We start from the raw sequence: 43260 nt of genomic DNA on the forward strand, positions 1-43260 counted from the left end.
ATGCCGAAGCCGACGCGGCGCCGATGGCGCCTGCCGTCGTCCAGGCCGCCAATCCGCTGATCCGCGACGTGACCGAATGGGACGACTATGTCGGCCGCTTCGCCCCCAGCAAGTCGGTGGAAGTGCGTCCGCGCGTCTCCGGCGCGATCACGCAGTTGTTCTTCAAGGACGGCGATTTCGTCCGCGAGGGGCAGCCGCTGTTCACCGTCGATCCGCGCCCCTACCGCGCCTCGCTCGCCGAAGCGCAGGCCGAAGTGGCCTCCGCCCAGAGCGCGCTCGTCCTCGCGAAATCCGACTATGCCCGCGTCGCCGGGCTCAAGGGTGACGAGGCCATGGCCGCCAGCGAAGTCGACCAGCTTCGCGCCAAGGTCCGCGCCGCCACTGCCGCGCTGGCAGGGGCCGAGGCTCGCGTGCGCCAGCGCGCGCTCGACGTCGAGTTCGCCACCGTGCGCGCGCCGATCTCGGGCCGCATTTCGGATCGCCGCGTGGACGTGGGCAACCTCGTCTCGGGCGAGAACGGCACCGGCGCCACGCTGCTGACCACGATCAACGCCGTCAGCCCGATCTACTTCACCTTCGATGCCTCCGAAGCGCTGTTCCTCAAGACCCAGCGCGAAAAGGCCGAGCACAAGGATGCCGCCAACGTCCAGGTCCGTCTTCAGGACGAGACTCAGTACCGCTGGAACGGCAAGCTGGACTTCACCGACAACGGCCTCGACCCGCGTTCCGGCACGATCCGCGTGCGCGCTGTGCTCGACAATGCCGACGGCTTCCTGACGCCGGGCATGTTCGGCAACATGCGCCTTGCGGAAGGCGGCACGGTCAAGGCCATGCTGGTGCCCGACGATGCGATCCAGTCCGACCAGGCGCGCAAGGTCGTCCTGACGGTTGGGCAGGACGGCGTGGTCGCGGCCAAGCCGGTCGAACTCGGCCCGCTGGTGGACGGCCTGCGGGTGATCCGCTCGGGCCTTGCGCCCACGGACCGCGTCGTCATCTCCAACTACCAGGCCGCGATTGCCGGGGCCAAGGTCAATACCCGTCGCGGCCAGATCGCGGCGGACCCCAAGGCGGCTCACGCTGTCTCCGGTCCCAGCGCGCCCGTTGCCGCGCAGGCCACGCTCGCCAACTGACATTCACCCAACCGGGGGGCGGCGCTCGATCTGAGTGACCGCTCCCCCCAGAGGGGCCTATTCCCATGCGATTTTCCCGGTTCTTCATCGACCGGCCGATCTTCGCAGGCGTCATCGCGGTGCTTATCACCGTGGTGGGCGCGCTTGCGTTCTTCGGCTTGCCGGTCAGCCAATATCCCGACATCGTCCCCCCGACGGTGACGGTGACCGCCCAATATCCCGGCGCTTCCGCCGAAACCGTCGCCGACACCGTGGCCGCTCCGATCGAGCAGGAAATCAACGGCGTCGACGACATGCTCTACATGTCCTCGCAGTCCACCGGCGACGGCAAGGTGACGATCACCGTCACCTTCAAGATCGGCACGGACCTCGATGCCGCGCAGGTTCTCGTGCAGAACCGCGTCGCCATTGCCGAACCGCGTCTTCCCGACGCCGTGCGCGCGATGGGCGTGGTGACGCGCAAGACTTCGCCCGAGTTCCTGATGGTCGTGAACCTGCAGTCACCGGACGGCACGTTCAACCGCGACTACCTGTCGAACTACGCCCTCACGCAGGTCAAGGACCGCCTCTCGCGCCTGAACGGCGTGGGCGACGTGCAGCTGTTCGGCTCGCGCGACTACGGCATGCGCATCTGGATCGATCCCACCAAGGCTGCCGCCATGAACCTGACGGCGGGCGAGATCGTTGCCGCGCTCAAGGCCCAGAACGTGCAGGTCTCCTCGGGTGCGATCGGCGCGCCGCCTTACGATCGCGGCAACGCGTACCAGGTCGGCGTCGAGATGCAGGGCCGCCTGACCACGCCGGAGCAGTTCGGCGATATCGTCGTGCGCACCGATGCCGAAGGCCGCCAGGTCCGCGTGCGCGACGTGGCGCGTGTCGAACTGGGCGCGCAGGACTACACCACCAACACCTATCTCTCGGGCAAGCCCACGGTCGTGATCGCCGTGCTCCAGCGCCCGGGCTCGAACGCGCTCGATGCCGCCAAGGCCGTGCGCGCCGAGATGGATGACGTTGCCACGCACTTCCCCAAGGGCCTGGAATACTCCGTCATCTACAACCCCACCGAGTTCATCGGCCAGTCGATCGACGCGGTGTACCACACCCTGTTCGAGGCGGTGATTCTCGTCGTCCTCGTCATTCTCGTCTTCCTCCAGAACTGGCGCGCGGCGGTGATTCCGATCATCGCGATCCCCGTGTCGCTGGTCGGCACCGCGATCATGCTGGCGGCGGTCGGCTACTCGCTCAACAACCTCTCGCTGTTCGGGCTGGTGCTTGCCATCGGCATCGTCGTCGACGACGCCATCGTCGTGGTCGAGAACGTGGAACGCTACATCGAGGAGGGCATGTCTCCGCTGGAGGCAGCCCGCCGTTCGATGGACGAAGTGACCGGCGCCCTGATCGCCATCGTGCTGGTGCTCTGCGCGGTCTTCGTGCCGACGCTGTTCATCACCGGCATGTCGGGCCAGTTCTACAAGCAGTTCGCGGTGACCATCACCACGGCCACGGCGATCTCGCTGTTGCTCTCGCTCACGCTGTCCCCGGCGCTTGCGGCGATGCTGCTGAAGGAAAAGCACGGCCTTCCCGCCAATGCCCCGCGCTGGAAGCGGGCGCTGCAAGGCGCGGCGGACAAGTTCAACCGCGGTTTCGACCGCATGAGCGACGGTTATGCCCGCCTCACGCTGACCCTGGTGAAACGCCCGGTGAAGATGATGGCGACGTATGCCGGACTCATCGCCGCTACCATCGGCATGTTCTGGGCGACGCCCGCGGGCTTCATCCCCAACCAGGACCAAGGCTACTTCCTCGCCGCGATCTTCCTGCCGCCGGGCTCCTCGCTCAACCGCACGGACGAAGTGACGCAGGAAGTCGCCAAGCGCATCCTGCCGGTGAAGGGCCTGCGCGGCGCGGTGATGTTCGCCGGCTTCCACGGTCCTTCGCAGACCGCCGCGCCGGACGCCGCCGCCATCTACTTCCCGTTCAAGAGCTTCGAGGAGCGCAAGCAACTCGGCGTGACCTATGAAGGGATCATGGCCCAGGCACAGGCCGCGATGCAGGGCTACGACAAGGCGCAGGTCCTGCTGATTCCGCCGCCGACCATCAACGGCATCGTCCCCCCGGGCGGCTACCGCATGGTCGTGGAGGACAAGGAAGGTCGCGGTCTGACCGAGCTTCAGAAGGCCGCCGGCGCGCTGATCGCCAAGGCCAACCAGGCCCCCGAACTGAGCCAGGTCTATACCCTGTTCACGATGAACACGCCGCGCGTCTATGCCGATGTCGATCGCCGCAAGGCCGACATGCTGGGCGTTTCCCCCGCCAAGGTCTTCGAGGCGATGCAGGTCTATCTCGGATCGTCCTACATCAACGATTTCAACCTGTTGGGACGCACTTATCGCGTCACCGCGCAGGCCGATGCCGAGCATCGCGGATCGACGGCGGACATCGCCAACCTCCAGACCCGCTCGGATTCGGGCGCGATGGTTCCGGTCGGCTCGGTCGCGACCTTCAAGGACGAGACCGGACCCTACCGCGTGGTGCGCTACAACCTGCACCCGGCGGTCGAAATCGACGGCAGCTACGGCAAGGGCTACTCCTCGGGCCAGTCGCTGGCGACGATGGAGAAGATCGCGGGCGAAACCCTGCCCACCGGTTACGACACCGAATGGACCGGCATCGCCTACCAGCAGGCCCATGCGGGCAATACCGCCGGAATCGTGTTCGGCATGGCGGTGCTGTTCGTCTTCCTCGTGCTCGCCGCGCAGTACGAGAGCCTGACCCTGCCGCTGTCGATCATCCTGATCGTGCCGATGTGCCTCTTCGCGGCGATGGTCGGCGTGAACCTCCGGGGGATGGACAACAACATCCTCACCCAGATCGGCCTCGTCGTGCTGATCGCGCTGGCTGCCAAGAACGCGATCCTCGTGGTCGAGTTCGCCAAGCAGGCCGAAGAGGAGCGGGGCTACTCGCCGGTGGAAGCAGCCGTCTATGCGGCCCGCACCCGCCTGCGCCCGATCCTGATGACCTCGTTCGCCTTCATCCTCGGCGCGGTGCCGCTGGTCGTGGCAACGGGAGCAGGCGCCGAGCTTCGCCAGGCGCTGGGTACGGCGGTGTTCTTCGGCATGACCGGCGTTACCGGCTTCGGCCTGCTGTTCACGCCCACCTTCTACGTCGTCTGCCGCAAGCTCGCGGCGGCGCTTCGCCGGAAACCGGCAGCGCCGCACCACGAGAGCCACGCGGTGGTCCCGGCGGAATGAAAGGACGGATGATGTCCATGAATATCAAGAACATGGTCGCGGGACTTCTCACCGCGACCGCCCTCTCGGCCTGCGCCGTCGGACCCGACTATGTCGCGCCGACGCCGCCGGTCCAGGCCGGGGCGCCCTTCGTGGGCGTCCAGACTGCCGAAGTCACCGCCGCTGCACCCGACGACAGCTGGTGGCGGCTTTACAGCGACCCGGTGCTCGACGGCCTCGTCGCCGACGCGCTGGCGGCCAATACCGATGTGCGGGTGGCCGTGGCGCGGATCGAGAAGGCGCGCGCCAGCCTGCGCGGTTCGCGTTCGGACCGCCTGCCGCAGACCGACATCAGCGCCACCGGCACGTACGGCCGGGTTTCCGAGGCGCAGGTTCTTCCAGGTTTCGACCGGGAAGGGCGCCGCGTCGACGGACAGCTGGCGGTCAGCTACGAACTCGATCTGTTCGGCCGCGTCTCGCGCGGGGTTGAGGCCTCGCGCGCCGATCTTGCCGCCGCGCAGGAGGATGCCGACGCGGTGCGGGTGACGGTCGTGGCAGACACCGTGCGGGCCTATGTCGATGCCACCAGCGCCGCCGACCAGCTCGGCGTCGCCCAGCGCACGGTGGACCTGCTCGACCGTTCGGCGCGGATCACCAATGCCCGTTTCGAACGCGGCCTCAACCAGAAGCTCGACGTGATTCGCGTGACCCAGCTTCGCGAGCAGCAGGCGGCGGCCATTCCCAGCCTTCAGGCAGCCCGCGACGCAGCGCTGTTCCGTCTCGCGACGCTGACCGGCCGCACGCCGCAGGACCTGCCTGAGGCGGCGCGCACCCGCACGACGACGCCCGACGTCAGCAAGCCGATCCCGGTCGGCGACGGCGCCACCCTGCTGGCGCGCCGTCCCGACGTGAAGGCGGCCGAACGCCGTCTCGCTGCGGACACGGCCCGCGTCGGCGTGGCGACGGCGGATCTCTATCCGAAGATCACGCTGGGCGGCTCGATCGGCACGACGGCGGTCGGCGCTACCGATATCCTCGGCGGCGGACCGCTGCGCTGGCTGCTCGGACCGATGATTTCCTGGGCCTTCCCCAATCAGGAAGCGATCCGCGCGCGCATCGGTGGCGCCAAGGCCGATGCCAAGGCCGACCTCGCGACGTTCGACGGCACCGTGCTGCGCGCGCTGGAAGAGACCGAGACGGCGCTTTCGGCCTATCGCAATGCGCTGCTGCGCAAGGAGCGTCTGGCCTCGGCGCGCGATGCGGCGGAGCGGGCAGCCAATGTCAGCCTGGCGCGCGAGAGCAGGGGGCAGATCGATTCGCTCGACGTGCTCGACGCCCAGCGGACGCTGGCCCAGTCCGAGGCCGACTATGCGGCGGCCACCCGGGCCGTGGCCTTCGCGCAAGTGGACCTGTTCCGGGCGCTCGGCGGAAGCTGGCAGCAGACCTGACCGGCAGGACGCAAAAACGAGAAGGGGCGGCAAGGTCAGACCTTGCCGCCCCTTTCTTGCATCCGCCGAATGCGATCAGCGCGAGCCGAAAGCGTAGCGGATGTTGATGCCGAACTCGCGCGGGGCGGTGGTCGTCACGCCGGTATAGGTGCTCGTCGAAGTGGCGGCGGTCGGTCCGGTGAACACCGGACGGCCGGTGGCCGGATCGAACTGCCCGGCGAAACCAAGCTGCTGATAGGCGGTGAACAGCGGGTTGGTGCGGGTGAGCGTCTTCGTGGTCTCGAACACGTTCTTGGCATAGAGTCCGATTTCCCAGGCCCCGTCGTCCGAGCGCAGCCCAGCGAAGAGGTTGACCAGCGCATAGCCGCCCACATCGTCCCAGGCATTGCCGGGGTCGCCCTGGGACTTGCCGGTATAGGTGAGCAGGCCGCGCAGATAGGCATTGGTCTTGTCGAACACCGGGAACGAGTATTCGCTCTGCACCGTGGCAGAGAAGGGCGCCATGAACGAGGCCCGCTGCGAGACGTTGCAGGCGGCGATATTGTTCGCGCCGACGGCGGCCTGGAGTTCGGCGAGCGACGGTGCCGTCGTCGTCGCATCCGGGATGCCGTCACCGTTGAGGTCGTTGCAGGGCACGGTGCCGCCCTTGATCTTGCCCAGCGAGTAGCTGGCCGAGGCGTTCAGGCTCCAGTTCGGGGTGATGTCGAAGGAAACGTCGCCTTCCACACCGTTGACCTCGACCGGGACGGCACCGGCGAAGTTGAAGTTATTGACCTGCTGCGCCAGCCCGGTCACCGCGCCGCTCGCATTGCGCAGGGCGACGGTGTTCACATAGAACACGCCCGAACCCGGCACGCGGTAGGGATAGTTCTTGAACTTCTGGTGATAGCCGGTGAGGTTGAAGCGCATCCGGCCGTCCATCAGCGTGGACTTGAGGCCGATCTCATAGGATTTCGAGGTTTCGGCCGGCAGGTGCAGGAACGAGTTTTCCAGCGCCGAAGGCGTGATGTTGAAGTCACCCACGACGTTGATGCCCGGACGCCAGGAGCTGCCCGTCGCCGCATAGATCATCAGGTCCGGCGTGAAGTTGTGCTTGATGGAGCCGCTGTAGATCCATTTCTTCGCCGTCTGGGCATTGTTCGTTATCGCGGTGCCGTTGACGAACAACTGGCTCTCGTCCTTGTAGTCGATGTGGCGGGCGCCGCCCGAGATCTCGGTGGAAGGGCCGATATGGACGGTCAGGTTGCCGAAGATCGACTGCTCGTGGGTGCGCCCCTGGCTGGTGATCGGCGTCTGCACGATCTGCGCGATCCCGCCGCCGAAGGCCGTGGGCAGGGCGACGATGGTCGGATTGGTGAGGTCGGTATGCGGCCGGTTGCGGCTGTCGAAGAAGCCGACGACATAGTCGACCATATCGAACAGGCGTTCCTCGTTCTGCAGGCGGATTTCATGCGACTTCGAGGTTGAGCGCGTGTCGGTGGTCTGGTTGACGTCGCCCGCGAAGGCATTGCCCTTGTCGAAGTTCTCGGTCGAATGGATCTTCTGGGTATAGTACTGGCCCTGATAGATCAGGCGCTGGCCCCAGCCGCTGGCTTCCGCCCGCCAGTTGTAGACATCGAAGACCTGGCGGATGTGGCGCGGGCTCTCGTAGTTCGAAAGGCGATCCTTCGAGGAAATGTAGACCGGGCTCGGCGCGGCGTCGGGATTCACTTCCGAGAACGAGGCGATCTGGTCGTAGCTGCGCTGGTCGCGGTCAAGGCGCTGGTACGTGCCTTCGAAGCGGAGCCAGTCGGTCGGCGTGACGAGAGCGGAAATGCGGCCGCTCTTGGTGCGCGACCAGGGATCGCGGTTCTTGTAGATCGAGCGGACGCGGTCCACCTCGTTCTCGTCCCAGACGCCGGCGGCGCGGATAGCCGCAATGCCCTCGATAACCGGGATGTTCAGCGCGCCCTTGACGTTCTGCGTGCCGATGTCGTTGGCGGTCATGTCGATCGCGCCGCCCCAGGAATAGAGGTCGGGCTTCTTGGTGGTGACGGTGATCGAGCCTGATGGCGAGGCGCGGCCGCGCAGGGTGCCCTGGGGACCGCGCTGCACTTCGATCTGGCCGATGTCGTACATCTGCTGGAGCACGACGCCGGCGGTGATCGGCGCGTCGTTCATGTAGAATTCGACGGTGGGGTTGTTGCCGCTGGCGTTCACGTCGAAGTTGACGCCGCGCATCTTGGCGTTGCCGCCGATGCCGTTGGCGTTGGTATCGAGCTGAAGACCCGGTGCGAGCGTCGAGACTTCCTTGAAGTCGCGCAAGTTGAGCTTGCCGATCTCGTCCGCAGTGACGGTGTCGATGACGGCGGGAACGTCCTGCACGTCTTCGTCACGGCGGCGGGCCTGGACAATGATGACGTTGGTCTCGTTCGCCGAAACGGCATCGGGCTGTTCCTGCGCCAAGGCAACCGATCCCGGACCGCAGATACCCGACAGCCCCGCCGAACACAGCAACAGCCGCTTGAACGCACGCATAAACTCTCCCTCCAGGTTTTCTTTGCTTTTGTTGCGCTGGAGGGTGCTGGGGGAGGGTGTCGATTGTCAAATGAAATGGGTTCATTTTCGGTAAACTACGGCATGGCGTTATTTGAACACTCGCCCAAAATTCGGTCAAGGTTCTGGAAAGGCGCGATTCGCAGAAAATTCCGATATCTGTCGCAGAACAAAAAAGGGGCGCCGAAGCGCCCCTTCCTGATTTCTGTTTGGTCCGCCGGTCAGTTGCGGCTGGCGAGACCCTTGTTCAGCCAGAGTGCCGCCAGGGTGGCGATCGCGCCGGAGAGCAGGTAGCCGCCCGAGGCGATCAGGCCGCCGTTGGTGGCCAGCAGCAGGGCCGCCAGCGGGGCGAAGGCCGCGCCGACCAGCCAGGAAAGGTCGCTGGTGAGCGCCGAGCCGGTGTAGCGGTGCTCGCTGGAGAATTCCGAGGCGACGACGCCCGAGGACTGGCCGAAGGCGAGGCCGAGCAGCACGAAGCCGATGATCATGAAGGCGATCTCGCCCACCGGGCCGGCGTCGAGAAGCTGCGGTGCGAAGCCCGAGAACACGGCGATGGCGACGGCGCAGGTGCCGAGCAGGTTACGGCGTCCGAACTTGTCGGCGATGCGGCCCGAGGCGATCACCGCGACGACGCCGAAGGCGGCGGCCAAGGCTTCGATCAGCAAGAAGCCGATCGGCGAATCGGGGGTGAAGAGAAACACCCACGAGAGCGGGAACACGGTGACCATGTGGAACAGCGCGAAGCTGGCGAGCGGGGCGAAGGCGCCCAGCACGATGGTCTTCCACTCGGTGCGCAGGGTCGCGCCGACGCTGACGGGCTGAAGATCGCGGCTGGCGAAGAGGTTCTCGAACTCCTCGGTGACGACGATGCGCAGGCGCGCGAAGAGCGCGACGACGTTGATCGCGAAAGCCACGAAGAACGGATAGCGCCAGCCCCAGTCGAGGAAGTCTTCCGCGGGCAGGGCGGCGATCATGAACGCGAACAGCGTCGAGGCCACGATCAGGCCGAACGGGGCGCCGAGCTGCGGGATCATCGCATACCAGCCGCGCTTGTTCTCGGGCGCGTTCAGCGCGAGCAGCGAGGCCAGGCCGTCCCAGGTGCCGCCGAGGGCAAAGCCCTGGCCGAGGCGGAACAGGCAGAGCAGGGTGATCGCGGTGCTGCCGGCCGTCGCATAGGAAGGCAGGAAGGCGATCGCCGCGGTCGAGCCGCCGAGCATGAACAGTGCGATCGTCAGCTTGGTGCCGCGGCCATAGGCACGGTCGAGCGCCATGAAGACGAGGCTGCCGATCGGGCGGGCCACGAAGGCCAGCGCGAAGACCGCGAAGGAATAGATCGTGCCGGTCAGGGCGTCCACGAACGGGAAGAACAGCTTCGGGAACACCAGCACCGAGGCGATGGCATAGACGAAGAAGTCGAAGAACTCCGAGGTTCGCCCGATGATGACACCGATCGCGATCTCGCCGGGCGAGGGCTGATGGTGCTCCTTGAAAGTCGGCAAGCCCAAGGCTTCGCGGGACTGGCCCAAGGCTTCGCCGGATTGGGGAGTGCTGGTCATTTCGATTCTGCGGCCTTCGTTTCGGGTCCGCGTGCGGCCGGTCCTGGATACAGCCTGCCGTGCGTGGACGAATCAAGGCGGGCGCGCGAGACGCCCGGCTACATGAGGGGGCGTATCGTCATTGTCCGGCTTCAAGGGGATTGGACAAAATGTCCTATGTTCGCACTCGCGGCATGGGCTTAGGCGCTCCACCCATGCGCCCACCCGAGTCCAGACCGAAGCCGCGGCAGCTGACCGCGCTCGCCAAAGTCCTTGCCGCCTTGTCCCTGACTGGCGCGCTTTCCGCTTGCAACACCGTCGTGCTCGACCCCGCCGGGGATGTCGCGCGTCAGCAGGGTGACCTTGTCGTCATCTCCACGCTGCTGATGCTCCTCATCATCGTGCCGGTCATGGCCGCGACGGTTCTTTTCGCGTGGCGTTACCGCGCGTCGAACAAGGAGGCCAACTATCAGCCGGACTGGGATCACTCGACCCAGCTCGAACTGCTGATCTGGACCGCACCGCTGCTGATCATCATCTGCCTCGGTGCGCTGACCTGGGTCACCACCCACCTGCTCGACCCGTACCGCACGCTCGGCCGCATCGATCACGAAACCCCGGTCGCCGTCAATGCCAAGCCGCTGGAAGTCGAAGTCGTCGCACTCGACTGGAAGTGGCTCTTCATCTATCCGGAACAGGGCGTGGCCACCGTCAACGAACTGGTCGTGCCGACCGGCCGTCCGCTCTCGTTCAAGATCACCTCGTCGAGCGTGATGAACTCCTTCTACGTGCCCGCCATGGCCGGCCAGATCTACGCGATGCCGGGCATGGAAACGCGCCTGCACGCCGTGTTCAACAAGCCGATCGACACCATCGGCTTCTCGGCCAACTATTCGGGCGCGGGCTTCTCCAACATGCGCTTCGCCACGCGCGCGGTTTCCGATGCGGACTTCGCCAAGTGGACCGCCGAAGTGAAGGCGAACAAGACCGGCGGCACGCTTGACCGCACCGCCTACCTCCAGCTCGAAAAGCCGAGCGAGAAGGTTCCGGTCATCCGCTACGCCGCCGTTTCGCCCGATCTTTACGGCGCCATCGTCGACATGTGCGTCGAGCCGGGCAAGATGTGCATGAGCGAAATGATGGCGCTCGACGCGCGCGGCGGTCTCGGCAAGGCCGGCATCCGCAACGTCGAGATGCTGGCTTACGACAAGCACGGCCGCGAAGCTGCCGCCCGCGCCACCGCCAATCCGAACGCCGCCGTCCAGCGCGAGCTGGCCTGGGTTCGCGCCCTCTGCCGCCAGATGCCCGGCAGCGCCCCCGACCACACGGTCAAGGCGCCCGAGAACCTGCGCTCGCTGATCGGCGCCGGCCTGAAGGCGCCGCAGTCCCTGCCGCTGTTCGGCAAGGACGAGCAGGCTCTCTCCGAGCCGAAGGCCGAGCCGGTCGCCATCAACGACGCCGCGCACTCCTCCCAGATTTCCCGGAACTGACAGAACAATGGAAGCTGTAGACCATTCTCACTGGAGCCCGTTACTGGGCCGCCTGTGGTGGGACGCCATGCCACAGGAACCGATCGTGCTTGCCACGTTCGTCGTCGTCGCCCTCGGCGGCGCGGCGGTCGTGGCCGGGCTGACCTATTTCAAGCTCTGGGGCTATCTCTGGAAGGAGTGGTTCACCAGCGTGGACCACAAGAAGATCGGGATCATGTACATGATCCTGGGTCTCATCATGTTCCTGCGCGGCTTCGCCGACGCGGTGATGATGCGTATCCAGCAGTCGATCGCCTTCAACGGCAACGAGGGCTACCTCAACGCCCACCACTACGACCAGATCTTCACCGCCCACGGCGTGATCATGATCTTCTTCGTGGCGATGCCCTTCGTCACCGGCCTGATGAACTACATCGTGCCGCTGCAGATCGGCGCGCGCGACGTCTCCTTCCCGTTCCTGAACAACTTCAGCTTCTGGATGACGACGGCGGGCGCGGTGCTGGTCATGGCCTCGCTGTTCGTCGGTGAGTTCGCGCAGACCGGCTGGCTGGCCTATCCGCCGCTGTCCAACATCGCGTACAGCCCGTGGGTCGGCGTCGACTACTATATCTGGGCCTTGCAGATCGCCGGTGTCGGCACATTGCTCTCGGGCGTCAACCTGATCGCGACCATCGTCAAGATGCGCGCGCCGGGCATGACCATGATGCGCATGCCGATCTTCACCTGGACCTCGCTCTGCACCAACATCCTGATCGTCGCTGCCTTCCCGGTGCTGACGGCGGTGATGACGATGCTGACGATGGACCGCTATCTCGGCTTCAACTTCTTCACCAACGACTTCGGCGGCTCGCCGATGATGTACGTGAACCTGATCTGGATCTGGGGTCACCCCGAGGTCTACATCCTCATCCTGCCGCTCTTCGGCGTCTTCTCGGAAGTCACCTCGACCTTCAGCGGCAAGCGCCTGTTCGGCTACTCGTCGATGGTCTACGCGACGCTGGTCATCACCATCCTCTCGTACCTCGTCTGGCTGCACCACTTCTTCACCATGGGTTCGGGCGCGAGCGTCAACTCGTTCTTCGGCATCACCACGATGGTGATCTCGATCCCGACCGGCGCGAAGCTCTTCAACTGGCTGTTCACGATGTATCGTGGCCGCATCCGCTTCGAACTGCCCATGATGTGGACGGTCGCCTTCATGCTGACCTTCACCATCGGCGGCATGACCGGCGTGCTGCTCGCAGTGCCGCCTGCCGACTTCGTGCTGCATAACTCGCTGTTCCTGATCGCCCACTTCCACAACGTCATCATCGGCGGCGTGCTGTTCGGCATCTTCGCGGCGATCAACTTCTGGTGGCCCAAGGCCTTCGGCTTCAAGCTCAACGAATTCTGGGGCAAGGTCAGCTTCTGGCTCTGGGTCCCGGGCTTCTGGTTCGCCTTCATGCCGCTCTACATCCTCGGCCTGATGGGCGTTACCCGCCGCATGCGCGTGTTCGACGATCCGTCGCTCCAGCCCTTCTTCATCGTCGCCGCCTTCGGCGCGCTGATGATCGCGGGCGGTATCGGTGCCATGCTCGTCCAGTTCGCCGTGTCGATCTGGAAGCGCGAGGAACTGAAGGACGAGACCGGCGATCCGTGGAATGGCCGTACCCTGGAATGGTCGACCTCGTCGCCGCCGCCGGAGTACAACTTCGCCTTCACCCCGATCGTCCACGACATCGACGCCTGGGACGACATGAAGCGCTGCGGCGTGGAGCGTCCGACCTCCGGCTACCGTCCGATCCACATGCCCAAGGGCACCGGAACGGGCATCATCCTGGCCGGTCTGTCGGTGGCCCTCGGCTTCGCGATGATCTGGTACATCTGGTGGCTGGCAGCCGTCTCGTTCGCGGGAATCCTCGGCTATGCCATCTTCCACACCTTCAACTACAAGCGCGACTACCACATCCCGGTCGAGACGGTCGAAGCGACCGAGGCCGAGCGTACGCGCCAGCTTGCAGCGGCAGGAGCCTGATCGATGACTGCCACTGCTGAAATGACCAAGACCCTGACCCAGCCTCAGCTCCAGGCCGCGTTCTACGACCTGGACGAGCACGATCATCCCGAAGGCGGCAGCACCATGCTGGGCTTCTGGATGTACCTGATGAGCGACTGCCTCATCTTCGCGATGCTGTTCGCCGCCTACGGGGTGCTCGGCGGCAGCTTCGCGGCAGGCCCGGGTCCGCGGGACCTGTTCGACCTGCCGCTGGTGGCGCTGAACACGGCGATGCTGCTGTTCTCGTCGATCACCTACGGCTTCGCGATGCTGGCCATGGAGAAGAACAGCAAGGGCGCCACGCAGCTCTGGCTGCTGGTCACCGCCGTGTTCGGCGGCGCCTTCCTCTTCATCGAACTCTATGAGTTCAGCCACCTGATCCACGAAGGCGCGACGCCGATGCGCTCGGGCTTCCTCACCGCGTTCTTCTCGCTGGTGGGCACCCACGGCCTCCACGTCACGTTCGGCCTGATCTGGCTGTTCACGCTGGTCGTCCAGATCGGCAAGAAGGGCCTGATCCCGGCGAACAAGCGTCGCCTGATGTGCCTGTCGCTGTTCTGGCACTTCCTCGACGTCATCTGGATCGGCGTCTTCACCTTTGTCTATCTCATGGGAATGCTGTGATGAGCGAGCACGTCCACCCCAACCATCACGGTGACGATCACGGCAGCCACGGTTCGCTCCGCGACTATGTGATCGGCTTCATCCTCTCGGTCATCCTCACCGCCATTCCGTTCTGGCTGGTGATGACCGGCGCAATCGCCGACAAGTCGACGACGGCTCTGGTCATCATGGCCTTCGCGGCCGTGCAGATCGTGGTTCACATGATCTACTTCCTGCACATGAACACGAAGTCGGAGAACGGCTGGACCGTCATGGCGCTGATCTTCACGATCGTCGTTCTGGTGATCACGCTTTCCGGTTCGCTTTGGGTGATGTACCACCTGAACCACAACATGATGCCGATGACGACCCACGACATGGGCCAGCTGCCCTGACCGAGGTCGAGAACAAGAGACGAAACTGACCGAAGCAATGCGGACAGAAACGGATCAAACGGAAGCGCGGCGGCCCTGGGGGCTCGCCGCGTTTCTGCTGGTGGCGCTCATGGCCTTCGTGGCGCTGGGCGTCTGGCAGGTGCAGCGGATGCACTGGAAACACGCGCTGATCGCCCGTGTCGAGGCGCGTGTCCATGCCGCGCCGGTCGCGGTGCCGGAGGATGCCCGCCTGACCGGAGCAGGCGCGCGCGATCTCGACTACCTGCGGGTGAAGATCGCCGGCACTTACGAGGGCAGGGCGACCGCTCTCGTTCGCGCGGCGACCGAACTCGGCACCGGCTACTGGACGATGACGCCGATCCGGACCGCCGAAGGACGGCAGGTCTGGATCAACCGCGGTTTCGTCCCCGCCGGAACCACGCGCGACAAGGCCGCGGCCACAACCCCGCCCGGGCATATCGAAGTGACCGGCCTGCTGCGTCCGACCGAGCCGGGCGGCAGCATTCTCCAGTCGAACCAGCCCGGTGCTGATCGCTGGTACTCGCGCGACGTCAAGGCGCTGGCCACGGTGCGTGGCATCGGTGCGGTCGCTCCGGCCTTCGTCGACGTGCAGGTCGAGCAGGCCGCTCCGGTGGAGGGGCTGCGCCCGGTTCCCGGTCTTACCCAGGTCCACTTCCCCGACAGCCACCTCAGCTATGCGCTGACCTGGTTCGCGATGGCGGCGATGGCGGGCGCGGCGCTGGTCTTCGTCTGGCGGCGCGGGCGATGGAACGCCTGATCGCGCTGTTCGCGCCGCCGGGCCTGCCCCGCGGCTCGGCGAGCCGCGCCAATGTGATTCTGCTCACTCAGCTGCGCTGGACGGCGGTGTTCGGCCAGCTTGCGACCATCGTCATCGTGTCGCAGGGGCTGGGGGTGAAGCTCGAACTGGCGCCGCTGTTGCTGGCGCCGCTGCTGCTGATCGTCGTCAACCTCGCCTCCGCCAGCGTCGTGCTGCGGCGGCGGGACTTCACCCAGGGCGAGCTGTTTTCAGCGCTGATGGTCGATGTGATCGCGCTCTGCTGGCAGCTCTACCACAGTGGGGGGGCGACGAACCCTTTCACCTTCCTGTTCCTGCTCCAGATCGTGATCGCGGCGGTGATCCTGGATCTGCGCTGGAGTTCGCTGGTCGCGATCAACGCCTGCCTCTGCATGTTGCTGCTGACCTATTTCTACGTTCCGCTGCAACTGCCCGCGCGCTATGCGCAGCATCCCTTCGAACTCTACATCTACGGCAGCCTGTTCTGCTTCGTGCTGGCGGCGGTGCTGCTGATCGTCTTCGTCGCCCGGCTCGACTTCACCCGGCGCGAGAGCGACGCCAAGCTCGCGGCGCTGCGCCAGCAGGCGATCGAGGAGGACCATATCATCCGCATGGGCCTGCTCGCCTCGGGCGCGGCGCATGAATTGGGCACGCCGCTGTCGTCGATCTCGGTGATCCTCGGTGACTGGGCGCGCCAGCCGGGAATTGCCGACGACCCTGATATGGCCGCCGACCTTGCCGACGTGCGCCGCGAACTCGCGCGTTGCAAGAACATCGTCAGCGGCATCCTGATGTCGGCGGGTGAAATGCGCGGCGTCGATCCGGCGGTGACGACCTTGCGCGGCTTCCTGGGAGAGATCCTGGAGGAATGGCGCGCCCGCATGCCCGGCGAACTGCGCTTCATCGACCGCATCGCCGAGGACCGTTCGATCGTCTCCGATCCGGGCCTGCGGCAGGTGATCGGCAATGTGATCGACAATGCCGTGGAGGTCTCTCCCGATCTGGTCGTCATCGAGGCTTCGGTCGAGCACGGGTCGGAGCACGGCCGGCTCGTTCTCACCGTCAGCGACCGCGGCCCGGGCTTCGCGGCGGACATGCTGCCGCGCGTCGGCCAGCCCTATGCCTCGACCAAGGGGCGCGACGGCGGCGGGCTGGGCCTGTTCCTGGTCGTCAACGTGATCCGCAAGCTCGGCGGCAAAGTCGCGGTCGATAATCTGGCCGATGGCGGCGCAAGGGTGCAACTTGCGATTCCCCTTGCTACACTGGCCTACGAGCCCAGAAAGGGCGACGACACGGTCGGGGCGTAGCAGGCGGGACGGTATGACAGAAGCAGCAGTGATCGATCCGGACGGCGCCAGCCTGTTGATCGTCGAGGACGATCCGACTTTTGCGCGTACTCTGCGCCGCTCGTTCGAGCGGCGCGGCTACCGCGTCAGTTCCGCTTCCAGCCCCGACGAAGCCGAAGCGCTCAGCCGGGGCGAAGCCTTCGAATATGCGGTGGTCGATCTCAAGCTGGCCGCCTCGTCGGGTCTCGCGGTGGTGCAGTCGCTCCATGCCCGCTCGCCGGAGACGCGGATCGTCGTGCTGACCGGCTATGCGTCGATCGCGACGGCGGTGGAGGCGATCAAGCTGGGCGCCTCGCACTACCTCGCCAAGCCTTCGAACACCGATGATATCGAAGCGGCCTTCACCAGCGGCGAGGGCGATGCCAGCGTGCCGGTGGACGGACGCAAGAGTTCGATCAAGACGCTGGAGTGGGAATATATCCACCGCACCCTGGTCGAGTGCGAGTTCAACATTTCCGAGGCGGCGCGCCGTTTGGGTCTCCATCGCCGCACCCTCGCGCGCAAGCTTGAGAAGCGCCAGATCTAGCGCATTTTCCAATCAGGCGGAATCGCCTGATGACCCGGAAACTGCTCTGGCCGCGCTTGCAGCGACAGGCCCGGACGGCCTGTCAGGCGATGACCAGCTTCACCCCGAGATCCCGCAGCCGATCCGCCATGTCCTGCGGAATTCCCGCATCGGTCACGATGGTGTCCACTTCGTCCAGCCCGCAGACGATCGCGCCCGACGACGAGCGGAACTTCGAACTGTCGACGAGCAGCACGACTTCCTCGGCCCGGTCCATGAACCGGCGCTCGGCGGCGACGAGGATCACGTCCTGCTGCATCACCCCCTGAGGCCCCACGGCCGCCGCGCCCATGAACAGCTTGGGTGCGTGGAAGCGCGGCATCGAATCCTCGCCCGCCGGTGCGAGGACGATGTTCTGTTCGCGGAACACCGTGCCCGAGGGCAGCAGCACGCGCGTTCCCGTCTGCGGGAGCAGGGCATGGACGATGTGCAGCGAATTGGTCAGCACCTGCATGTCCAGCCCGTCGAGATAGGGGCACATCTGCAGCGTAGTGGTGCCGCCGTCGATCATGATCCCCTCGCCGGGGCGGCAGAGCTTCGCCGCCGCGCGGCCGATGGCCTGCTTGGTGGGCAGGTTCTGGGTGATGGACTGCTCGAAGGGTGTGCCCGCCAGACCCTGGGGCCTGTCGGGCTTCTCGTCCTCGGGCAGCTTGGCGCCGCCGTGGACGCGCTGGATGCGGCCGGATTCCTCCAGCCGCGTCAGGTCGCGCCGGATCGTGGCGGGCGAGGCGTCGAGCTGGGCTTCGAGAGCACGGTAGCTCACGAAGCCCGTGTCGGCGACGGCCTCCAGTATCAGGCGTTCGCGTTCCTCGGCGTGCATGCGACTTGTGCTTCCTTCTGAGAGCCATGGTCCGAACCGGCCTGTTCCGCTTCGAGCTGTTCCAGCGACTTGCCCTCGTTGCGCGGCGCCCAGAGTGCGCCGATGATCCCGCTGATGACAAGGAACCCGGTAAGAATCCAGGCAAGGTTCGTAAAGCCCGTGGCGTTGAGCATGGGCACGAAGAAGCTGAACACCCCGAGCGAAATGCGCACGATCGCGAAGCAGACGCCCTGTGCGGTGGAGCGCAGCATCGTCGGGAACATCTCCGAACTCCAGAGCTGGAAGAAGCTCTGCGCGCCGAAGCCGCCGCCGAACTGGAGCAGGAAGACGTAGAGCAGGGCGACCGGGATCGTCAGCGGGAACACCGCCAGCAGCATCATGCCCGCGACCTGGATGACGGCGGAGATGATGAACAGCGTGCGCTGGTTCACCTTATCGGACAGGCGCATGAACACGAACGTCACCGAGATCATCGCGACGAAGAACGAGACTGCCTGGATGGCGACGCTCTGCGCCTGCGTGGCGGCGCCCATGGTGCGCAGGATGTAGGGGAAGAAGAACCCGTTGGTGCCCGCCCAGAGGTTCCAGAAGCCGTACATGCCCACCAGACCCAGGATCGAGGCGAGGTACTTGCCCTTGAACAGGCTGGAGAAGGGCGGGCGCTTCACTTCGGATTTCTGGGCTTCCACCCAGCGTTCCGATTCCTTCATCTTGGAGCGCAGCAGGGTAAGGCCGAGCGCGATCACCACGAGGTGGGCGAAGACGATCCGCGCGCCAAGCACGCCGAGCGAGGTCAGCGCAAGGCTCATCAGCAGGACCACGACCGGGCCGAGATACCAGAGCGCTTGCGCCACGCCGGAATGCTTGCCGCGCTTGTTGTCAGGCGCCTGCTCGGCGATCAGCGACCAGCTTGCGGGAATGTCGGCGCCTACCGCGAGGCCGACGATCAGGAAGCCGACGACGATCATCCAGGGCGCCACCGCGAAGACCAGCATCGCCATGCCTGCCGCGTAGATCAGCATGTCCCACTGGTAGATCTTCTTGCGGCCCAGCTTGTCGCAGAGCCAGCCGCCGATCAGCGCGCCCACGCCCGCGCCGATGGCATTGGGGCCGAAGGCGGCGATCAGGCCGACGAAATCGTTGGAGAGGTGGTAGCTCTCCTGCCACAGCGCGAGCGCGGCGGAGCCGGCGACGATCGAGCCGGCGTCGATATAGTTGGCCAGACCGGCGAGTATGGTGTTGCGCCAGTTGTCCTCTTGTCCGGTGGTTTCAGTCATTTTCAGGTCCCTCCCGCCAGGATCGTTCTGTCGATCTCTGCGATTTTCGTCGTGCCGGTGAGCGCCATGGCGACGCGCATCTCCGCCTCGATCAATTTGAGCATCTTGGTCACGCCCGCCTCGCCCCCGGCGCCGAGCGCCCAGGCCCAGGCACGGCCGAGCAGCACGCCCTTGGCGCCCAGCGCCAGCATGCGCACCACGTCGAGTCCGGAGCGGATGCCGCCGTCGGCCAGCACGGTCATGCGGTCTCCCACCGCGTCGGCGATGGGCGGCAGGGCACGGGCGCTGGAGAGCACCCCGTCAAGCTGGCGGCCGCCGTGGTTGGAGACGACCAGCCCGTCCGCGCCGAGCGCGGCGGCTTCCTTCGCGTCCTCGGGGTCGAGAATGCCCTTGATGACCAGCGGCCCCTGCCATTCCGAACGGATGAAATCGAGGTCGCGCCAGTTGATCGAGGGGTCGAAGTTGTTTCGCATCCAGGCGAAGAAGTCCTCGATGCCGGTGCGGCCCTGGAGCACCGGGGCGACGTTGCCCAAAGTGTGCGGGCGGCCGTTGAGGCCCACGTCCCAGGCCCATGCCGGGCGCATCGCCGCTTGTGCCGCGCGCCAGGCGGCACCTTTCAGGCCGCCGGTTCCGGCAAGGCCGGTGTGATAGTCGCGGTAGCGGCTGCCGGGAACGGGCATGTCCACGGTGAAGACGAGGGTGGAACAGCCCGCCTCGACCGCCTTGGCCAGCAGGTCCTTCATGAAGGCGCGGTCGCGGATCATGTAGAGCTGGAACCAGAACGGCTTGCTTGCCGCCGTCGCCACTTCGCCGATGGTACAGGCGCCCACGGTGGAGAGCGTGAAGGGAATCCCCGCCTTGTCCGCCGCGCGCACCGCTTGGCACTCGCCGCGCCGGGCGTTGAGTCCGGCAAGGCCGATGGGGGCAAGGGCGACGGGCAAGGCCAGCTTCTGGCCGAACAGCTCGGTCGAGAGATCGAGCTGCGATACGTCGCGCAGCACCCGCTGGCGAAGCGCCAGTTCGGCGAGGTCGGAGACATTGCGCCGCAGCGTCGCCTCGGCATAGGAGCCGCCGTCGATGTACTCGAACAGGAAGCGCGGCAGGCGGCGGCGGGCGGCTTCGCGGAAGTCGGGGATCGATGCCGTTATCATCAGGCAAGCTCCCGCATGTGCGCGCGCCACTTTTCGCGATAGCCGATGAGATCGCCTTCGAGCGGCTCGACGCGGCGAAGACCGCCCTGCGCCTGAAGCAGCGGGTTGATCAGCCGCAGCGCGCCGAACGAGACGTCGTTATGCGCGTTCGCCACGAAGACTTCGGTTTCGGGCCGCAGCGCGGCGAGGGCGCGGACGAAGACTTCGGCGTCGGCGAAGCGGCCCTCGATCAGCAGGCGTTCCTTCGATCCGATCAGGTCCAGCGACGTGTCGGCCACCATCGCCGCATAGAGGCAGATCGCGGCGCGCCGGGCATACCAGGTTCCCGCCCATTCCTCGGGCTTGTCGATCCAGTCCGCCTTGCCCTCGGGAAAAGGACCGAAGCCCGGCGCCAGAGTGGGCATCATCATCGTGCCGCGTGCTAGCAGGCCGGGCACGGCCTCCATCAGCTTCGGCTGGTCGGGACGGATGTCGACACGGCGGGTGTCGATCTGGATGATCGATTCGATCTCGCGACCGCCCATGAAGCGCGCGGAAGGCACCGGCCAGCCATAGGCATCGACATTGACCAGCGTGTCGCGGGCCTCGGGCAGGGAGGCGATCGAGAACGTCTCTGCGGCAAGGCGCATGGCGATGAACCAGGTGCCGGTGGAGAGAATCGTCGCCTCCTTGCGGGCGATCTCCGTAAAGCCGCGGGCGGCGAGGAGGGCCGCGTTGGAATCGTGCAGGCCTGCCAGTACGCGTGCCGTCGCGGGAAGGCCGGTCTCGGCGGCGATCTCGGCACGCAGGGTGCCGACGACATCGCTGGCGCTGACGACGGGAGCGAATCGCTCGGCCCAGCCGAATCGTTCGGCCATCGGCGAGAAGCGGGCGTCGGCCGGGCACCAGAGGTCGGTATGGCAGCCTAGGCTGGTCACTTCGCTGGCGACATGGCCGGAGAGGAACCAGGCCCAGTACTGTGCCCAGGGAACCAGCGTGGCGCGGGCCATCTTCTCGGGATGAAGGCGGGCCATCCAGTAGACCTGGGTGCCGAGATTGAGGCCGTCGGGCAGGGCGGGCGAGCCGGTGAGCAGGAAGGCGTCCCGTTCGCGGCGATAGTCCGCCATGACCTCTTCGGGAACGGCCTGTTCGTAGTCGAGCGGCGGGAACAGCAGGCCCGTTTCGTCCAGCGCGGCAAAGCCGGCGCCGTGCGCGACCGGGATGATCGCTTCCACCGGATGGCCCGACCAGCCGCGCAGCGTGGCGCGCAGCCATTGGCCGATTCCCTCGACATCGAGAACCCGCAGGCCGTCCTGCTCACAGGCGGCGTTGGGGCGCACCTGACGGTCGATCATGCGCCCGCCGCGCGTCCACAGCGTCACCTTGCTGAGGGTCTTGCCGATATCGACGACGATGAAAGTACCCGTTCCCGTCATGCCTCTTCCAATCTTACCGTTCTGACCAATTATGATTGACTTTGATGATCGAACGTGATCGTTTTGTAGCGAAACAGATTGCTCATGCAAGCACGAATTGGTAGAGGATGACTATGGACACCATGACCGCTTCCCGCACCGCGGCGATACCGTTCGCCGTTCCTTCCAGCCGCTGGGACGAGTCGCTGGCCGCGACGCTGTCTCCCGAACAGTTGTTGCTCTACCGTTCGAACCTGCTCGGTTCGGACCTCACCGTCACCAACTTCGGTGGCGGCAACACTTCGGCCAAGCTGACGGAAGTGGACCCGCTCACCGGCGCCGAAGTGGAAGTGCTCTGGGTGAAGGGCTCGGGCGGCGACATCGGCTCTATGAAGCTCGATGGTTTCGCCACGCTCTATCAGGAAAAGCTGCTCGGCCTTGAGGCGCACTACGCCGGGCCGGAAGACGACGACAAGATGGTCGGTTACCTGCCGCACTGCACGTTCAACCTGAACGCGCGGGCTGCCTCGATCGATACGCCGCTGCACTCGCTGCTGCCTTTCGCGCATGTCGATCACGTCCATCCGGACGCGATCATCGCGCTCGCGGCCAGTTCGGGCGGCGAAGCGGCGACGCAGGAAATCTGGGGCGGCAAGATCGGCTGGCTCGGCTGGAAGCGTCCCGGCTACACGCTCGGCGTCCAGCTTCGCGATTACGTCGCGGCCAATCCGGGTGTCGAGGGCGTCATGCTCGCAGGGCACGGTATCATCTGCTGGGCCGACAGCGCCAAGTCCTGCTACGAGCACACCGTCGAACTGATCGCCGATGCCGCGAAGTACCTCAACGCAAAGCTGGGTGAAAAGCCGGCGTTCGGCGGCGCCGCTTACGGCACTTCCGAGGACCGCGCCGCCATCGCCGCCGACCTGATGCCGCGCCTGCGCGGGCTGATGACTGGCGCGCGCCGCAAGGTCGGTCATTTCTCGGACGATGCCGAGGCGCTGGAATTCGTGAACTCGGTGGAGTTCGAACGTCTCGCCGGTCTCGGCACTTCGTGCCCCGATCACTTCCTGCGCACCAAGATCGCTCCCCTGACCCTCGACCCTTCGCGTCTTCAGGACCAGGACTATCTGGCTCAGAAGATTGCCGATTATCGCGACATGTATGCAGCCTATTACGGGCGCTGCAAGCGTGGGAACTCGCCTGCCATGCGCGATGCGAACCCGGTGGTCGTGCTGGTGCCGGGCGTCGGCCGCATGACCTTCGCGACCGACAAGACCACCGCGCGTCTCGCCGGGGAATTCTACGGCAACGCCATCAATGTGATGCGCGGCGCCGAAGCCATCGGCGACTACATCGCGCTCGACGAGCAGGAAGCGTTCGACATCGAATACTGGCTGCTTGAGGAAGCCAAGCTCCAGCGCATGCCCGCACCCAAGCCGCTGGTTGGCCGCGTGGCGCTCGTCACCGGCGGTGCGGGCGGCATCGGTGCCGCCACTGCCGCGCGCCTGATGGCGGACGGCGCCTGCGTGTTGCTCGCGGATCGTGACGCCAATGCCGTGGAAGAAGTGCGCGCCGGTTTCGCCAAGCAGTTCGGCAAGGACGTGGTCCGCGCCGCGGTCTGCGACGTGACCGACGAAGCGCAAGTCTCCGAAGCCTTCGCCACGGCCGCGCGCGAATTCGGCGGGCTCGATATTCTGGTCGCCAATGCCGGTATCGCCTCCTCGGCGCCGATCGAGGAAACCACGATCGAACTGTGGAACCGCAATTACGACGTGCTGGCGCAGGGCTACTTCCTCACCAGCCGCGCCGCTTGGCCGCTGCTGAAGGGCATGAAGGACCAGGGCGGCACTTCGGTCGTCTTCATCGGTTCGAAGAACGGCGTGGCCGCAGCCACCAATGCCTCGGCCTATGCTTCGGCCAAGGCAGCGGCGAACCACCTTGCGCGCTGTCTGGCACTTGAAGGTGCGCCCCACGGCATCCGCGTCAACGTCGTCAACCCCGATGCGGTCATCAAGGGCAGCAAGATCTGGGACGGCGACTGGCGCAAGGAACGTGCAGGCGCCCACGGCATCGACACCGGCAAGGAACTGGAAGAGCACTACCGCAACCGTTCCATGCTGAAGCGCGACGTGCTGCCTTCGGACATTGCCGAGGCGGTCTATTTCCTTGCCGGCGACCAGTCGGCGAAATCGACCGGCAACATGATCAATGTCGATGCGGGTAACGCGCAGGCGTTCACGCGCTAATAAGAGATGTTTTCGGGGAGCGCGCGAACCGGCGCGTCCCCGAACGGGCAAGAGGATAGAAGAATGAGCAGACTGCCGATTTCGGATGAACTGATCGCCGAAGCCAATGCCCGCGCGGCCGACGCGCTGGAGGACGAATACGCCTCGCTCGGCCGCAAGCTGGAGCGTTCGGGCATCGCCATCGATGCGATCAAGGACAAGGTCGCCGCCTTCTCGGTTGCGGTGCCTTCGTGGGGTGCGGGCCGGGGCGGCACTCGCTTCGCCAAGTTCCCCATCGCGGGCGAGCCGACCACGATTCACGAAAAGCTCGAAGACTGCGCCGTCATCAACCAGCTTTCGCGCCTGACGCCGCGCGTCTCGCCGCACTTCCCGTGGGACAAGGTGAGCGACTACAAGGCGCTGCGCGAAGAAGCCGCCAGCCTCGGCCTCGGCTTCGATGCGGTGAATTCGAATACCTTCCAGGACCAGAAGGACCAGGCGCACACTTACGCCACCGGTTCGCTCTCCTCGACCATCGAGGCGACCCGCCAGCAGGCCGTCGAGCACAACATCGAATGCATCGAGATCGGCCGCCAGCTCGGTTCGACCGATCTGACCGTGTGGGTGGGTGACGGCACCAACTTCCCCGGCCAGCAGGACCTCGGCCGCAGCCTCGACCGCTATCTGGACGCCGCCGCGCAGGTCTATGCCGCGCTGCCGGATGACTGGCGCATGCTGCTCGAACACAAGATGTTCGAACCGGCGTTCTACTCCACCGTCATCAGTGACTGGGGTTCCTCGATCCTCGCCGCGCAGGAACTCGGCCCCAAGGCCAAGTGCCTCGTCGACCTCGGCCACCATGCGCCGAACGTGAACATCGAGCAGATCGTGGCCCGCCTCCACCGCTTCGGCAAGCTGGGCGGCTTCCACTTCAACGACAGCAAATACGGCGACGACGACCTCGATTCGGGCTCGATCAACCCGCACCAGCTGTTCCTGGTGTTCAACGAACTGGTCGAGGCGGAACTGGCCCCGCGTGACGGTTTCAAGCCGAGCTACATGATCGACCAGTCGCACAACGTGACCGACCCGATCGAGTCAATGCTCTCTTCCGCCGAAGCGATCGGTTCGTGCTATGCCAAGGCGCTGCTGGTTGACCGCGAGGCGCTGCATCTCTCGCAGGAGGCCAACGACACGATGATGGCGTTCCAGGCGCTGCGCCGGGCCTACAACGTGGACGTCAGCCCCATCCTTGCCAAGGCGCGCGTGGAAGCGGGCGGCGCGGCGGACGTGCTCGGCGTCTACCGCGAAAGCCGCTGGCGCGACCGTAAGGCGCAGGAACGCAAGGCCGTGGGCCTCGGCGCCGGGATCGTCTGATCCTCGTCAATATCTGAGAATGCCGCCGACCTATCGGGCCGGTTGCTTTGGGGAAGTAATTGAAGAGGAAGTCCTGGGGGATGATCCCCCAGACCCTCGGAATGTCGTCGTCGCGCCCGACCTGTACGCAGTGCGCTCCTTGCGGTGCAGCCATTAGGTCTCCCGGCGCTGCCTTGGGCGCGCTACGGTCCGCGTGACATCGACGGTATTGGGGGGCAGGGGGTCTATGATCCCCTGCTTTTCCTTTCCCCCTCCTACTCCCCATGCGCATGGGTGGACTTGTCCAGATGCGGCCGATGCCCCGTCATCCGCAGGTAGAACCGCGAGAAGTACGAGGGATCGGAAAAGCCCAGTTCGTTCGAGACCTGCACGACGCTGGCATTGGCGAAGCACAGCAGCCGCTGTGCCTCCAGCGCGAGCCGCGCGTGGAGCAGTTCCTGCGGCGAACAGTCCAGCTTCGCGCGGCACAGCCGGGTGAGGGTGCGCGTCGTCATGCCCAGCCGCTCGGCGTACCAGCCCATCGGCAACTGATCGCGAAAGTGCAGTTCGACGAGGTGGCGCAAGTGCGAGATGCGCTGGTCGCCGCTGCCTTCGTCCATGGCCTCTTCTTCCGGCAGCAGCGAGCGCAGCAGCGCTTCCGCCATCGACAGGAACAGCGCGTTCGGACGGCGCCAGTCCTGCGGAATGGCGAGCATCTCCGCGCAGAGGAATTCGACGCGCTCGAGTATTTCCACCGGCGTCGGCGCGAAGCGGCCATGGGTGGCCGCGTGGAGCAGGGGATCTCCGGCAGTGCTCCGTCGCTCCGCAAAACCGCTGCTGAGCATCAGAACGTAGCCCAGCGTCTCCGGCCGGAAGCGGAAGCCATGGATGCTGCCCGCCGGAATTACGATATGACAGGGGGCCTCCAGCGTTTCGGTCGTATCGTCGATGGTGAGCGTTACCTGTCCCTTCGATACCAGCATGACCTGCACGCCGCGAACATGGCGATGCGGCGCAATTTCCCAGTCGTGCAAGGAACTTCGTGCGGCGATCGTCTCGATATGCCCGAATTCCGGAGAGCTGTCGGGAATATCCTCGCCATAGAGGACGTAAGAGGGGACGGGCCGGGCAGGTGTCATGCGTGTCTCGAAAGTACCGGAAGAATGGCCGTCCGGTGCATTCCGCCAGACTACGCGCGGTGTCAATCCCAAGGGCGAAGCGAGGCTCCCCGACAAGTCGGCCAGAAGGTCGAAGAGCGAGCCCGCAGGTTGGAATTGGGAGAATGCGAAAATGCGCACTCAAGTAGCTATCGTCGGCGCCGGTCCTGCCGGTCTCCTCCTCGGGCACCTGCTGCGGGCCGAGGGCATCGACTGCGTGGTCGTCGAGCGCCAGACCGGTGAATACGTTCTTTCGCGCATCCGCGCGGGCGTGCTGGAGCAGGGCACTGTCGCGCTGATGGAGCGGCTCGGTCTCGATGCCCGCATGAAGGAAGAGGGCCTGCCGCACGACGGCTTCAACCTTGCCGACGGCGAGCGCCTGATCCGCATCGACATCAAGGCGCTGACCGGTAAGCAGGTCATGGTCTACGGCCAGACCGAACTCACCCGCGACCTGATGGAAGCGAGCGAGGAACGCGGTCTCGAAGTGATCTACCAGGCGGCAGATGTCGCCCTCCACGATATCGAGAGCGACGCGCCCTTCGTTACCTATACCAAGGACGGCGCAGAGCACCGCATCGACGCGCGCTTCATCGTCGGCTGCGACGGCTTCCACGGTCCCTCGCGTCAGGCGATCCCGGCCAGCGTCGGCCAGACGTTCGAGCGCGTCTATCCCTTCGGCTGGCTGGGCATCCTGGCGGACGTGCCGCCGTGCAACCACGAGCTGATCTACGCGCACCACGAACGCGGCTTCGCGCTCGCCTCGCAGCGCAGTCATACCCGCAGCCGCTATTACATCGACGTGCCGCTGACCGAGAAGCTGGAGGACTGGAGCGACGACCGGATCTGGGACGAACTCTCGATCCGCCTCGGCCCCGACGCCGCCGCACATATCACGCGCGGGCCTTCCATCGAGAAGTCGATCGCCCCGCTGCGCTCCTTCGTGTTCGAACCGATGCGCCACGGCAGCCTGCTGCTCTGCGGCGACGCCGCGCATATCGTGCCGCCGACGGGCGCCAAGGGTCTGAACCTGGCCGCCAGCGACGTCTACTATGCCCATGAAGCCCTGACCGCTTTCTTCAAGAACGCCGACAACGACGCGATTCCGGGCTATTCGGCCAAGGCCCTGCGCCGCGTCTGGGCGGCGGAGCGCTTCAGCTGGTCGCTGACCAAGCTGATGCACCGCTTCCCCGAAGACGGTCCGTTCGAGCGCCGGATGCAGCTTGCGGAACTCGACTACATCGCGTCGAGCGAGCATGCGCGGCGGGTGATTGCCGAGAATTACGTCGGGTTGCCGGTCTAAAGAATAAGAGGGAGTCCTGGGGCCCTTCGACAAGCTCAGGAGATCCCCCAGACCCTCGGAATGTCGGCGTCGCGCGCGACCTATCCGATGCGCGCTCCTTGCGGCGCAGCCATTATGTCTGCCGACGCCGCCGTGGCAGCGGAACGGCGTTGGTCCGCGTAACCTAGACAGTATCGGGGGTGCAGGGGGTCTATGATCCCCTGCTTTTTCTTTATTCTTTTCGACACCCTCGGCCCTCCCATGCGTTTCGGCACCGTTCGACCGGAATGCAGCGAGGGGATGACGGAACATGGATCGGGAAGCGGCCAGTGGCCAGCAGGTGGCTATGGGTGCGTTTTTCGTCGCTCCGGCAAGAACTTGGGGGCTTCGCATGCGCAGCACGATTGCCTCGGCGCGCTTTGCTGCTATCGCAGCCCTTGTGCGAAATCCTGTTGTCCTTCGCCGCGCACGCGGCCCCTTTGTGTCGGCGTTTGCCATTGGGCTGAGCCTCGCGCTCGCCGGGTGCGTCACGTCCAAGGCGCCCGAGACCCATGCCGCGCTGACGATCGCGCCGCCGGTGGAAGCTCCGCAGGACGGTGACTGGTGGAAGGCGGCGGGCGATCCGTTGTTGGCCAATCTCATTGAGCGCGGTCTTGCGGCGGACAACGATCTCGCCTGCCGCGCCGCGCGTCTGCACGAGCAGGAAGAAACCGACGCCTCGGCATCGCGCCGCCTGTCGGGCAAGGTCCGCGCGCTGGTCGGCAAGGACGAGGCGCCGGAGCGCGATGCGGCGCGCATGGCCTGGGCCTATGCCTATGCGCAGGCCCGCGCCGACCGGGCGACCGAAGTGGCGCTGGCCTATGTCCAGGTGCGCCGCCTTCAGCAGGTTCTCATCCTGCGCACCCAGCGGCTCGACCAGTTCCGCGACAATGCGGTGATCGCCGAGTTTCGCCGACAGGCCGGTCTTGTCACCGCCATCGACGGCGGCCTGGGCAACAGCATGGCGGGCGTGGCCGATGCCGACGTTGCCGCCACCCGCGCGCGCTACGACGAGGCGCGCGGCAGGCTTTCGGCGCTGACCGGGATGACGGACACCGATCTCCTGACCGCGCTGGGGGAGAAGGCGGATATCCCGACTTTTGCAGTCGACGCTTCGCCCGCATCCGAGGCGCCGCTGCACCGCGCCGATCTTCTCGCCTTGCGCAGCCGCCTCGAATCCAGCCTTGCGCACGACAAGATAACGCAGGTGCAGCTCGATGCCGCGATCGCCGCGCCCGAGGATGCTACGACATCGCAGGTTCTGCGCGATGCCTTGCAGAAGCTGACCAAGGCGGATGAGGGCGCGCGCGCCGAAATCGCCTCGACCCGCGTCGCGCTCGCTGCTTTCGACAAGCGCGAATCTGCGCTGGCGGATACCGCCGCCCAGGCCAAGCGCGCCGTCACCGACGCGCGCTCGGCCTATCGGGCCGGCTTTGGGGATTTCGCCACGCTCTACGTTGCCGAGGCAGCGGCGCTGGCCGCCGAGGAAGCGCGCGTCGGCCTGAAGGCGGACCGTGCGGCGACGGTCATTCGCCTGCACAAGCAGGAAGGCGCGGGCTGGTCCGCCGCCGATCTCGACCCGCCGATGGGGACCGCGAGCTGTGACTGACGCCGAATCGGGGGCACTCGACACATTTCTGGGAGCCGGCAAACGACGGGGGCGGGGGCATTTCCTCACCGTGGCGCTGCTGGCGCTGGCGGCCGTCGCTTCGATCATGCTGCTGGTCCGGTTCCTGAGCGGAACGGATTCGCCTTATTACACCGCTCTGGTCGAGCGCGGCGACGTGGTGCCGCTGATCTCGGAGCAGGGGACGATCCACGGCAGCGGCGAAGTCGGCCTGACGGCGACGCTGGACGGCACCGTCACCGCGGAAGGCGTTCCGGCGGGCGGGCGCGTGGAGGAAGGACAGGTGCTCGCCACCATCGACGCCGAGCCGCTGCGCAGTACCCTTTCGGCCGACCGCTCGCTGGTCTCGGCCGCCGAGTCCGACCTTGCCGCCGCCCGTGCGGCGCGGGACGAGGCAGCGGCCAAGCTCGGTCGTTTCGAGGATGTCTGGCGCCGGTCCGGGCATCGGGTCCCGGCGATCAACGAACTGGAGAGTGCCCGCAGCGCAGTCGATCGCGCGACGCGTGAGGTTGCTGCGTCGCAGGCGCGTCTCTCGGCGGCGCAGAGCGGTCTCAAGGCCGACAGCGAGAAGCTGGCCGCCGCCGTCGTGCGCGCGCCTTTCGCGGGCTTCGTGGTGGACCGCAATATCAGCACCGGGCAGCGCGTGCGCGCCGGCATGCGGCTGTTCACGCTTGCCGCCAGCGACGAGACGCTGGAGATCGAGATTCCGCTGGCCAAGGCGGGCGATGCCGAGATCGGCACCGGCACCATGGCCCGCGTGCGGCTGGATGCCATGCCGGATGCCGTGCAGCAGGCCAGGCTGGCGCGCGTCCTGCTGGACCGCGCCGATGCGCCGGGATCGCGCCGCGCCGCCTTTGCGCTGGAGAAGCCGGCGGAAACCGTGCGTCCGGGCATGGCCGCCACGGTCGAGATCGCCTTGCCCGCGCGCAAGGGCGTGATGCTGGTGCCCGATTCCGCGCTCACGTTCGATCCCGAGAACTCGGCCGACCGCAGCCGGGCGCGCATTTATCTCGTTTCGCCGGACGGGGAGCCGCGCCGGGTCTATGTTTCTACAGGCGCAGGCGACGGTAAACGCACCGAAGTCTTCGCCAATGACCTCAAGCCCGGTGACGAAGTGATCATCGGCTGGCGCAATCCGCCCACTCGATAACGGTGCCGGTAATCGCGCCCGACAATAGAAGGACCCTTCAGGCGCAACGAAACTTTGGTTTCGTCTATGCGTATTGACCGCATGAACCGAACGAACATGAGGGGCGAGAGCCCGGATACGGCTGTCGAAGCCGATCTTCCCGTCTCGCAGCGAGCGCTCGCCCGGCGCGAATTTTCGGGCCTTTTGGCCCTGATGGCCGGGCTTGCCGCTTTTCCGCGCATGGCCGAGGCCGCCGTGCAGCCGAAATTCGCCGCACCCGCGCCGTTTTCCTGGGACACGCTGGTCCAGCAGGCCCGCGTGCTTGCCGGGCGGCCGTGGACCGAGCCGACGACCTCTCCCCATGCCGCCGCCGATTTCGATGCGGCGGGCAGGCTGACTTACGGGCAGGCGCAGGCGCTTGGCGGCAATGTCCGCCTGTTCCCGACGACGCGCGGCACGTCGCCCCATGCCGTGAAGCTCCACCTCGTGGAGAACGGCGCGGCGCGCGAACTCGTCGATGCGCGCGGGCTTTTCGTGGGCGGCAAGCAGGGCGATCCGGCGGGCTTCCGGGTCATGACCGCCGATCAGCACTCGGACTGGATGGCCTATCTCGGCGCCTCCTATTTCCGCGCTTCCGGCTCGCGCGACCAGTACGGCCTTTCTGCGCGCGGCATCGCCGTCGATACCGCGCTGCCCAAGGCGGAGGAGTTCCCCGCCTTCACCGAATTCTGGATCGAGAACCTCGGGGGCGACCACGTTCGCATCCACGCCCTGCTCGATGGTCCGAGCGTGACCGGCGCCTATGCCTTCGATTGCCGCAAGACGGCAGCCGGGGTGACGCAGGACGTGCGCGCGGCGCTGTTCTTCCGCCGCGACATCGAGCGCCTCGGCGCCGCGCCGATCACCAGCATGTTCTGGTACGACCAGTCCGACTTCGCCAAGCGCGGGGACTGGCGCCCGGAAATCCACGATTCCGATGGTCTGGCGCTGTGGTCCGGCAGCGGCGAGCGCATCTGGGTGCCGCTCTCCAACCCTTCGGTGAACCGCACCAATGCCCTGCGCGCCGATCATGTGAAGGCTTTCGGCCTGCTCCAGCGTGACCAGACCTTCGACCACTATCAGGACGACGGCGCGTTCTACGATCGCCGCCCCTCGCTCTGGGTCGAGCCGCAAGGCGACTGGGGCACGGGCACGGTCATGCTCTACCGCATGCCGACCGATGCCGAGACGCAGGACAACATCGCCGCGTTCTGGGTCTCCGATCAGCCTGCAAAGGCCGGGCAGAGCCGCGAGTTTTCCTATCGCCTCACCTGGACTTCGCAGGACCCCAGCGCCGGGACCGCCGCGCGCTGCGTGGACAGCTGGCAGGGCCGGGCCGGGCGGCCGGGCGACACCCCGACCTCGCAGGAAGCACGCAAGTTCGTGTTCGATTTCGAAGGCCCCGTGCTCAAGGGCCTCACCCGCGACAGTGGGGTGACGGCGGCGACGAACCTGCCACCCAAGGCCCTGCTTCATGCCGCCGCCTATCCGGTGGCCGGGCAGGAAGGCCGCTGGCGGGTGACTCTGGACGTGTCGCCCTCGGCTGTGCCTTCGCCTGAATTCAGGCTATATATAAAACGTGGTGAGCAAGCGCTCAGCGAGACAGTGATCCAGGGAATTCAGCCATGAACCGCGCCCTCAACCCGCTTCCGGCGGAAGCGCCGCTGGCGATGCCGATCCAGGACCTCGACGGCATCGCACCGGGCACGATCGCCGTCGCCACCAGCCCGCACGGCATGTTGGTGAAACGTCTGCTGCTGATCGCGTTGACCGCCACGATCGGCCTTGCCGCGTCGAGCGAAGTGCGCTTCGCCCTGTCGCGTGACGGCCTCGGCGTGATCGACGTGATCCTGTTGCTGTTCTTCGTGCCGCTGTTCTGCTGGATTTCCTTCGGCTTCGTCACGTCGACGATCGGTTTCCTCCAGCTCATCAGCGGCAAGCACCCCGGATTCACTGCGATCCCCAGTCCGGCGTCCTCGCTGCGGCACCGCACCGCCGTGCTCATGCCGGTCTACAACGAGAGCGTGGAGGCCACCTTCGGCCGCGTGCGGGCGATGACCAATTCCATCGCGGCTTCGGGTGCGGCGGAGTGGATCGACTTCTTCGTCCTCAGCGACTCCAACGCCTTCCACGGCAAGCGCGAAGAAGCCGCCTGGCGCGAGATCGCCGCCGAGGCACCGATCAACGTCTATTACCGCCGCCGCGAGAAGAACATCGCGCGCAAACCCGGCAATATCGCGGAATGGGTCCAGCGCTTCGGCGGCGCCTACGAGAACATGCTGATCCTCGACGCCGACTCGCTGATGAGCGGCGATGCCATCGTCGGCATGGCGGCGATCATGGAGGAGCGGCCCTCGATCGGCCTGCTCCAGACCGTGCCGATGATCATCAATGCCAAGACCGTGTTTCAGCGCTGGATGCGCTTCGCCAGCGAGGCCTACGGGCCGATCGCCTCGGCGGGGCTGCTCTGGTGGTCGGGCGCGGAATCGAACTTCTGGGGCCACAACGCGATCGTCCGTACCCGTGCCTTCGCCGAGGCTTGCGGTCTGCCGGAACTGCCGGGCAAGCCGCCGTTCGGCGGGCACATCCTCAGCCACGACATGTTGGAATCCGCGCTGCTGCGCCGCCGCGGCTGGGCCGTGCACATGGTCATGATCGACGGCAGCTACGAGGAATTCCCGCCCACCATCGTCGATCATGCGATCCGCGACCGTCGCTGGATGCAGGGCAATCTCCAGCATCTGCGTCTGCTCGATGCTTCCGGCCTGCACTGGGCGAGCCGCCTGCATCTGCTGATCGGTGCCTCGGCCTATCTGACCTCGCCGGGCTGGCTCCTGCTGCTCATCACCTCGATCGCGCAGGCCGCCGCCAGCAAAGGCGGGCAGATCCTGGGCGTGGTGACGCCGCCGAGCGTGCTCTGGCTTACCGTGCTGCTGCTGTTCGGACCGAAGGCGATGGGCACGATCTGGGTCCTCGCCGACAAGACGCGCCGCCGCAGCTTCGGCGGTTTCAGCGGTGTCCTGCGCACGGTCGCGCTGGAAGTGCCGCTGGCGATCCTGCTGGCGCCGGTGACCATGGTCATGCAGGTCAAGGCGCTGGTCGGCCTCGCGCTCGGCATTCCGGTGCACTGGAACACCCAGGACCGCGATGCCCGCCGCATTTCCGTGCGCGAGGTGCTGCCCGACCTCAAGGAGCACATTGCGCTCGGCGTGCTTTTCGCGGCGACGGTGTTCATCGATCCGGTGACGGCGCTGTGGCTCTCGCCGCTGACTTTGGGCCTGCTCGCCTCGCCCTGGCTCATCAGCCTGACGTCCAGCCAGCAGATCGGCGAACGGGCCGAGCGGCACGGTTATTTCCGGGTGCCCGCGCCGACGATCGACGATCCTGTCGAACACGCCAACGACGATGTGGAAGAGGGCGGTACGCCGCCGCTGGTGATCGGCTAGAGCGTTTTCCAGTCCTGACGACCCGGAAAACGCGATAACCCGTCAAGCGCTGGCCTCGGCCAGCCTTGCCGACAGATGCGCGCGCAAATGCGCCACCAGCGCGCCGACCTTGGGGGAGAGATGGCGGCGCTGCGGATAGACCGCCCAGATCGGCTCCTCCTCCGGCGCGAGGTCGGTCAGCACCGGCTCCAGCCGACCCGCCGCGACATGATCGCCAAGGTAGAAGGCGGGCAACTGGCATAGCCCCATGCCCGCCAGCGCCGCTTCCAGCAGGGCATTGCCGCTGTTGCAGCGCCAGCGGCCTTGCGGGCGGAAGGTCTTGCCGCCACGAAATTGCCACTGCGCCGCCGAGCCAACCAGACATTCGTGACGCGAAAGCTCCGCGATATCGGAAGGCCGCCCATGGGCATCAAGGTAGGCAGGCGAGGCGAGGGTGATCAGGGCGCGCGATGCCACCCGGGTCGCCACCAGCCGGGAGTCTTCCAGATGACCGGTGCGGATCGCCAGATCGTAGCCATCGGCGATCAGGTCGACGAGGCCGTTGTCGAGATCCAGCGTCACCGAGATCGCCGGATAGGCCTGCGAAAGTTCGCGCACCAGCGGCGCCACGAACTTCTCGCCCAGCGCGTAGGAGCAGGTGACGCGGAGGTGCCCGCGCGGCTCGCCCTGAGAGGTGATCGCGGCAATCGCCTCGTCGCGCTCCTCGATCAGGCGGCGGCAGGTTTCGAGGAAGATCTGGCCGGTTTCCGTCAGCCGCAATGTACGCGTCGTGCGCAGCATCAGCTGGACCTGAAGCCGCGTTTCCAGCCGTGCGAGCGCCCGGCTCATATGCGTGACGCTGGCGCCATAGGCCTCCGCCGCCAAAGTGAAGCTGCCGTGGCGCGCGACCATCACGAACTCTTCGATCCCGTCCCACTGGCCGAGCATGATTTTCCCCGTATGGTGATAATACTTTTCAGAACGGGCGCTTTATCACAGCAAGGCCCGGTCCTACAAAGCGCGCACGAAGTTCAAGGAGCATACCCCAATGAAGACCCGCGCCGCCGTCGCCTTCGAGGCCAAGAAGCCGCTCGAAATCGTCGAACTGGACCTTGAAGGCCCCAAGGCGGGCGAGGTTCTGGTGGAAATCATGGCGACCGGCATCTGCCACACCGACGCCTATACGCTGGACGGTCTGGACAGCGAGGGGATCTTCCCCAGCGTGCTGGGCCATGAAGGCGCCGGCATCGTACGCGAAGTGGGCGCGGGCGTTACTTCGGTGGTGCCGGGTGATCACGTGATCCCGCTCTACACCCCGGAATGCCGCCAGTGTAAGTCGTGCCTCTCCGGCAAGACCAACCTCTGCACCGCAATCCGCGCCACGCAGGGCAAGGGCCTGATGCCGGACGGCACCACGCGCTTTTCCTACAAGGGCCAGCCGATTTACCACTACATGGGTTGCTCGACCTTCTCGAACTTCACCGTTCTGCCCGAAATCGCCGTCGCCAAGATCCGTGAAGACGCGCCGTTCCAGTCGTCCTGCTACATCGGTTGCGGCGTCACCACGGGCGTCGGCGCCGTCATCAACACCGCGAAGGTGCAGGTGGGTGACAATGTCGTGGTCTTCGGCCTCGGCGGCATCGGCCTCAACGTGATCCAGGGCGCGCGCCTCGCGGGTGCCAACAAGATCATCGGCGTGGACATCAACCCGGACCGCGAGGAATGGGGCCGCCGCTTCGGCATGACCGACTTCCTCAACACCAAGGGCGTGAGCCGCGAGGACGTGGTCGCCAAGATCGTGCTGATGACCGACGGCGGCGCGGACTACACCTTCGACGCCACCGGCAATACCGAAGTGATGCGCACCGCACTGGAAGCCTGCCACCGCGGCTGGGGCACCTCGATCGTGATCGGCGTGGCCGAAGCGGGCAAGACCATCGAGACGCGCCCGTTCCAGCTCGTGACGGGCCGCAACTGGCGCGGCACCGCGTTCGGCGGCGCCAAGGGCCGTACCGACGTGCCGAAGATCGTCGACATGTACATGACCGGCAAGATCGAGATCGACCCGATGATCACCCACGTCATGGGCCTGGAAGAGATCAACACCGCGTTCGACCTGATGCATGAAGGCAAGTCGATCCGTTCGGTCGTCGTCTTCTGATGGAGACGGTTTCGACCAACAAGGCGTTCGGCGGGGTGCAGGGTGTCTACACCCACGCCTCCGCCGAGACGGGCACGGAGATGACTTTCTCGGTTTTCGTGCCCGAGCATGCCCCGGGTACGAAGCTGCCGGTGCTGTGGTATCTCTCGGGCCTGACCTGCACCCACGCCAACGTCACCGAAAAGGGCGAATTCCGCCGCGCCTGCGCCGAGCACGGCGTGATCTTTGTCGCGCCGGATACGTCTCCGCGCGGCGATGACGTGCCGGATGACGAAGGCTACGACTTCGGCAAGGGCGCGGGTTTCTACGTCGATGCGACGCAGGAGCCGTGGAGCGCGAACTTCCGCATGCGCTCCTACATCGAGACCGAGCTTCCCGCCGTGATCGCCGAGCACTTCCCCGCCGACATGGCGCGGCAGGGCATTACCGGCCACTCGATGGGCGGTCACGGCGCGCTGACGATCGCGCTGCGCGATCCTTCGCGCTTCCGCTCGGTCAGCGCCTTTGCGCCGATCGTCTCGCCGCTGAACTGCCCTTGGGGCGAGAAGGCACTGACCGGCTATATCGGCGCGGACCGCGCTGCATGGCGTGAATACGACGCCTGTGCGCTGATCGAGGATGGTGCGCGTCTGCCGGACCTGCTGGTCGATCAGGGCACGGCTGACGGCTTCCTTGAAGGTCAGTTGAAGACGCATCTGCTGGAAGAGGCTTGCGCCAAGGCGGGCCAGCCGGCGACGATCCGGATGCAGGAGGGGTATGACCACTCCTATTACTTCATCTCCAGCTTCATGGCCGAGCATATCGGCTGGCATGCGGAGCGGTTGAAGTAACAAGAGGAAAATCCGGGGGATGATCCCCCGGACCCTCGGAATGTCTACGTTGCGCGCCGCCTATCCGTCGTGCGCTCCCTGCGGCGCAGGCTTTATCATGTCTCCCGACGCAATCGGCGCGCCAACCGCGAGTGCGGGGCGCGCCGATACATTTCCGCTGTCGAGCGCCACCACTCCTTCGTCATTGCGAGGAGGCGAAGCCGACGCGGCAATCCAGAGCGGCTCTGCGCGACTCTGGATTGCTTCGCTACGCTCGCAATGACGAGGTGTGGAGTTGTGGGGCCGGCATTCGCCCCACCGTCAGCTTAAAGCTCTTCCGGCCAGTAAAGCCGCATCGGATTGGTCACGAGTAGCTTCTGCTGAAGCTCTGCCGTGGGCGCGATGCGGGGGATCATGTCGACCAGATGGCCGTCGTCCGGAATGTTGTCCTGCATGTTCGGGTGCGGCCAGTCGGTGCCCCAGATCACGCGGTCCGGATAGTCCGCCACCAGCGGCGCGACCGCTTCGGCGAACTTGTCCCACGGGTCATTCGTCGGGTCGAGGCGGTCGGGGCAGGTAGCCTTGAACCAGATGTCCTCGCGCGAATCGAGGAGGGTGCGGAACGCCTTCATGTCCACGCCGTCCGGCCCCTGCGTCACGTCCGGGCGGCCCATGTGATCGATGACGACCGGCACCGGGATCGCGTCGATGAAGGCGCGCATCTCATCGAGGATGTCCGCCTCGAAGTAGATCACCACGTGCCAGCCTTCGGGCAGGCGACCGGCGACTTCGAGGAACTTGTCCTTCGGCGCATCGTCCACGAGGCGCTTGAGGAAGTTGAAGCGGATGCCGCGAATGCCGCCTTCATGCAGCTTGGCGAGGTCCGCGTCCGAGATCGCCGGATCGACCACGGCCACGCCGCGCGCCTTTCCGTCGGACTTGGCGATGGCGTCCAGCGTCGCGGCATTGTCGGTGCCGTGGCAGCTCGCCTGCACGATCACGTTGCGGGCGAAGCCGAGGTGATCGCGCAGGGCGAAGAGCTTGTCCGGCCCGGCGTCCTCGGGGAGGTACTTGGCCTTGGCGCTGAACGGGAACTCAGCCATCGGGCCGAAGACGTGGCAATGCGCGTCGATCGCGCCTGCGGGCGGCGTGTAGAGCGGCTTGCTCGGGGCCGCGTGCCACGAGGTGATCCGCTCAGACATACTTGAGGCCTTCCTTTTCGAGGCGCTCGCGCATCTTGTACATGTCGAGGCCGAGCACGCCTGCGGCCAGCTTCTCGCGCTTTTCGCCTTCGTTGGCTTCGCGGGCCTGTGCGGCGGCGAGCACTTCGGCGGCCTTTTCGCGGGGGACCACGACCACGCCGTCATCGTCGGCCACGATCACGTCGCCGGGGTTCACGGCGGCATTGGCGCAGACGACCGGCACGTTGACGGAGCCGAGCGTGTTCTTGACGGTGCCCTGCGCGTAGACCGCCTTGGACCAGACCGGGAATTCCATCTCGGTCAGGTCGCGCACGTCGCGCACGCCGGCGTCGATGATCAGGCCGCGGCAGCCGCGCGCGATGGCGCTGGTGGCCAGCAGGTCGCCGAAGTAGCCGTCCTCACAGGGGCTGGTCGGGGCGAGGAGGAGCACATCGCCTTCCTTGAGCTGCTCGATGGCGACGTGGACCATCCAGTTGTCGCCCGGAGGCGCGCTGATGGTCACCGCCGAACCGGCGATGCGGGCACCGCGATAGATCGGGGTCATGTAGCTGGCGAGAAGGCCGGTGCGGCCCTGGGCTTCATGGACGGTTGCGACGCCGCACTTGGCGAGGCCGTCGATCACCGCGGGGTCGGCCCGCTCGATGTTCTGGACGACGATACCACTCATCACGTGCTCTCCTGCATTATCGGAATTTCAGGCCGTCATTCTAGGCCCGAGACCGCAGGAAAGGCGAAGGGGATTGCCCTTGGTGGGTATTAGTTCTGGCTAATCGTGGTTTCGGCGGGCGCCTCGTCGGGGACATTGCGCATCCAGTCGGCGAGGCGGGCCATCGACTCGTCGATCGCGGCGCGGGCCTGTTCGTCGGCCACGGTTTCTGCCAGCGCGCCGCGCATGCAGAGCAGCCAGGCATCACGCGCGGCGGAATCGATCGGCACCCGCATGTGGCGCTGGCGCATGCGGGGATGGCCGCGGACCGGGGAGAACAGCGCCGGGCCGCCCAGCCATTCGGACAGATAATCCTTCAGCACCTGCCCCAGCGGCGCGAGGTCCGGCGGGTGCATGGCGCGGATCGTTCGGGCCTCGTCCAACTGGTCCATGCGGGCGTAGAAGCTGTCGACGAGGGCATCGATCGTCGCGGCACCGCCGATGCGGTCGTAGAGGCTGGTCTCGGTCATCGTGGCCGCGTCTTCGGGCATTGCCGCCCCCGGTTCAAGTCCGATCGGTGTTCAAGCCCCGTCAGCCGCCTGCAAGATCGTCGCCGAGGCCGACCTGCTTGCCGCGCGTGATGTAGACCTTGTCGCCGATCTTCGTCGTTCCGAAGAGCTTGGCGGCAAAGTCTACCGGCATGCCCACGCAGCCGTGGCTGGCGTAGCCCAGTTCCACGTTCGAGCCGTGAAGGGTGATGCCGTCGTTGGTCAGGCGCTGCATGTAGGGCATCGGCGCGCCGGTGTAGATGTTGGAGACGTGGTCCTTGTCCTTCTCGGTAATCGGGAAGACGCCGAGCGGGGTGGGCGTGTCTCCGGTGCCGAGCAGCACTGCACTCGTGCCGATCTCGTAGCCGCCCCGGAATACCGAGATCACCCGCGCGTCGAGGTCGACGGTCATCACGATCGGCCCGGCGGGGACGTTCGCCTCGTCCCAGTGCCATTCGCCGTACTTGATCGCGCCCTTGATCGGCAGGATGCGCTTGATGACGAAAGGTTCGTCCTTGGGCGGCACGGAAGGCTGAGGGGCGGGCTTGGGGGCGGGCCGGGCGGGAGCTGCGGCGACGGCATGGGGCGAGGGCGGCGCGGCGGGTTCCGAGGAGGACAGCGCAAAGACGCCGACGATCACGGCAATCGCGAGTACGCCGGAAGCGAGCAGGAGGCGGGGATTCACGGGAAGAGGTGTCCTGTCGGTTCGGCGGCTTTCACCGGCCCAACATCGCGCAAGGCCGCCGTCAATGCCAGCGCGCTCTGGGCGATGTCCCGCAAGGGGACTGGCGGGAGGCAAAGATTAACGGCGTGATGGCGGAGAGGTCAGTCTCCATCCCCGTCTCGCGCGGTCCCGTTCCGCGCGGCAATGCCTTCGCGCAGGATCGAATTCGCCAGCTCGGCCAGACTCTCCGGCGTGCCCTCGTTCGACCAGACCGCGTAGCGCAGGCCGAGGAACACGTTCATCCCCATGATCGCCCAGGCGTGAGCCTCGCCCAGTCCCTCGCGCAACTCGCCCTTGCGCGTACCTTCGGCAAGGCGCTCGCGGATGCGGCGGGCGGTCGATTCGTAGTGAATGCGAAAACTGGCCGGATCGACGAACTCGCTCTCGTCGATGATGCGGTAGATTTCCTTATGCTCGCGGGCGAAGCGCAGGAAGGCGGCGAGGGCAGCCTGTTCGGTTTCGAGCGCGGGAAGCGGATCGCGCAGGGCCTCACGCGCGGCCTGTTTCACTTTGCCGCTGAGGTCGTCCACCAGCGCGCGGAAGATTTCGTCCTTGGAATCGAAGTACGTATAGAAGCTGCCGAGTGCGGTGCCCGCGCGCCTGGTGATGCCGGTTATCGAAGCTTCGTGAAAGCCGTTCTCGCCGAACTCGATCGCGGCGGCATCCAGCAGTTTGCGCAAGGTGCGCCGCCCGCGCTCCGTGCGTGGAACTTTGGCCGAAATCGCCGGCTCCCGCGAGTCTTCCCGATCCTGAGGCGCTTCATCTGTGGTCACAAAGGCACAGCTAGACCCGGATCGTCGCCATGGCAAACCTTCAATATTGAAAGGTGGTTCATGTTTCGATATCGAGGGCGCAACACCAGTAGAGTGCGATGGGAGTTTCAGCGATGCAGAAGGGGCGTTTCCGCAGCATGGGGATCGGCGGCAGGGGGGCAAGCTGCCTTGCGCTGGCCATGAGCCTTGGCCTTGCCGCACCGGCTCTGGGGCAGGAGGCCGATCAGCCTGCCGCCACGGGCGACGTGAGCACCGGCGAGATCGTCGTCACCGCCCGTCGCCGTGAGGAACGCCTTGTGGACGTTCCCATCGCCGTCACCAGCTTCAGCGGGGAGCAACTCGCCAAGTCCGGCGCGCTCGACATTACCGATATCGCCCAGTCCACCCCGAACGTGACGCTGGAAGTCTCGCGCGGGACCAACTCCACGCTCTCCGCCTTTATTCGCGGCATCGGCCAGCAGGACCCGGTCTCGGGCTTCGAGCAGGGCGTGGGCATCTATCTCGACGACGTCTACCTCAACCGCCCGCAGGCCGCCGTGCTCGATATCTACGACGTCGAGCGGATCGAAGTGCTGCGCGGGCCGCAGGGCACGCTCTATGGTCGCAACACCATCGGCGGCGCGGTGAAGTACGTGACGCGCGAATTGCCCGACCATTTCTCGCTCAAGCTGCGCGGCACTTACGGCACTTACGACCAGGCCGACGGCGTGTTGACCGTCTCGACGCCGATCAGCGACCTCGTGCGCGTCGGCGGCTCGGTGGCGCGCCTGTCGCGCGGGGGCTTCGGCAAGAACCTGACCACCGGCGAGGACAACTACAACAAGGATATCTGGGCCGGGCGCGGCACCGTGGAGATCGGCGGCAAGGGCCAGCCGGTGCTGATCCGCATCTCCGGCGACTATACCCGCGACAAGTCGAACACGCGCGGCGGCCACCGCCTGATCCCGGGCATGGTCTCCGGCACGCCGGTGCTGGACGACGTGTTCGACAGCCAGGGCGGGCTGGACGATCCCCGGCAGGACGTGAAGGCCTACGGCTTTGCGATCAATGCCAGCGCCGAACTGAGCGACGCGCTGACGTTCCGCTCGATCAGCGCCTGGCGCAAGGACAAGAGCGCCTCGCCGATCGACTTCGACGCGCTGCCCGCCGTCGATGTCGACGTGCCTGCCTTCTACAACAACGAGCAGGTCAGCCAGGAATTCCAGCTGCTCTACGACAACGGTAGCTGGCTCCAGGGCATGATCGGCGCCTACTACCTTGGCGCCAAGGCGGATACCGCCTTCGACGTGCGTATCTTCACCACGGTCAACGGTCTCACCGCCTATACCCAGGCCGATGTCGACACCAGCACCTGGGCGGTCTTCGGCGACTTCACCTTCGACTTCACCGACCAGCTCAGTCTCGCGGTCGGCGGACGCTATACCTGGGACGAGCGCAAGGCCGAGATCCTGCGCCAGAACTATCTCGGCGGCGGTTCGCCGGTGTTCGGCGGCCTCGGCGTGCCGTTCGGGGCACCGAGCACGGACTTCTCGGGCAAGGCGGTGTTCAAGAAGTTCACCCCGCGCGCCTCGCTCAGCTTCAAGCCGACGCCGGACCACAATCTCTACGCCAGCTTCTCGCAGGGCTTCAAGGGCGGCGGTTTCGACCCGCGCGGCGTCGGCGTAAACGCACCGTCGGCGACGCCGGGCCAGCCGACCGATGCCGAAGTCAGCGACTACCTGAGCTTCAAGCCGGAATCGGTGGACAGCTACGAGGTCGGCTACAAGGGCAACCTGTTCGGCGGAGGTCTCTACGTGGCGCTGGCCGCGTTCCACATGGACTACAAGGACGTGCAGATCCCCGGATCGGCGGGCTGTACGGTGAACGGCTTGCCGACCTTCTGCGGCGTCATCACCAATGCCGGCAAAGTGAAGATCGACGGCGTGGAGTTCGAGGCCAATGCCCGCCTTGCCCAGAACCTCGCGGCTTCGGGAGACCGCCTGAACCTCTCCGGCTCGCTCGGCTACATCAATGCGCGCTACAAGGAATACATCACCCAGGTGCCCGGCGTCGGCCCGGTGGACGTGGCCGAATTCCGCAAGGTCCAGAACACCCCGAAGTGGAACGGCAGCGCGACCCTGGCCTATACCGCGCCGGTTGGCGAGGGCGACGTCTCGTTCAACACCACGGTCTCCTATCGCGGCAAGACCTACCAGTTCGAGGTTCCCAACCCCTATATCGACCAGAAGGGCTATGCGCTGCTGGACGCCAGTCTGGTCTATACCGCGCCCGGCGGCCGCTGGAGCCTGGGTGTCCACGGCAAGAACATCCTCGACAAGGAATACAAGACCTCGGGCTATACCTTCATCGGCGCCGACCCGGTGACCGG

The 43260-nt window shown here is 66.0% G+C and carries 33 protein-coding genes (1 of these 33 running past the window's edge); 20 read left to right on the forward strand and 13 right to left on the reverse strand.

Annotated elements, in window-relative coordinates:
• From V7066_RS04905 to V7066_RS04915, 3 genes are all read left to right on the forward strand, one after another.
• Positions 1–1130 carry the 3' portion of an efflux RND transporter periplasmic adaptor subunit gene (locus V7066_RS04905; protein WP_334182128.1) on the forward strand. It extends 148 nt beyond the left edge of the window, so the window shows 1130 of its 1278 coding nt (coding positions 149–1278); its start codon lies beyond the left edge, outside the window; the stop codon is at positions 1128–1130.
• A gap of 65 nt (positions 1131–1195) precedes the next feature.
• Positions 1196–4381, forward strand: coding sequence for an efflux RND transporter permease subunit (locus V7066_RS04910; RefSeq protein ID WP_334182129.1), 3186 nt, complete (start codon positions 1196–1198; stop codon positions 4379–4381).
• Between the two features lie 17 nt (positions 4382–4398).
• Positions 4399–5808: an efflux transporter outer membrane subunit gene (locus V7066_RS04915; protein ID WP_334182130.1), complete on the forward strand. Its 1410-nt coding sequence runs from the start codon at positions 4399–4401 to the stop codon at positions 5806–5808.
• Positions 5809–5883: 75 nt separating this feature from the next.
• Here V7066_RS04915 and V7066_RS04920 read toward each other — a convergent pair whose 3' ends face one another.
• Positions 5884–8325 carry a TonB-dependent receptor gene (locus V7066_RS04920; RefSeq protein WP_334182131.1) on the reverse strand — a complete coding sequence of 814 codons (2442 nt, stop codon included), beginning with the start codon at positions 8323–8325 and terminating at the stop codon, positions 5884–5886.
• 239 nt (positions 8326–8564) lie between these two features.
• Positions 8565–9899: an MFS transporter gene (locus tag V7066_RS04925; protein ID WP_334182132.1), complete on the reverse strand. Its 1335-nt coding sequence runs from the start codon at positions 9897–9899 to the stop codon at positions 8565–8567.
• A gap of 194 nt (positions 9900–10093) precedes the next feature.
• Here V7066_RS04925 and cyoA point away from each other — a divergent pair, with 194 nt between their 5' ends.
• From cyoA to V7066_RS04960, 7 genes are read left to right on the forward strand one after another with little or no spacing between them, the layout of a single operon-like run.
• Positions 10094–11368, forward strand: a complete 1275-nt coding sequence (gene cyoA, locus V7066_RS04930; protein WP_334182133.1) for a ubiquinol oxidase subunit II — start codon at positions 10094–10096, stop codon at positions 11366–11368.
• 7 nt (positions 11369–11375) lie between these two features.
• The gene (gene cyoB / locus V7066_RS04935) at positions 11376–13382 is read left to right on the forward strand and encodes a cytochrome o ubiquinol oxidase subunit I (RefSeq protein WP_334182134.1); all 2007 of its coding nucleotides are present in this window, start codon (positions 11376–11378) and stop codon (positions 13380–13382) included.
• A gap of 3 nt (positions 13383–13385) precedes the next feature.
• The gene (cyoC, locus tag V7066_RS04940; RefSeq protein ID WP_442947304.1) at positions 13386–14027 is read left to right on the forward strand and encodes a cytochrome o ubiquinol oxidase subunit III; all 642 of its coding nucleotides are present in this window, start codon (positions 13386–13388) and stop codon (positions 14025–14027) included.
• A complete protein-coding gene (cyoD, locus tag V7066_RS04945; protein ID WP_334182135.1) occupies positions 14027–14401 on the forward strand; it encodes a cytochrome o ubiquinol oxidase subunit IV in 375 nt (124 codons plus the stop codon). The genes cyoC and cyoD overlap by 1 nt, the downstream gene beginning before the upstream one ends.
• A gap of 37 nt (positions 14402–14438) precedes the next feature.
• The gene (locus tag V7066_RS04950) at positions 14439–15179 is read left to right on the forward strand and encodes an SURF1 family protein (RefSeq protein WP_334182136.1); all 741 of its coding nucleotides are present in this window, start codon (positions 14439–14441) and stop codon (positions 15177–15179) included.
• Positions 15167–16504 carry an ATP-binding protein gene (locus tag V7066_RS04955; RefSeq protein ID WP_334182137.1) on the forward strand — a complete coding sequence of 446 codons (1338 nt, stop codon included), beginning with the start codon at positions 15167–15169 and terminating at the stop codon, positions 16502–16504. Before V7066_RS04950 ends, V7066_RS04955 begins: the two co-directional genes overlap by 13 nt.
• A gap of 13 nt (positions 16505–16517) precedes the next feature.
• Positions 16518–17069 carry a response regulator transcription factor gene (locus V7066_RS04960; RefSeq protein ID WP_334182138.1) on the forward strand — a complete coding sequence of 184 codons (552 nt, stop codon included), beginning with the start codon at positions 16518–16520 and terminating at the stop codon, positions 17067–17069.
• Positions 17070–17151: 82 nt separating this feature from the next.
• On the opposite strand, the gene V7066_RS04965 is transcribed toward V7066_RS04960, so the two are convergent.
• Genes V7066_RS04965 through V7066_RS04980 form a run of 4 tightly spaced genes read right to left on the reverse strand, consistent with a single transcriptional unit; the run spans position 17152 to position 21771 of the window.
• On the reverse strand, positions 17152–17928 hold the full coding sequence (locus tag V7066_RS04965; RefSeq protein WP_334182139.1) for a DeoR/GlpR family DNA-binding transcription regulator: 777 nt from the start codon (positions 17926–17928) through the stop codon (positions 17152–17154).
• On the reverse strand, positions 17901–19205 hold the full coding sequence (locus tag V7066_RS04970) for an MFS transporter (RefSeq protein WP_334182140.1): 1305 nt from the start codon (positions 19203–19205) through the stop codon (positions 17901–17903). The genes V7066_RS04965 and V7066_RS04970 overlap by 28 nt, the downstream gene beginning before the upstream one ends.
• Positions 19206–19207: 2 nt before the next feature.
• Positions 19208–20356 carry an FMN-dependent L-lactate dehydrogenase LldD gene (lldD, locus tag V7066_RS04975; protein ID WP_334182141.1) on the reverse strand — a complete coding sequence of 383 codons (1149 nt, stop codon included), beginning with the start codon at positions 20354–20356 and terminating at the stop codon, positions 19208–19210.
• On the reverse strand, positions 20356–21771 hold the full coding sequence (locus V7066_RS04980) for an FGGY-family carbohydrate kinase (protein WP_334182142.1): 1416 nt from the start codon (positions 21769–21771) through the stop codon (positions 20356–20358). Before V7066_RS04980 ends, lldD begins: the two co-directional genes overlap by 1 nt.
• A gap of 122 nt (positions 21772–21893) precedes the next feature.
• On the opposite strand from V7066_RS04980, the gene V7066_RS04985 reads away from it, so the two are divergent.
• Entirely contained in the window at positions 21894–23996 is a 2103-nt protein-coding gene (locus V7066_RS04985; RefSeq protein ID WP_334182143.1) for a bifunctional rhamnulose-1-phosphate aldolase/short-chain dehydrogenase, read from the forward strand.
• Positions 23997–24059: 63 nt separating this feature from the next.
• Positions 24060–25352: a TIM barrel protein gene (locus V7066_RS04990; protein ID WP_086491810.1), complete on the forward strand. Its 1293-nt coding sequence runs from the start codon at positions 24060–24062 to the stop codon at positions 25350–25352.
• A 254-nt stretch (positions 25353–25606) separates the two neighbouring features.
• On the opposite strand, the gene V7066_RS04995 is transcribed toward V7066_RS04990, so the two are convergent.
• On the reverse strand, positions 25607–26470 hold the full coding sequence (locus V7066_RS04995) for a helix-turn-helix domain-containing protein (RefSeq protein WP_334182144.1): 864 nt from the start codon (positions 26468–26470) through the stop codon (positions 25607–25609).
• Positions 26471–26621: 151 nt separating this feature from the next.
• Here V7066_RS04995 and pobA point away from each other — a divergent pair, with 151 nt between their 5' ends.
• From pobA to mdoH, 5 genes are all read left to right on the forward strand, one after another.
• A complete protein-coding gene (gene pobA, locus V7066_RS05000; protein ID WP_334182145.1) occupies positions 26622–27791 on the forward strand; it encodes a 4-hydroxybenzoate 3-monooxygenase in 1170 nt (389 codons plus the stop codon).
• Positions 27792–28251: 460 nt separating this feature from the next.
• On the forward strand, positions 28252–29418 hold the full coding sequence (locus tag V7066_RS05005; RefSeq protein WP_334182146.1) for a TolC family protein: 1167 nt from the start codon (positions 28252–28254) through the stop codon (positions 29416–29418).
• Entirely contained in the window at positions 29411–30586 is a 1176-nt protein-coding gene (locus tag V7066_RS05010) for an efflux RND transporter periplasmic adaptor subunit (protein WP_334182147.1), read from the forward strand. Before V7066_RS05005 ends, V7066_RS05010 begins: the two co-directional genes overlap by 8 nt.
• 96 nt (positions 30587–30682) lie before the next feature.
• The gene (locus tag V7066_RS05015; protein ID WP_334182148.1) at positions 30683–32233 is read left to right on the forward strand and encodes a glucan biosynthesis protein; all 1551 of its coding nucleotides are present in this window, start codon (positions 30683–30685) and stop codon (positions 32231–32233) included.
• Positions 32230–34050, forward strand: a complete 1821-nt coding sequence (gene mdoH, locus V7066_RS05020; protein ID WP_334182149.1) for a glucans biosynthesis glucosyltransferase MdoH — start codon at positions 32230–32232, stop codon at positions 34048–34050. Before V7066_RS05015 ends, mdoH begins: the two co-directional genes overlap by 4 nt.
• A 42-nt stretch (positions 34051–34092) precedes the next feature.
• Here mdoH and V7066_RS05025 read toward each other — a convergent pair whose 3' ends face one another.
• The gene (locus V7066_RS05025; protein WP_334182150.1) at positions 34093–34977 is read right to left on the reverse strand and encodes a LysR substrate-binding domain-containing protein; all 885 of its coding nucleotides are present in this window, start codon (positions 34975–34977) and stop codon (positions 34093–34095) included.
• A gap of 100 nt (positions 34978–35077) precedes the next feature.
• Here V7066_RS05025 and V7066_RS05030 point away from each other — a divergent pair, with 100 nt between their 5' ends.
• Both V7066_RS05030 and fghA read left to right on the forward strand, forming a co-directional pair.
• Positions 35078–36190: an S-(hydroxymethyl)glutathione dehydrogenase/class III alcohol dehydrogenase gene (locus V7066_RS05030; RefSeq protein WP_334182151.1), complete on the forward strand. Its 1113-nt coding sequence runs from the start codon at positions 35078–35080 to the stop codon at positions 36188–36190.
• A complete protein-coding gene (gene fghA, locus V7066_RS05035; RefSeq protein ID WP_334182152.1) occupies positions 36190–37020 on the forward strand; it encodes an S-formylglutathione hydrolase in 831 nt (276 codons plus the stop codon). Before V7066_RS05030 ends, fghA begins: the two co-directional genes overlap by 1 nt.
• Positions 37021–37325: 305 nt before the next feature.
• On the opposite strand, the gene V7066_RS05040 is transcribed toward fghA, so the two are convergent.
• From V7066_RS05040 to V7066_RS05060, 5 genes are all read right to left on the reverse strand, one after another.
• Positions 37326–38201 carry an amidohydrolase family protein gene (locus tag V7066_RS05040; RefSeq protein WP_334182153.1) on the reverse strand — a complete coding sequence of 292 codons (876 nt, stop codon included), beginning with the start codon at positions 38199–38201 and terminating at the stop codon, positions 37326–37328.
• Positions 38194–38868 (reverse strand): 4-carboxy-4-hydroxy-2-oxoadipate aldolase/oxaloacetate decarboxylase, encoded by a 675-nt coding sequence (gene ligK, locus V7066_RS05045; protein WP_334182154.1) that lies wholly within the window; start codon positions 38866–38868, stop codon positions 38194–38196. The genes V7066_RS05040 and ligK overlap by 8 nt, the downstream gene beginning before the upstream one ends.
• A gap of 89 nt (positions 38869–38957) precedes the next feature.
• Positions 38958–39398 (reverse strand): group II truncated hemoglobin, encoded by a 441-nt coding sequence (locus tag V7066_RS05050; RefSeq protein WP_334182155.1) that lies wholly within the window; start codon positions 39396–39398, stop codon positions 38958–38960.
• A gap of 40 nt (positions 39399–39438) precedes the next feature.
• A complete protein-coding gene (locus tag V7066_RS05055) occupies positions 39439–40080 on the reverse strand; it encodes a L,D-transpeptidase family protein (protein WP_334182156.1) in 642 nt (213 codons plus the stop codon).
• Between the two features lie 140 nt (positions 40081–40220).
• On the reverse strand, positions 40221–40799 hold the full coding sequence (locus V7066_RS05060; protein WP_334182157.1) for a TetR/AcrR family transcriptional regulator: 579 nt from the start codon (positions 40797–40799) through the stop codon (positions 40221–40223).
• A 230-nt stretch (positions 40800–41029) separates the two neighbouring features.
• Here V7066_RS05060 and V7066_RS05065 point away from each other — a divergent pair.
• On the forward strand, positions 41030–43260 hold a 2231-nt coding region (locus V7066_RS05065), incomplete at its 3' end, for a TonB-dependent receptor (RefSeq protein WP_334182223.1).

The sequence above is a fragment of the Novosphingobium sp. genome (assembly GCF_036820275.1).
Lineage (GTDB): Bacteria > Pseudomonadota > Alphaproteobacteria > Sphingomonadales > Sphingomonadaceae > Novosphingobium.

What these genes read in the sequence shown, in the direction of transcription:
- V7066_RS04910 (WP_334182129.1), top strand. Translation starts at nt 1,196, where the DNA reads ATGCGATTTTCCCGGTTCTTCATCGACCGGCCGATCTTCGCAGGCGTC.
- V7066_RS04915 (WP_334182130.1), top strand. Translation starts at nt 4,399, where the DNA reads ATGAATATCAAGAACATGGTCGCGGGACTTCTCACCGCGACCGCCCTC.
- V7066_RS04920 (WP_334182131.1), bottom strand. Translation starts at nt 8,325, where the DNA reads ATGCGTGCGTTCAAGCGGCTGTTGCTGTGTTCGGCGGGGCTGTCGGGT.
- V7066_RS04925 (WP_334182132.1), bottom strand. Translation starts at nt 9,899, where the DNA reads ATGACCAGCACTCCCCAATCCGGCGAAGCCTTGGGCCAGTCCCGCGAA.
- cyoA (WP_334182133.1), top strand. Translation starts at nt 10,094, where the DNA reads ATGCGCCCACCCGAGTCCAGACCGAAGCCGCGGCAGCTGACCGCGCTC.
- cyoB (WP_334182134.1), top strand. Translation starts at nt 11,376, where the DNA reads ATGGAAGCTGTAGACCATTCTCACTGGAGCCCGTTACTGGGCCGCCTG.
- cyoC (WP_442947304.1), top strand. Translation starts at nt 13,386, where the DNA reads ATGACTGCCACTGCTGAAATGACCAAGACCCTGACCCAGCCTCAGCTC.
- cyoD (WP_334182135.1), top strand. Translation starts at nt 14,027, where the DNA reads ATGAGCGAGCACGTCCACCCCAACCATCACGGTGACGATCACGGCAGC.
- V7066_RS04950 (WP_334182136.1), top strand. Translation starts at nt 14,439, where the DNA reads ATGCGGACAGAAACGGATCAAACGGAAGCGCGGCGGCCCTGGGGGCTC.
- V7066_RS04955 (WP_334182137.1), top strand. Translation starts at nt 15,167, where the DNA reads ATGGAACGCCTGATCGCGCTGTTCGCGCCGCCGGGCCTGCCCCGCGGC.
- V7066_RS04960 (WP_334182138.1), top strand. Translation starts at nt 16,518, where the DNA reads ATGACAGAAGCAGCAGTGATCGATCCGGACGGCGCCAGCCTGTTGATC.
- V7066_RS04965 (WP_334182139.1), bottom strand. Translation starts at nt 17,928, where the DNA reads ATGCACGCCGAGGAACGCGAACGCCTGATACTGGAGGCCGTCGCCGAC.
- V7066_RS04970 (WP_334182140.1), bottom strand. Translation starts at nt 19,205, where the DNA reads ATGACTGAAACCACCGGACAAGAGGACAACTGGCGCAACACCATACTC.
- lldD (WP_334182141.1), bottom strand. Translation starts at nt 20,356, where the DNA reads ATGATAACGGCATCGATCCCCGACTTCCGCGAAGCCGCCCGCCGCCGC.
- V7066_RS04980 (WP_334182142.1), bottom strand. Translation starts at nt 21,771, where the DNA reads ATGACGGGAACGGGTACTTTCATCGTCGTCGATATCGGCAAGACCCTC.
- V7066_RS04985 (WP_334182143.1), top strand. Translation starts at nt 21,894, where the DNA reads ATGACCGCTTCCCGCACCGCGGCGATACCGTTCGCCGTTCCTTCCAGC.
- V7066_RS04990 (WP_086491810.1), top strand. Translation starts at nt 24,060, where the DNA reads ATGAGCAGACTGCCGATTTCGGATGAACTGATCGCCGAAGCCAATGCC.
- V7066_RS04995 (WP_334182144.1), bottom strand. Translation starts at nt 26,470, where the DNA reads ATGACACCTGCCCGGCCCGTCCCCTCTTACGTCCTCTATGGCGAGGAT.
- pobA (WP_334182145.1), top strand. Translation starts at nt 26,622, where the DNA reads ATGCGCACTCAAGTAGCTATCGTCGGCGCCGGTCCTGCCGGTCTCCTC.
- V7066_RS05015 (WP_334182148.1), top strand. Translation starts at nt 30,683, where the DNA reads ATGAGGGGCGAGAGCCCGGATACGGCTGTCGAAGCCGATCTTCCCGTC.
- mdoH (WP_334182149.1), top strand. Translation starts at nt 32,230, where the DNA reads ATGAACCGCGCCCTCAACCCGCTTCCGGCGGAAGCGCCGCTGGCGATG.
- V7066_RS05025 (WP_334182150.1), bottom strand. Translation starts at nt 34,977, where the DNA reads ATGCTCGGCCAGTGGGACGGGATCGAAGAGTTCGTGATGGTCGCGCGC.
- V7066_RS05030 (WP_334182151.1), top strand. Translation starts at nt 35,078, where the DNA reads ATGAAGACCCGCGCCGCCGTCGCCTTCGAGGCCAAGAAGCCGCTCGAA.
- fghA (WP_334182152.1), top strand. Translation starts at nt 36,190, where the DNA reads ATGGAGACGGTTTCGACCAACAAGGCGTTCGGCGGGGTGCAGGGTGTC.
- V7066_RS05040 (WP_334182153.1), bottom strand. Translation starts at nt 38,201, where the DNA reads ATGTCTGAGCGGATCACCTCGTGGCACGCGGCCCCGAGCAAGCCGCTC.
- ligK (WP_334182154.1), bottom strand. Translation starts at nt 38,868, where the DNA reads ATGAGTGGTATCGTCGTCCAGAACATCGAGCGGGCCGACCCCGCGGTG.
- V7066_RS05050 (WP_334182155.1), bottom strand. Translation starts at nt 39,398, where the DNA reads ATGCCCGAAGACGCGGCCACGATGACCGAGACCAGCCTCTACGACCGC.